This is a genomic window from Psychrobacter nivimaris, from assembly GCF_043419765.1.
Classification (GTDB): domain Bacteria; phylum Pseudomonadota; class Gammaproteobacteria; order Pseudomonadales; family Moraxellaceae; genus Psychrobacter.
The window spans coordinates 406,212-448,520 of the sequence record NZ_JBHOFX010000004.1; the positions used below are offsets into that span (position 1 = coordinate 406,212).

The window sequence follows — 42,309 nt, forward strand, 5'->3', positions numbered from 1 at the left end:
TTAGCAGCAAAAAATGAATAACCGTAAGAATACAAATATTTTGTCCAACTCGCTTTTACTATTAATGGAATAACTTATGAAATCGAATGCTTCTTTGCTAAAAAAATTAACGATAGGTACGTTGTTGGCAGGGGCTGCCTCGGTCTCTATGTTGTCACAGGCAGCGGTTACTCTACAGGTTGATGACCATATAAAAGTAACTGCTATTAATGGGCAGGAAATTCAGCAGAGCGCTTTTCAGCCGCTACAAAAAACTTTTACGTTACAGCCTGGACAACATGCTATTACTGCTAAGTATGACCGTTTATATAACTTGCGTCGTGATGAGCATGATTATTTGCGTTCAGGTAATGTCAGTGTGACGGCACAATTGGCCGACAATCAAACGTATCGTTTGACTATGCCTAATCAACCAGAAGATTATGAAGCTGCTAGAGAATATGCCAAGCAGCCAACACTCGCTGTGCAACAGAACAATACTGTCATTGCTAGCCAGCAAAGTATGGCCGGTAACCAAGGTGGTCTATTTTCAGGCCTTGGTAAAGCGCTAGGCGGCGTATTCGGCGGTGCAGGTGATGCAGAGCTACAGAATCAACGTGCTATTGCCTCTTTAGATCAACCAGCAGTAAATACTACTAGCAACGTCAATACTAGTACGACCACTGTTAAGCAAGCTACTAGCGTAAGCACTTCTACTAGTACACTAGATACGTTTATGCAAGTATGGCTACAGGCCACACCTGCTGAACGTGAAAAAATGCGTCAATGGATCCAAAAATAAAACAGCCTTCTCTAAAAGATAGACAATAAAAAAGCACCTAATTAGGTGCTTTTTTATTTTTTAGAATTTGATGATCATTAGGCTTATTAAAATTTAGCCTAGTAAAATCTAACGACTATTAACCCAAAAACGCGTTGTACATCCATACCAGTTTTTCTTGCTCTTGTACATAAGCATCAACTAGGTCAGCTGAACCTTGGTCTTCGCTCTCTTCTGCTAGGGCTGATACTTGGCGCTGCTCTGCAATTAACGCTTGTAAGCCAGTGACCACACCTTTGACACAGCTTGTACCATCTTTAACGTTTTTATCTTCACTGATACTAGTATGCTGCGTAAAATCGCTGTAAGCGTGAAGTGGTGTACCACCCAAGGTTAAGATACGCTCAGCAATTTCATCAATTTGGAGTTGTAGTGACGTATACAGTTCTTCAAATTGTGGATGCAAAGTAAAGAAATGCTCACCTTTTACATTCCAGTGATAGCCACGTACGTTTAGATAAAACACGTGATACGTCGATAGTAGATTGTTTAATTGGGCGATGACTTCGCTCATGTCTGCTTTTTCTAGACCGATCTGGTTAGTAGCATTATTAGAATTACTCATAGTATTGTCCTTATAGTGTGAGTGTAGTTATATGATAATAAATAAAGAAGAATAAAGGCTCTAATGAATTGAAATACAGCGAAAAATACTTTAGTTTTCATCTGTATCTATCAATATAGACTCTATCTCTTCCTTTGATGCTTATAATAATAGCAAACTATTATTAATAAGTTAAATTTAATAAATACAATTTTACGATTGGTTTTATAAAACTTAAATCAAGTCTCTCTACTATTTTTCTAAACGATAGAGAAACCCCATTACATTTACGCTGGTGGCTGCAAGTTTTCAGGGTTTAAGCCTTTCATAGGAACCACTTCTTGTAAGTGTTGACGTATCGTATCGATAGGAAACTTCTGTGCTTGCAAGCGTTTCGGTACGATTTGGCTACCTTGTTGACCTTTTAGCTCAAACATCATAAAGATATAGTCGTCAGTCTCGTCCCAGCTCTTGATAGAGGTCCAAGGAATAACCGCTTGTTGAGTAGCGCCTGCACGCATCTGCATACCGCGCATTTGCGAGTTTTTCATCATATCAGGCTGGTTGCTTGGCATCGCCATGACTAGACCATGCTTTTGCACACCTAACTTCATCTGGCGCATTTCATCTGGCATCTCTTGGTCAGCCACTTGTTTGTCAAACTCTCTTTTTACGTACCATTTAAAACCTAAAGTACGTGCCAATAGATAAATCACCACACCAACCAGCATTAACCAAAATATAATGGTTGAATAGCCTGTGACAAAGATAAGTCCTGCAATAGCGAGTACCACAACCACGGCCATGATGATCCACTCTTTGGTCTTAAAGCTTGATAAACCAAAAGACGGGCTGGCACTGGCAAACAGTTCATACTGTGCTTGGTGAAATTCAGCCTCAGTTAGGTTTAAGGCGACAGGTTGGAGCGTGTAGGGGTACAGGGCCATAAAGGTTTCTCAAATACTTATATTAAAAGCGTTGGATTAAAACTGCCAAAGCGAAGCAGCGATGCTGTACTTGGCTAGAAGTGAATAAAGGTATGCGCTTATCTTACCGAAAAGTACTCCTAAATGAAACATATAAGCAAGACTGTTCACGGATAGATGTCATATTAATGACGTAGTTCACGCTCTATACTCAGCTTATTCAGACTAGACGAAAGTAAAAGTGAGAAATTAAAAACAGAATAATTTGCTATAAGCGATTAGCATAATGAACAAAAGCTAGTGAACGTCAGTTAAAAACAGGGAAAAGTAGCCAAAGATATCCAAAACATGGTCAAATCTGCCGTGTCTTGGTATTATAGCGTCTACCAGATATGTTGATTTAAACATAACGTCATAGCCAGTTATCACAAAGACCGTGATAGCGATACGCTAGGCAATTACCTTATTAATAATACTTTTAAACCTTTTACTAACCTTTAGTGTTACAGGCAACTACTATGATTGATCCGAAACTCTTACGCGGCGATTTAAGCGACCTACAGCAGCAGCTAGCCACCCGTGGTTATGAGCTTGATATGGAGTTCTGGCAGACGATTGAAAACGAGCGCAAGTCTCTACAAGTCAAAACCGAAGAGTTGCAATCGCGTCGTAATGCTGGTGCTAAGCAAGTAGGTGCCCTAAAAAAATCAGGCGAAGATGCCAGTGAGCTATTGGCTGAGATGCAAAGCGTTAGCGGTGAGATTAAAACTGCTGAAGACGAGCTACGTACGCTACAAGAGCGCATCACTCAAGCGGCTTTGCAAATCCCGAATATTCCGGCGGCAGATGTGCCAGTCGGTACGTCAGAAGACGATAACGTAGAAGTGCATAAATGGGGTACGCCGCGTACGTTTGACTTTGAGATTCAAGATCATACTCATATCGGTGAGACACTTGGTATGCTGGACTTTGAGGCAGCGACTAAGTTAACTGGTAGCCGTTTTAACGTGTTAAAAGGACAATTGGCACAATTGCATCGCGCGTTGATTCAATTTATGTTGAACACGCATACGATGAAGTACGGCTATCTTGAGACCTATGTGCCTTATATCGTTAATAGCGATAGCTTAAAAGGTACGGGTCAGTTGCCTAAGTTTGAAGATGATTTGTTTAAATTAAGCAATCACACGAACAACGATGAGATGGATTTTTATTTGATCCCAACGGCTGAAGTACCAATGACCAACTTGGTACGCGGCGAGCGTTTGGATATCAAAGAGCTACCGCTAAAATTCACCGCGCATACGCCATGTTTCCGCAGTGAAGCGGGCTCACACGGGCGTGATACTCGCGGCTTGATTCGTCAGCATCAGTTTGAAAAAGTTGAAATGGTCAATGTCGGTACTAGCGATCAGTCTGATGACCTATTAGAAGCGATGACAGGGCAGGCCGAATATATTTTGCAGCAGCTTGAGTTGCCATACCGTACTGTACAGCTATGTACGGGCGATATGGGTTTTGCTGCACAAAAGACTTATGACATCGAAGTATGGCTACCGAGCCAAGACACCTATCGTGAAATCTCTAGCTGCTCTAACTGTGGTGATTTCCAAGCGCGCCGTATGGGTACGCGTGTTAAAGATGGCAAACAAACCAGCTTAGCTCATACTTTAAATGGTTCAGGTTTGGCCGTGGGTCGTACGCTACTGGCAGTGATGGAAAATCATCAAAACGCTGATGGCAGCATTACGATTCCAGAAGTATTGCGTCCGTTTATGGGCGGTGCTGAGCGCATTGAAATCTGAGAGTAATGACATCATGAATACTTTGTCTATAATTGATGAGCTAAATTACTCACAATTTCTCATCTATGGCCAAAGTATAGACGACGATTTGTTAGGATTTGAAATAGATGCCAATGTATTTTTCTGTTGTATGGAAAATAATGTTGGTTGTGATTTTCTTTATCAAGAACGCCATGATGAGAAGAACTGCATGCTTACGTTACGCTGCAAATTTGCAAATAACGTAAGCTATCAGCAAATGGCAGATTATTTAGAGGAAAAATGGCTTGAGCATGTTTGCTATCAAGAATTTGAGAAGCATTATATTGAAGTCGTTGATGATCAATTGATTTTTTATTATGTGACCCGATCAAGTTGTGGACTAGGAGTAACAGGGAAAATTGTTGCTACTTAGTTTATAATGAGCCACCTATTTAGATATCTAAGCAAATTCAGTTCAACAACCTTTTTTAATCCAATAAACTTTCCTTCAATCTTAGGACACGCTATGCCCACCCCAATTAACGAACGTAAACTAGCCAATGCCATCCGTGTACTGTCGTTTGACGCGGTTCAAAAAGCCAACTCTGGACATCCGGGTGCGCCAATGGGTATGGCTGATATTGCCGAAGTTTTGTGGCGCAAATTTTTGAAGCACAATCCAGCAGATCCTAATTGGCACAACCGTGATCGCTTTGTACTGTCAAACGGTCATGGCTCGATGCTTATTTATTCATTGCTACATTTATCAGGTTATGATGTGAGCGTTGATGACCTTAAAGGTTTCCGTCAGCTGCATTCAAAAACCCCAGGCCATCCTGAACTTGGTTACACGCCTGGTGTAGAAACGACTACTGGTCCACTAGGACAAGGCATTGCTAATGCGGTTGGTTTTGCGATCGCAGAAAAAACCCTAGCCGCACAGTTCAATCGTGACGGTCATAACGTCGTCGATCATCATACTTATGCGTTCTTGGGCGATGGTTGCTTGATGGAAGGTATCAGTCATGAAGTTTGCTCACTGGCTGGCACGTTGGCGCTTGGTAAGTTGGTATTCTTCTATGATGATAACGGTATCTCAATCGATGGTAATGTCGAAGGCTGGTTCACTGATGATACCGAAGCGCGCTTTGAGTCGTACGGCTGGCAAGTGATCAAAGTCGATGGCCATGATACTGATGCAATCACGCAAGCAACTGAGCAAGCGATTGCAGAGACTACTAAGCCAAGTCTAATTATTTGTAAAACCACGATCGGTGCTGGTAGCCCGAACAAACAAGGTCTAGCCGCCAGTCATGGTGCACCACTTGGTGATGATGAAATCGCCTTGACCCGTGATGCGCTATCTTGGAAACATGCCCCATTTGAATTAGATGACGAAATCTATGAAGCGTGGGATGCCAAAGCCAAAGGCGATGTACAGCAAAAGAACTGGGATGCGGACTTTGAAGCATACAAAAAAGCCTATCCAGAGCTTGCAGCAGAACTATCACGCCGTCTAAATGGCGAGTTGCCTGCTGACTTTGCTAGCCAAGCGCAAGCCTATATTCAGCAAACGCAAGAAGCGGGCGGTGATGTTGCTAGTCGTAAAGCCAGTCAAAATGCTATCAACAGCTTGCAGCCACTATTGCCAGAACTATTGGGCGGTTCAGCCGACCTAGCTGGCTCAAACTTGACGCTATTCAAAGGCGCTAAAGGCATCGAAAAAGACGCTGACGGCAACTATATCTATTACGGCGTACGCGAGTTCGGTATGACCGCGATTGCCAATGGTATCGCATTGCATGGCGGCTTTATTCCTTACGTAGCGACGTTCCTGATGTTTATGGAATATGCACGTAACGCGGTACGCATGGGCGCACTGATGAAGCAGCGCGTCATTCATGTCTATACGCATGACTCTATCGGTCTGGGTGAAGATGGTCCAACGCATCAGCCAGTTGAGCAATTGACTAGCCTACGTACGACGCCAAACCTACGTACATGGCGTCCTTGTGATGCGACTGAATCTGCAAGTGCTTGGGTAGAAGCAATCAAATCAGAAAACAACCCATCAGCATTGATCTTTAGCCGTCAGAGCTTGCCACATCAAGCACGTGATAGCGAGCAAGTAGCGAATATCACCAAAGGTGGTTATGTACTGGCAGAAGAGCAAGGTGAGCTACAAGCGATCATCATCGCTACTGGTTCAGAAGTTGGCCTAGCGATGGAAGCATACGAGACGCTTAGCGCGAATGCTGTTGGCGTACGTGTAGTGTCTATGCCATGTGCAGAGATTTTCGTTGAGCAAGATACTAGCTATCGTGAAGCGGTATTGCCTGCCAATATCCGTGCTCGCGTCGCAGTCGAAGCTGCGCATGTAGATTACTGGTATAAGTTCGTTGGTCTAGATGGCAAAGTCATCGGTATGACCACTTATGGCGAATCTGCTCCAGCTAGCGATCTATATAAAGAGTTTGGTATTACGACTGATGCTGTGGTTGAAGCGGTAAATAGTTTGGTGTAATAAACCTGATTTAATTAGCGTTTAGAAAAAGAGCTGCCGGAGAAATCTGGTGGCTTTTTTTATGTTAGGGACAGTGTTTTGTTGCTTTTTGCTCACGGTCAAAGTAGCTCTTAAGACGAAAGTTTCTGCTAATAGGGTATAAACATAAGGTAACTTAAGATATTAATAGGGTAAATTTTAATTATATGTTTCACACTGTGTTTACCCGTGCTATTAATAAACTCAACCGATACAATGGAACTTAACATGAAAATAAAGTCTGACGTACTAACAGAAAGTGAAAAAAATCTCTTTATAGAAAAAATACTAACCCATTACCATGAGCGAGACGCTAAGCGTTTTATTGAAAAGTTTGAACAAAGTTCAGAAGAAAGATTAAGATTAATAATTGCTAGAATTGATGATGGATTTGCTGTATTAGATCACTATGGAAGTATCATGACTCATGGTAGATTTTATGTGTTAAAAAATAATGATTTTTATAGGATCGGTTCAGATTTAATAAAGGGTTCGAAAACCCTTGAGCGTGCTGGGACGCGTGTAACATCGATTCAAGTCAATGGGTTTGAAAAAGTTACTGATGAAAATATCAGATCGAACTTTGAAGCAATTAATCAGTTTTTTGCACTGCAGGCGTGGAACGATGCTTTAGGTATCAAGTCGTAAATATAGTATCAGGGATACATTTGATACCAAGGAGTTGAACATGAAAATAAATTCTGACGTACTAACAGAAAATGAAAAAAAGTTTTTTATAGACAAGATATTAACCCACTATCATGAGCGAGATGCTAAATATTTTATTGAACAGTTTGAATGTTTCCCAGATGACTATCTAAAGCAAGACTTTACCAGAATAGATAATGGCTTCGCCGTATTAAACGGAAATGCAAATGTCATGGTTATGGGAAGATTCTATGTTATAAAAAACAACGATTTTTATCGAGTAAGCACAGTGTCAAAAGATTCAGATAGTTTTGATAGCGGGACGCGTATATCAACAATCCAAATCAACGGATTTGAAAAGGTAACTGATAAAAGTATTTGGTCTGAATTTGAAAAAATTAATCAATTCTTTTTACAAATAAAAAATTCTATCTAGGGTTAAAACCATGGATTCTAATGAACAGTTAAACAATGCATCAAAATCTACTGGTCTCCGAGATTATGCAATTACAGACGGTACGCTCAATCTAGGTTTCTCAAAAAACCTACTTGTCAATACAGTGAGCGTAGACTAAATTAAGCTTGCTACATCCAGTAAAAATCCTAATGACTTGAAAATATAAGAGCGACAATGTCCCTAAAATCCACCTTCAAAGGCTTTCTCGGCGAAACCGTCATCAACGTTGCCATGTGGATCAAGCTTGAAAAAGATGTTTATCACCGATTAAATGGTATTACCTTGCCTAGAGACAAAGGTGGAAGTACCCAAATCGACCATATCATCGTCTCCGTATACGGTATCTTTGTGATTGAGACCAAAAACTATAAAGGCTGGATATATGGTAGCGAGACACAAAGACAGTGGACACAAGCTTTCCCGAATGGCAGTAAATTCAAATTCCAGAACCCACTACGCCAAAACTACTTGCACATTAAGACGCTCGCAGATTTATTAGGATTGGAGCTGAGCTACTTTCATTCGATGATTGCTTTCATTCGATGATTGCTTTCATCGGTGAGTGCGAGCTAAAAACCCGCGACCAGTTGCCCGAGCATGTATTGACGAGTGGTATGGTCTCGTATGTAAAGAAAAAGCAAGATAAGATACTCACTGAAGATGAGGTTGCATCTATCGTTGAGCAGATTAATAGCAATAGATTTAGTAAGTCTTGGCGTACCAATAGAGAGCATAAAGCCTATCTAAAAGACAAGCATAGCAATCCAAGCCAGAATACAAACAAACAGCCTAGCGGTAACGCTAATGATAAACCAATTGCTAAAGTGGCTACTAAGGCTACACCAGAGCCGATAGTAAAAGAGACCGCTAAACGAGCTATTCTAAAAAGTAGAGAGGTGCATCGATGGTCTGGTCAGACTGAAATTGAAGCTAACGATTTACTAATTGATAGTATGGACACTCATCAGACAGTCACACAGCATACAATTAAATCGCACGATATTGCTAATAAGATTTTTCTTACGCCATTTGAAGTTATGGAGCCTGAGCTAGCAGCGATTTCCTCTGAGACAGATGTGGTGATAGATCATACAGCTGATTTGATTCAAACACCAACCTGCCCGAGATGTGACGGTGAGATGATCAAGAGAGTAGCAAAAAAAGGCCTGAATCAAGGTCAGACCTTTTTTGGTTGTAGCCAATTTCCTAAATGTCGCGGTGTGGTGAATATTGATTAGTCGTTAATCATCTTAACCTTCATCTTAATCATTTTAACCTTAGTCACCTTAACCATATATCTCTTCCAAGCGTAAACAAGCAACCAATCGACCGTCCCATTCGCGCAGTTGTGGCTCTACTTCGCTACATTGCTGCTTGGCATAGGGACAGCGTTTATGGAGGGCGCAGCCACTTGGTGGATTGAGCGGACTTGGTAGCTCACCTTGTAGGGTCAAATCATTTTTGTGCCCATTTACCGTTGGTGCCGCAGCCAATAATGCGATGGTATAAGGGTGTTTTGGCGCATTATAAATCGCTTCTTTGGGGCCGTGTTCGACGGCCTGACCTAAATACATCACCATCACATCATCAGCGACGTGGCGCACGACCGACAAATTGTGAGAGATGAAAACGTAAGCGGTGAGATACTCATCTTGCAAATCCATAAATAGGTTTAAGACTTGCGCCTGAATCGATACATCGAGTGCGGAAGTTGGCTCATCAGCGACGACGATTTTCGGATTAAGCATCATCGCGCGGGCGAGGGCAATACGTTGGCGCTGACCGCCCGAAAACATATGCGGATAACGACCAGCATGTTCAGGACGTAGACCGACATGTCTCATCATCTCGTTGATTTTGTCACGCTTTTCTTCTTTAGACAGTTTGGTATGGATATCCAGTGGTTCTGTCAGTTGATAGCCAATGGTATGGCGTGGGTTCAAGCTCCCATAAGGGTTTTGGAATACCATTTGAATTTCAGTACGCAACTCTTTTAACGCTTTTCTGCTATAGCCTGCAGTGCCTTCATCATTGATAAATAGCTCACCATGTGTAGGCGATTCGATCAGTGTCAACTGGCGGGCAAGGGTAGATTTTCCGCAGCCTGACTCACCAACTACGGCCAATGTCTTGCCAGCTTCAAGCTCGAATGAGACGCCATTGAGCGCTTTTACGTAGGCCTTTGCTTTGCCCAGACCTTGTGATACTGGGTAGTGCTTGTGTAGATTGTCTGCTTTTAGGACCACTTTATTACTCATACTTATGACTCCAAAGTAGCAGCGTGAGAGGGGCGAGAGGTAATATTAGAATCAATACAACGCACCTTGCCATTGGGCGTATCTAAAATAGGTGGCGGTACTTCGCAAGCAGGCTCTTTATAAGGGCAACGGGGAGACAGCAAGCAACCAGCCGGCCTATCATATTGACTGGGTACAACTCCTGGTAAACTGTTTAGCCTATCTTGACCAATAGCCAACTCAGGGATGGCTTGTAGCAATGCTTCAGTATAAGGATGTGCAGGCTTTTGGAAAATTTCTGGCACGGTACTGGTTTCAACCACTTGTCCAGCATACATGACCGCGACATCACGCGAGTTTTGTGCAACCAGACCCAAATCGTGGGTAATTAATACCATGGCCATTTGTTTTTCGCGTTGCAATCGGCTCAGTAAGTCCATAATTTGCGCCTGTACTGTGACATCCAAAGCCGTGGTTGGTTCATCTGCGATAAGTAGTTTTGGCTCGCAAGCAATCGCCATCGCAATCATAACCCGTTGACTCATACCGCCTGATAGTTGATGCGGATAGACCTTAAGTCTGTTTTTGGCATCGGGCATTTCGACCAACTCTAGCAGCTCTAAGATGCGAGTTTGTACTGCTGCGCCTCGTAAACCAAGGTGCTTGCGTAGCACTTCACCTAACTGCATTTCAACGGTAAAGCTTGGATTTAGGCAAGACATCGCATTTTGAAAAATCATAGAGATATCTTTACCAATGATGCCGCGTCTCTCTTTGGCTGACATACTGAGCATGTCTTTATTGTCAAAGACCACTCGTTGTGCGCGTACGGTCGCGGAAGGTGGCAACAGACCCATTAGCGCCATCATAGTGACTGACTTACCTGAGCCAGATTCACCCACGACAGCGATGACCTCACCTTGGGTAATCTTTAACGATACATCATCCACTGCGCGAAAGGCACGCACCCCTTGTCCAAAAGTAACCGACAGGTTTTCGATATCTAGCAATAACGGAGAGTCTTTTGTTGATGCACCATTCATAGACGTATGAGTGATAGGCGTATTAATTAATGGTTCAGTCATCTTAAGTCACCTGCTTTAATTTAGGATCTAGCGCATCGCGTAAGCCATCACCAGTCAGGTTAATCGATAGTGCAGCTAAGAAAATAGCGACACCCGGCCAGATTGCTAGCCAAACATTACTTTGAATATATTGACGCGCCGTACCTAGCATCGCGCCCCATTCGGCATCTGGTGGCTGTACGCCAAAGCCTAGGAAACCAATCGCGCCTGCTTCTAAAATAGCAGACGAGAAAATCATCGTTGCCTGTACGATAAGCGGTGCCATACAGTTGGGCAAAATAGTAATAAACAACAAACGCAGCACACCAGCACCCATCACTTGTGAGGCAATAAAATACTCACGTTGCAGCTCCACCATCGCTGTGGCACGAGTCAGACGAATAAATGGCGGTGTACAGACCAGTGCGATCGTAATAATCGTATTGGTCATAGATGGCCCTAAGATAGCGGCGATAATAATAGCCAATAGCAAGCTCGGATATGACATCAGGATATCATTGACCAGCATGACTGCTTTGCCCCAAACCTTTGGCCAAAACGCTGCACTTAGACCTAATGAGATACCAACCAACATCGCCAGAGTCGTTGCGCTTAGACCGATAAACAACGAATAACGTGCGCCATACATCACTCGAGACAATGTATCTCGGCCCGCATCATCAGTACCTAGCCAAAACATCGCATTGCCACCATCTAAAAAGGCAGGCGGCAATTGCTCTTGACCGGTGAACAGCTCATAAGGATCATGAGGCGCAATAGCAGGTGCAAGTATGGCAACAAGGACCATGAGTGTCAGTACGATAAAACCAATTACGGCGCCTTTGTTTCGGCAAAACGTCGATAAAAATAGCTGCCAAGATGACGGCGGTGTGGCTGCCGTCAGATTGACATCAGAGGGGAGAACAGAAGGCTTCATGAGCATTTCCTATAGTGGCTAGCGCATTGGATTCGTTTGGGCTTCTTTTTCTAACAATCATTAGAAATTTGCCAAAAACCTTTGTAACCATGTAAGCGCTAATCATCACTATTTATAATGTGAGTATTTATCAATGTTAAATTAAGAAGTATGGCGAATACGTGGATTGATCAGACCATACAAAATATCAATAAATAAACTAACCAAAATCAGAGCGGTGGCGACCAATAAAATACCATTTTGTACAATAGGGTAGTCACGAGTGAAAAACCCATCGAGTAGCCAATTACCAACGCCTGGCCAACTAAAGATAGTCTCGGTAATAATGGCGCCTGCGAGCAATGTCGCCATCTGTAGGCCAACGACTGTAACCACCGTAATCAAGGCATTACGCATTACGTGGACTAGTATCACTCGGCGTGGAGATAAGCCTTTGGCCCGTGCTGTACGCACATAATCCTCATCTAACACCTCTAGCATCGCAGAGCGTGTCATCCGCGCAATCATCGCTAACGGAATGGTGGACAAGGCAATAGAGGGCAATATAAAGTGTTTGACCACATTCCAAAACGCGCCAGGTTCTCCTGAGCTTAGTGATCCGAGTAACCATGACCCATACAGTGGTTGCACATCTAAAAACTGTGCGACAGATATCACCCCAGCGACGGGTAAAAGACCTAAATAATGAGCGAAGATACCAGTCAGGATGGGGCCCAATAAGTAGATAGGCATAGAGTAGCCTGCCAACGCACCTGACATGAGGGTGTAATCAATCCATGTACCACGGCGCAAGGCAGCAAAGATGCCTAAGCTGACACCAATGACACTAGCGATAACAATAGCGCATAATGCCAATTCTAGAGTAGGAACAAAGTGGGCAAAAAAGTCTTGTAATATGGGTGTACGAGTACGAAAGGACTGACCGAAATCACCCGTTAGGATGCCAGTCAAATAATCCCAATACTGGGCGACGAGCGGTTTGTCTAATCCTAGCCTTTCTAAGGCACGAGCATGTAGCTCGGGATCGACCATACGCTCGCCCATCATAATCTCGACGGCATCTCCAGGTACGAGACGAATCAGAGTGAAGGTTGATAGCGTTAAGCCAAGATAGACGGGAATAAGAATAGCAATTCGACGCAGAATATAAAGTAGCATGGCCTGCTCAATAGTTGTGGTTCAATGATTAGAGTATTAGCGATGATGAAGAGATCCGTGACAAAGCGCTTAGTTCATATTGTTCATATCATTCATATAAATTCGGCTGGAGCAGAGTATCTGACCCAGCCGCACTTATATGAATGAATTGCGAATGTCGTAACGGAATTAATCAGTCAAGGTTATTCAACTTTTACACCATCGAAGCGTATTGAGCCAAGTGGGCTGATTTTATAATCGACAACGTTTGGTGCGGTGAATACGGTCACTACCGAATGCGCCATTGTCGTCCAAGGAAGCTGCTCTTTGAATATCTGCTGAGCTTGCTCATATTCACTGACACGCTCATCTTGATTATTAATCTGACGGGCATTGGTCACCAAATTATCGAAGTCTTTGTTACACCAGCGCGAGTAGTTGTTACCACCGACTGCGTCACAAGACAATAACGATCCAAGCCAGTTGTCTGGATCACCATTGTCGCCAGTCCAACCGGCTAGAATGACATCAGGCTCGCCTTTAGCAGCGCGTTTTAGGTACTCGCCCCACTCATAAGTCACAAGTTTGGTATCGACGCCAATCTTCGCCCAATCTGCTTGTAGCATTTCAGCCATTAGCTTGGCATTTGGGTTGTACGGACGCTGAACTGGCATATACCATAGATTGATAGAAAGATTATCCGCGCCAGCTTCTTTGATCAGTGCTTTTGCCTTTTCGACGTCGTAAGGCGCGTCTTTAAGTGACTCATCATAGCCCCACTGCGTTGGCGGCATTGGGTTGGTCGCTTTGAGGCCTTCGCTCTGATAAACCGCATTGATAATAGCGTCTTTGTTGATCGCCATATCTAATGCTTGACGCACTTTAAGATCGCTTAATTGAGGTTTTTCTACGTTGTAACCGACATAGCCAACGTTGAAGCCAGGCTGATCGAGAACGGTGGCTTTACCTGATTTTTTGACAGATTCGATTTCGGCAGGTTTTGGATAAGCGGACACGTGACATTCGCCAGCTTGCACTTTCTGTGCGCGGACTGCTGAGTCTTTAGTGATGACAAACACGAGGTTGTCGATATAGATGTCGTCTTTATTCCAATAGTCTGGGTTTTTGGTATAACGAATTTGCGCGTCTTTTTGATAAGAAGTAAAGACGAAAGGTCCAGTACCGACGGGCTTAGTATTGATATCAGCAGCATTACCAGAGGCTAGCAATTGATCTGCGTACTCAGCAGAACCAATATAAGCAAAAGGCATTGCTAGGTTCTGTAGGAACGGCGCATTGGTTTCGCTAAGGATGATTTTTACCGTATAGTCGTCAACCTTTTCGATATTAGAGATAATATCAGGTAGCCCCATACCGACTGAATATGGGAATTCAGCAGGATAAGCTTTGTTAAATTCAAAGTCTGGGTCAGTGATACGTTCTAGCGTAAAGACAATGTCATCCGCGTTGAAATCGCGAGTCGGAGTAAAGTAATCAGTTGTACCGAATTTAACCCCTTTGCGTAGATTAAAGGTATAAGTCTTGCCGTCTTCGCTAATATCCCAGCTTTCAGCAAGTCCTGGCTGAATCTCAGTCTCTGCTCTTTTGAATTCTACCAAGCCATTGTAAATAGGGAAGGCACTCGCATCAAAATCCGTACCTGAAGTATATTGCGCTGGATCGAATCCGGCAGGGCTACCTTCTGAGCAATAGAGCAATGTTTTGGCGGCTTTGGCATCTGAGCTAGCGGCAGAGTCATCCGTAGTTTTGTTGTCTCCACTACAGGCGCTGATACCTAAGACAAACGTCGCCAACATCGTAAGTTTGAAGAGTGATTTTTGCATTATTACATCCTATGTAATGGTAGGTAGGTACTCATGTATCCATATGTTCGTACTCGAGCATGAATACGATGAGAAAGCGTTTAATGACCTCTAAAGTATCTATCTATGTAGTATTTTATATATACAAAATAAAACATATTAAAGGTTGTTATAACTTTAAATTATATAGATGGAAACTAAAAATATAAACAAGTCGTTCGAATATACTCTCTTAATCCGTGATAATGCAAGCAATAAATCGACTAATTTTGATAAAAAATGCATGGTTTTGCCGTATTTAGCACCAATAAGATATTAAATACTAAAATTTATGGCTTTATGTTTATTTATTTTAAATAGCAAAGAGACACACTTTTAAATTGCTAACCAGTTACAATTTTACTAGGTGTAAACAATTAGAAATAATAAAGTTATGTCTCTTTGAAGTAGCCAACTATAAGCCGTTTGTCCAATGCAGAATTAAACAGGGCTATGATTCGCCTTAATGAGATCGGCTATTTTTTCGGCAATCATAATTGTTGGCGCATTGGTATTGGCGCTAATAAGTGTTGGCATCACTGAAGCGTCGATGACTCGCAATCCGCTCACACCTCGTACCTTTAATTCTAAATCGACCACGGAGCTGTCATCTGAGCCCATGCGGCAAGTGCCTACTGGATGGTAGATGGTATCTGACTTATTTCTGATATAGCCGAGCATGCCGTCTTTTTCGAGGTAAGGGGCAGGGTAATCTTCAGTGATGTACTTAGCGAGTGCGGACTCTTGCATGATGGCTCGAGTACGCTCGGCACCGGCTACCATATACTCTATGTCTTTTGGATGGGACAGATAGTTTGGATCGATCAAGACGGCATCGGAAGGGTCAGCTGAGTCCAATCTGACAGTACCTCGACTTTCAGGTCGTAAGTAGCAACTGTGACAAGAGACAGCGAAACCGCGTCTTAGGTCCCGACCATGCTCGATCACGCGTGAGATGACAAAGTGCAGCTGTGTGTTTGGCCACTCTTTTGGGTCATCACCGACGCTAAAGAATGCACCCGCTTCTGCATAGTTGGTAGATAGCAGCCCTGTACCGTCTTTTCTCCACTGCCGAACACTTTTGGTCAATGTCGAAATCGATGCCATGCCAATACCGATGACATCAGTCGTATTGACCTCATAATCAAAGACGACGTCTAAATGATCTTGTAAATTACCACCGACCTCAGGTGCATCTACCACCACATCAATACCATGAGACTGTAAATGCTCTGCAGGGCCAATACCTGAGAGCATCAAAACTTTAGGTGAACCAAACGCACCACCTGACAGTAGGACTTCATGACGCGCCGTGACAGTATGTTCGACGCCATCTTTTTCGTAGACGACGCCTGTCGCTTGATTGTTTTCGATAATGACGCGGTTAGCCTGCGCATGAGTGATGACAGTTAGATTAGAGCGGTGTTGTACGGGATGTAGATAGGCAGCCGCGGCAGAGCAGCGTTGGCCTTGTTTTTCACCATGGAAGTGAGTGACTTGATACAATCCTGTACCGTCTTGCTTTTCGCTATTAAAGTCAGGGTTGTGATCTAGGCCATTGGCAATCGCAGCTTCTACGAATGCCTTAGAGATGTCTCGTGGACTGAGTAGGTCGCTAACATGCAGCGGCCCGCTATCACCATGTAGCTTATCGCTACCACGAATATTATTTTCAGCTTTGATAAAGTAGGGAAGTAAATCGTCAAACCCCCAGCCAGTACAGCCTTGCTCTACCCAGCGCTCATAATCTAGCTTGCTACCACGTGTATAGATCATGGCATTGATCGCTGATGAACCGCCCAGACATTGTCCACGCGGCTGAAAACCTTTACGGTTATTAAGGTGCTCTTGCGGGGTAGTATGAAAGCACCAATTGTTCAATTTAAGCGGTTTGCCAGGAACCATCAGAATCAGTCCAGCAGGCACGCGTACTGCTAGATCTTTGCCATCACCGCCGTACTCTAATAAACAGACACTGATATCTGGGTTTTCAGTGAGACGGCTGGCGAGCACGCAACCTGCTGATCCACCACCGACGATGACATAGTCAAATGTTGTGTCAAATTCCATTTTATATTCCTTATAGCATCCATGCTAATTAAAATAGGGTACGCTTTACAGTAACTATTATTCTGCTGAAATAATAAAATAAAAATGACTCTGCGGTATCTGTTTGCGTCAATATCGTAGGACAAGCTAAGACTGTTATATTTGGTATGTTATTTAAAATTAATGCTACTTAATTTTGCACCAAACGTCCTTATATCGCACAGATTTCTGAGCGTACGATAAAGCGTTTGCCTTCAGGGATTTCTAACGAAAAGCTCGCACCGCGACCATTGACGACATCAATGGTGAGATCGGTATGCTGCCATAGATTGTACTGTGCCTTACCCATATAAAATGGACAGCCAGCAAGCTCACCAACCAACACATCCTGACCACCTACTTTGAACTCTCCTAATGGATAGCACATGGGCGAGCTACCATCGCAGCAGCCACCTGATTGATGAAACATCAGCTCACCGTGCTTGGATTTCAATAGTTCAATTAGCTCTTTACAGGACTCTGTTGCTGTAATTTTCATAATCAACTCCTATGCTATCAGTGTCAAAAAACCATACTATTCTGAAAATCTATTATTCAAAACATGGCTTTTTACGACTTCTTAAAGTGAAAATGCAACCTATCTTGCGACAGATTGCATTTGTTTTCTAAGTACTGTCATGCGTTCACAGATTAGATTAGAAGAAACCCATTTTTTTAGGGCTATACGAAACCAGCATGTTTTTGGTTTGCTGATAATGATCGAGCATCATCAGATGGTTTTCGCGGCCGATACCTGATTGCTTATAGCCACCGAATGCAGCATGTGATGGATATAGATGATAGCAGTTGGTCCATACGCGGCCCGCTTGGATACCACGTCCGAAACGATAGGCTTTATGTACACTACGAGTCCAAACGCCAGCGCCTAGACCATATAGAGTGTCGTTGGCAATTTGCATGGCTTCTTCATCGTCTTTAAAGGTAGTAACAGCAAGCACAGGCCCAAAGATTTCTTCTTGGAACACACGCATGTCATTAGTACCTTCAAAGATAGTTGGCTTAACATAATAGCCGTCTGCTAGGTCGCCATCGTGTTTGGCTTGATCGCCACCGACTAGGACTTTTGCGCCTTCTTTTTTACCGATATCAAGATAAGATAAAATCTTTTCTAACTGATCTGAGCTGGCTTGCGCACCAATCATAGTCTCAGTATCTAGTGGGTTGCCCATTTTGATGGCTTCAACACGAGCGATACAGCGTTTGATAAATTCGTCATAGATGCTTTCATGTACGAGCGCACGTGATGGACAAGTACAGACCTCACCTTGGTTTAGGGCAAACATGACTAGGCCTTCGACCGCTTTGTCCAAGAAATCATCGTCTTCGTCCATGACATCAGCAAAGAAGATATTTGGGCTTTTGCCGCCAAGCTCTAGTGTGACTGGAATGATGTTTTCGCTGGCGTACTGCATGATGAGGCGACCCGTTGTAGTCTCACCAGTGAAGGCAACTTTATTGATACGTGGGTTAGAAGCAAGAGGTTTACCCGCTTCGACACCAAAGCCATTGACGATGTTTAACACGCCCTTAGGCAAGATGTCAGCGATACTGATCGCTTCTAACATATATAATATCGAAGCAGGCGTTTGCTCAGCAGGCTTCATGACGATACAGTTACCAGCGGCTAAAGCCGGGGCGATTTTCCATACTGCCATTAGAATAGGGAAGTTCCATGGGATAATCTGCCCGACAACGCCTAGCGGCTCATGGAAATGATAAGCAACAGTGTCTTCATCAATCTGGCTGATACCGCCTTCTTGTGCGCGGATGGCACTGGCAAAATAACGGAATTGATCGATGGCTAGCGGAATATCTGCCATCAAGGTTTCGCGTACAGGCTTGCCGTTTTCGTAGCATTCAGCAATAGCGATCGCTTCTAGATTGGCTTCCATGCTATCTGCAATTTTTAATAACAAGTTTGCTCGTTCAGCAACGCTGGTTTTGCCCCAAGCGTCTTTGGCAGCATGCGCGGCATCTAGGGCTTTTTCGATGTCTGCTTCTTTTGAACGGGCAACTTGGCAAATGGTTTTACCATCGATAGGACTTGGGTTGTCAAAGTACTCGCCATCGACAGGAGGGGTCCACTCACCATTAATAAAGTTATCGTATTTTTCGCGGAATTGGACGGGACTGTTTTCAGTATTGGGATAAGCGTATAACATTAACCACTCCTTGTTGTGTATTATGGTTATTTAAAATATGGTTACTTACGTATGACCATTTAAAAATACATTCTTGGTCTTCCTAACCAAGTTATCATCCTATCGTACTGAGCTTTTTAGCAGAACGATAATGACTTTTTATAATGATATATTTTGTATCGTATAACTTTAAGTTATGTGATATGAGTCGGTTAAAATGGTTCGCAAACGGTATGCAGCTGTTATAATTGTGAGCATCTACTTTAGCTGGCTATGGTTATTGAGTTAATCATGGCGGCTTTCTTTTTGTACTATTTCTTCTTCATAATATTGGTTGGTTTGGATCTATGCGTCAATCTTCTGCTCTTGATATCCTAAAAACAGGTCAAAACGTCTTTTTGACCGGCTCAGCAGGTTCAGGTAAGACTTATACTCTCAATCAATACATCGATTATCTACGTGCCCGCCGTGTACCTGTCGCGGTAACCGCCAGTACGGGTATTGCCGCCACGCACATGAATGGCACGACGATTCATAGCTGGTCAGGCATCGGTATCAAAGATGAGCTGACTGATCGAGATTTGTCCACCTTGTCACGCAAGCAGTTTTTAGCAGATAGATTGAAAGATACAGCGGTCTTGGTCATTGACGAGATATCAATGCTACATGCTAAGCAGCTCAATTTGGTCAGCCAAGTGCTCAAGCATATTCGCAAAAATGACAAAGCGTTTGGTGGTATTCAGGTCGTAGTCGCAGGAGACTTTTTTCAGTTACCGCCGATTGGCAGTAAAGGTGAGACGAATCGTGAAAAGTTCGCCTTTATGTCTGAGGCGTGGCTCGATGCCAAGTTCCATATTTGCTACTTGTCTGAGCAGCATCGTCAAGTCAGCGATGCAGCCAATGGGGGTCTCGATTTAGACGATATTCTTAACCAAATTCGCCGTCAGGAAGTAACCTTTGAGGCGATTGCTGCTTTAGAAGCGACTTATGACCAAAGTGTCGATATCAAGCGTACGCGTCTGTATACCCACAATCTCAATGTCAATAAAATCAATGACAAAGAACTGGCGTCTCTAGATGGCGAGATGATGCGTTTTGAAGCGACGGCGACAGGCGATAGTAAGCTGGTTGAAACGCTAAAAAAGACCGTGCGTACCCAAGACGAGCTGATTCTCAAAGTTGGCGCCAAGGTAATGTTTATTAAAAACAATGCCGAGCTTGGTGTCTCTAACGGAACGATGGGCGAGTTAATTGGATTTGCTGCTGTCAAAATAGAGGATAAAGACAGTAGTGACGCGTTAATCGAAGACGATAGCAGCGATGACGTTAATGAGGATGCTGCTAGCGAAAAAACGACAAAAGGTAAAAAGTCCGCTGCTAAAAAAGACAAAGAAAAACCAAAGTCGAAGAAACCAACGACTCAGAAAATGCCTATCGTGCGGCTTAATTCAGGACGAGAAGTTATTGCTGAGCCTGAAGAGTGGATTATCGAAGATGAAACGGGTGACGTGCTGGCAAGTTACTTACAAGTGCCGCTCTGTCTGGCATGGGCGATTACCATTCATAAATCGCAGGGCATGACCCTCGATGCGGCTGAAATCGATTTGTCGCGTACCTTTGAGTTGGGACAAGGCTATGTGGCATTATCACGCCTCAAGTCGCTATCTGGCCTACAGCTGCTAGGTATGAACGACATGAGCTTGCAACTCGATCCATTGGCTCGCGGTGCGGATAAGCGGTTTTTGGTACTGTCTGAAGAAGCCGATGCCAACTATGCGATGCTAGATGAAGAAAGCATGCAGCAGGCACATGAAAAATTCGTCTTGAAGTCAGGTGGGACATTGAGCAAGTCAGTAATCGATGCTTACGCCACCCTACAAAAGAAGCGCCGCGAACAACAGCAAGCGAAAATCGATAAAAAACAGAAATTAGGTAATCAGGTCTCTGATAAATCAGACAGTACTCTACTTGCGACCAGAGTGTTATTGGAAGAGAGTTTGACCATTGCGGAGATATCACAAGCCCGTCAGTTGTCACAGTCGACCATCATGCGTCATATTGCTGACCTAAAATCGCAAGACCCAAGTCTTGCCTGTGATCATCTACGTCCAGATGATGAGGTAATGACAGCCGTTGGTAATGCCTATGTCGCTATTAAAGTCGCTAACAATCCGAATGATTTTAATGATGACGGTAGCATCAAACTGCGTCCGATATATGATCATCTAAAGCAGAGCATTGACTACAACACCATTCGCCTCGCATTGATTTTTATTACCCCATAGTTTTGCTGCCTATAATTTTATTGCCTATAACTTTGTTACCTTTATTTTTATAGGCTTTATTTTTACTATTTCTTAGTATTCAGCAATCATTAGCGCACTCAACGTGATAACGCTCAGTTTTTACCCCCATTTATAGCGATACCCTTTATGTCCGATGTTATGCCTGATTTTTCGAGCGCTACTTATCAATTGACCTCTGACCCGATAGCGGCGACATTCCGTGCCACTGGTGAGCACACACAGCCGCTGAGAGTTGCTATCAATGGCTTTGGTCGTATAGGGCGCAATGTACTTCGTGCTTTGCTAGAGCGCTTCGAAGTGTTAGGTCGTGCGATTCATGTAGTGGCAATTAATGATTTAGCGCCAGCGGATATCTTGTTACATTTACTCAAGTTTGATAGCACACATGGCCGTCTCAGTCGATTAGGCGTAAATGCTGAGATTGTAGAAAGTGAGTCAGGTGATACGAGCAAGACTGAGCTCTGTCTGACCAAAAACAATCTAACTTATTGCATCAATATGCTATCAGAGCCTGATCCCAAAAACTTACCTTGGCAGGCGCTGGGTGTCGATGTGGTTTTAGAATGTACTGGGCACTTTCGCTCGTATGAGCAAGCGACGCTACATATCAATGCTGGCGCGCAACAAGTGATCATCGGTGCCGCGCCATTTGACGATGTGGATGCCTGTATCGTCATGGGCGTAAATACCGATGCGCTCACGCTTGAGCTACCGATTATCTCTAGTGTTTCTTGTACCACGCAGGCATTGGTGCCGTTGATTGATACGCTAGATAAAGCGTTTGGTGTGCAGTCCGCCATGATGACAGAGATTCATGCAGTTACCGCTGATCAGACAGTGCTCGATCAAGCACATCGAGATCCAAGACGGGCGCGCGCTTCTGGCTATAATATTATCCCAACGACATCTAGTAGTATCGCTGCCACAGAGCGAGTGCTACCAGCCATGGTCGGCAAAATAAACGGACATTCGATACGGGTGCCCACTATCGACGTGGCGGCGATTGATGTCACCTTTGTATTTGGTACGCCAGATGTCGATGTAGAGACAGTGAGAGAGGTGCTTAAATCTGCCAGTCAGGCGCATTTGCATGACATCATGGCTTATACCGATGAGCCATTGGTATCTAGTGATTTTATCCATCAGACTGAGTCCTTAATCATTGATGGTCAGCAGCTTATGCAAGTAGGCGGTCAATATAAGGTTTTTGCATGGTACGATAATGAATGGGGCTATGCCAACAGGCTGCTCGATATGTGCTTACATCTGGCCTCAAGCAAGCGATAAGGCACCAATTTACAAGTATTCGAAAATTAATTGAATTTTTTTAGTTTAGGGGCTTGCATTATAAAATGATATCTATATAATGATGCACCAATGGAGACGTGGCAGAGCGGTTGAATGCACCGGTCTTGAAAACCGACAAGGGTTAATAGCCCTTCGAGAGTTCGAATCTCTCCGTCTCCGCCAAATTCGAAAAAGCCCCAATCAGCAATGATTGGGGCTTTTTTTTATGGTATTGATAAAAATATTAATTAGTACCTTTTATAAGATCCTCAATAGTAGGTTATACAGCTATTTCACTAACGAATTTTCAAATTCGATTGTCTGATCGTCTACTAAGATAAGCGTACCTTTATTAATCTCGATAGTGATGCCACTCGCATTTTTGATAGCACGCATGACATTGATATCCTCAATACTGCTTTCAATAATGATCTTGCCAGACTGCTCTGGTGCGATAGGTGGATCAAACGTTGTCAAAGGCACATTAAAGTTTTTGCCTTTTGTCAGATTGGCATCTTTCATGGTTAGCGTCCCTTTAAAACTTTTTATCGCGCCTTTGCCATGATTGGATAGCATAAACTGCATTTTGACTTGATTTAAGCTATCGCTATCACTGGTTTTCACAGGGAGCAGAGCGACAGGATACATCTGTGCAGTAGCATTAGCTGCCTGACCTTTGACGATAGGGCTTTTCTTACCCGTTGGGTTGTTTGGATGCAGACGTTCATATTCACGCTGTTGTATCAGCGCTTGCTTGATAGTGGTGCGCGGCATGGCTCCTGATTCATAAGCATCGCTCAATTTCATACGCAGCATATATCGGCTGAGTACTTGTTGATCGGCCTCAGACAATTGCTCAAAAGTTTGCCCTAGCTTTTTTTGCCATTGGTCTGAATCTGTCGGTATGGTTGTTTTACTTGGATCAGTCTGCGGCGATGAGCAGCCAGTCGCAATCACTAGCATTGCTACCGTCATGGTTGAAAACAAAGTTTTGTTGAAACGCTGATGTAAGCCCGTCATCGTACCCCTCCTTGCAGATCTTTATTATGTTGAAACCTTATAAATAGTCACGACTATATTCTTAATATACCTTGTTTAAACATCTGTTGTGTTTAATTATGGCTAACTAAAACCGCAAATATCGCAAAGTACTTAAAAACATGTTTACTATAAATCAGATGCAAGAAGGGCGTAACAAGAAGAGGGTTAGAGAAGAATCAGTAATGCTTTAACTTTTATAACAGCCACAAAAAAAGACCAAGCTCGCGTTAGCAAACTTGGTCTTTTTTATTTTAATATTATCTAGCAGCGATATTATTAATTGTTTAATCGTTGTCTTGCAACTCAGATAGCGGATGAGTGATGTTGTTATTATGCGTCACTACAATTGCTTCATCAATAATATGCTGACTAACGCCGCGCTTACGTAGCGTTTCGATGAATACTTCATCATGGGCGAGCGTATAATCCTGATGGTCACGATCCAAGCCCTGACGAATATAAAGACGAATAAGCCCTTGAATGCGCTTAAAGCCCAAGTCTGATGACGTCGTTTCTAATAGGCCAATCATTTCTTCAGACAAACGAATACTAATCGGGCGCATGATTTTTTGCGGATGATCAGAAAACTTATTTTTTATACGTACAGGTATCATAATAAACCATTACTTTTAGTGAGTAAGAGCGAAGCACTCAAACAAAAACGAACCCAATCAAAACTAATCTTACCATACAACAAAAATGTCTAAAAGAACACCACAGCCGTGCTAATATTATTAGAAGTAAGTATAAAGGACACAGCAATAAAAAAACCTCCATCAAATTATGATGAAGGTTTTTAGTATATGGCTCTCCAACCTGGGCTCGAACCAGGGACACACGGATTAACAGTCCGTTGCTCTACCAACTGAGCTATTGGAGAATAGCTGGTCATAACAGCAAGTTATTGACGCTTTGTATTAAAGCAATTAATTAGCTTGTTTGCGTTATGTGGGGCACATTTTAGCCAAGTCACTACAGGCTGTCAACCTTATTATGCGTTTAATTATAAATATTATCGCAATTATTGAAAATTAACGCCAATCCCTTATCAGATAGGCTATTTCAAGGTAGAACTCAATAGAAAATGACGACAAATGTGTTTTAAAAATAAAATGTGCTTTAGAAATAAAAAATATTTTCAGAAAATTTTTATATGGCACATAGGATAAACGATAAGAATATAGAACCAGATATCAATTCGGCAAAGTAAAACTAGATTTGATGCTCTATATTTTCGAATATTAAGGTCGTGCGATACCGTTTGACACAATAAAGTTGCAAGATAGCCCTTCACATTGGCAGCAGCATTCTATAAAATACCGACCATGTGGTTTCTTTGCTATGTTTTGTCATAGCATGCGTTGAAAAAAAAGCGGGTGTTCTAAAGATGAGTCCTACTACGATTGCTTACGGTTATCTGACTATTGCCATTATATGCGAAGTGGTGGGTACGACTTTTTTGGTAAAGTCAGAACAGTTCACCCGTTTGGTACCAACTTTGATGATGGGCGCGCTTTATGCGGTTTCATTTTATCTATTGGCTCAGACGCTCAAAACCATACCGCTAGGCATTGCGTACGCACTGTGGGGCGGGCTTGGAATTGTGCTGACATCACTCGCTGGTGTGGTGCTATTCAAGCAAAATCTTGATACAGCAGCAGTGGTCGGTATCGCGATGATCGTCGGCGGTGTTGTTGTGATGAACTTATTGTCTAATTCTGTGGTGCATTGATATGGAAAATGCTTATAAGCGTAAAAAACAGCCAGAAGTCATTCGTCGTGCGTTGTTGGATCAGGCTGCACGTATCACATTGGAGCAAGGCTTATCTAAAGTGACGTTTCAGGCAGTCGCTGATGCGGTTGGGGTGACAAAGGGTGGTGTGATGCATCATTTTTCTACCAAAAATGCGCTCGTGCTAGAAGTCTTCAATGATGCAATGGCTAAGTTTGAGGCAGAAGTAAATGCAGCAATGGCTGACGACCCTGTTAAGTACGGTTCATTTACCCGCGCTTATATAGATGCCACTATCAGCCTTGGCGAGCAAGGTCAGGAAGAGTATGACAATCAAGCAACCTTATATGTGCTAATGCTAGGTGATAGTGAGCTGCGTGAATTGTGGGCTAAATGGGCGAATGAGCAACTCAAAAAACATGCGGCAACGGATAATACCGAGACGTTATGTATGGTTCGCCTTGTCGCGGACGGTATTTGGCTCTCAGACTTTTCAGGTATCGATATCGCAGACAAACAGTCATTACGCGATCGCTTGATAAAAATGACACAACAAGACTTTGATTTGTAAAACAATTTTTATTTTACTATTTAAAGACTAGATTTCTTAAAGACTAAATTTCGAAACTTAACTAACGACGACATTATTCGGCCTGAGTAGCTTTATATAGTTACTTTTGCTAATCGTCCTAAGGAGAATTTATGATTGATTTTAATAATTTGACAGATATTATCGATTTAGACCAAGTACAAACAGCTTATATCAACGGTCGCTATCTAGCGGTGGATGAGTCGCTAGCGACTTTTGAAGATATCAATCCAGCCACTGGTGAAGTATTGGCGACGATTCAGCAAACGAGCAATGAGCAGATTGACGAGGCCGTGAAGGCCGCACATAAAGGTCAAAAAGTTTGGGCGGCGATGACAGCAGTTGAGCGTGGCCGTATTTTATCAAAGGCTGTTGAAATATTGCGCGATCGCAATGATGTGTTGGCACTACTAGAGACCAAAGACACAGGTAAAGCTTACTCTGAAACTAAGTATGTCGATATCGTCACTGGTGCTGATGTCGTTGAATACTATGCAGGGCTGGCGCCTATGATTGAGGGTCGTCAGATTCCATTGCGTGATACTAGTTTTGTATACACTCGCCGCGAGCCAATAGGCGTGGTCGCAGGTATTGGCGCGTGGAACTATCCTATTCAAATCGCGATGTGGAAAGCAGCACCTGCATTGGCTGCTGGTAATGCGATGATTTTTAAGCCATCAGAAGTGACACCGTTGACGGCATTAAAACTGGCAGAAATATTGACAGAAGCTGGATTGCCAGATGGTGTGTTCAACGTGGTACAAGGTAACTATGAAGTGGGTCAGGCGCTAACCGATCACCCAGATATCGCAAAAGTATCGTTCACGGGTGGCGTACCGACTGGCAAAAAAGTCATGTCGAGCGCAGCAAGCTCATCTCTAAAAGACGTAACTTTAGAGCTTGGCGGCAAATCACCATTGATCATATTTGATGACGCAGATATCGATACCGCTGCTGACATCGCTATGATGGCCAACTTCTACAGTACTGGTCAGGTATGTACCAACGGTACGCGCGTATTCGTCCCTAAAGCGCTACAAGCTAAGTTTGAGCAAGCCATCTTAACCCGTGTTGAGCGTATTAGACTGGGCGACCCTATGGATGAGAACATTAATATGGGTCCACTGGTTAGCTTCCCGCATATGGAACGCGTGCTTGGCTATATCGAGCAAGGTAAAAAAGGCGGCGCACGTCTGCTAACAGGTGGCGAGCGCGTTACAACGAACGAGCTTGCAAACGGTGCATTTGTTGCACCGACAGTATTCACTGATTGCACGGACGATATGACTATCGTACGCGAAGAAATCTTTGGCCCAGTAATGTCGATATTGACGTACGAGACCGAAGAAGAGGTCATTCGCCGTGCCAATGATACCGATTATGGCTTGGCCGCTGGGGTTGTGACTGCAGATCTAAAACGCGCACATCGAGTCATCGCTCAGATCGAAGCTGGCATCTGCTGGTTGAATACATGGGGCGAGTCGGCAGCACAAATGCCAGTAGGCGGGTACAAGCATTCTGGCATCGGCCGTGAAAATGGTATCGAAGCGCTCGAACACTATACTCAGACCAAATCTATCCAAGTAGAGTTAGGTGCGTTTGAATCTGTCTTTTAATCAATCTTATTGAGAAAAACGAAGCCAGTAAGGTTGCTTATCAGCTTTAATTTAGCTTTTTTAGGACACCTTACTGACCCTAAACGATTTATGTTTTTTCAATATTATGGAGTATGTTATGACATCAACCACACCTGAGTATGACTATATTATTGTCGGAGCAGGCTCAGCAGGAAATGTGCTGGCCACGCGTTTGACCGAAGATGCTAATATTAAGGTACTGCTGTTAGAAGCAGGTCGTCCAGATTATCGTTTTGACTTCCGTACCCAAATGCCAGCTGCACTTGCCATGCCGCTACAAGGAACGACTTATAACTGGGGTTACAAGACAGATCCTGAACCCTATATGAATAACCGTGTCATGGACTGTGGTCGCGGCAAAGGGCTAGGTGGCTCATCACTGATTAACGGTATGTGCTATATCCGTGGTAATGCGCTAGATTTTGACGATTGGTCTAAGATAAAAGGCCTATCAGACTGGACGTATTCTGATTGCCTGCCTTATTTTAAAAAGCTAGAAAACTGTGATGCTGGCGAGAATGACTATCATGGCGTGGGCGGTCCTGTTGAAATGACTACCTCAAAGCCAGGAGTCAATCCACTGTTCCAAGCTATGATTGAAGCGGGCGTACAAGCGGGCTATCCACGTACCGAAGATCTAAACGGTTATCAGCAAGAAGGTTTTGGTCCGATGGATCGATTCGTGACGCCTAATGGTCGCCGTGCTTCAACGGCTCGCGGCTATCTTGACCGTGCCAAACCACGTAGCAATATTACGATTTTGACAGGTGCATTGACTGACGTAATTTTATTTGACGGCAAGCGTGCTGTTGGTGTTAAAGTCGAGCACGAAGGCCAGACCAAGAACTTCCATGCCGCTCGTGAAGTGATTGTTTCTTCTGGTGCGATTGCCTCACCGCAACTACTGCAGCGTTCAGGTATTGGCCCAGGTCAGTGGTTAAAAGACGCTGGCGTGACTGAAATATTGGATCTGCCAGGTGTCGGTAATAATTTACAGGACCATCTAGAGCTGTATATGCAGTATGAATGCAAACTGCCAGTGTCGATCGCGCCTGCTAATAAATGGTGGAATAAGCCTGCGATTGGTGCAGAATGGTTATTCAATGGCACAGGCCTTGGTGCGTCGAATCAATTCGAAGGTGGCGGTTTCATCCGTACCGATGAGAAGTTTACTCATCCAAATATTCAGTATCACTTCTTGCCACTAGCTGTACGCTACGATGGCCGCAGTGCGGTAAAATCGCATAGCTTCCAAGCACACGTCGGCTCACTGCGCTCACCAAGCCGTGGCCGCGTCAAGCTAAAATCACGTGACCCGAAAGCGCATCCAAGCATTTTGTTTAATTACATGTCGCATGATCAAGACTGGCAAGAGTTCCGTGCTGCAATGCGTATCACGCGTGAGATCATGCATCAGCCAGCACTGGACCCTTATCGTGGTCGCGCGATCGCACCGACCGATGATCTGGTCACCGACGCCCAGCTAGATGAATACGTACGTAATCATAGTGAGACGGCTTATCATCCATCTTGTACCTGTGCGATGGGTGAAGATAACGATTCAGTAGTAAACGGTGAAGGTCTGGTACATGGTATTGATGGCTTGCGAGTCGTCGATGCGTCTATCATGCCAAACATTATTAGTGGTAATCTCAATGCTACAACTATCATGTTGGCAGAAAAAATCGTCGATAAGATGAGAGGCGTACAGTTGCCACGTTCAACGGCAGATTATTACGTGGCCAATGGTGCACCGCTGCGCTCAGAGCCGATGCGTGATTATCTCTCGACGGTGTAGGCTGCGATATAAACCTGCATGCAGGATACTGAATAAATAACGATATGAGAAAATTTTAACCAAAAGGCCTTTCCAAGTAGAGGCCTTTTTTATCAACGCTAACGTATTAGAATAATGAATACCGTTCAGGTTGAATTTGTTTATAATTTTATTAGCTTTTTATTTATTGGTACTGCTTTGTCCGTCATGCGGTTGGTTCCACGTTATACGGTTATAGATCATCAGTCTACTATTAGACGATGCCGGACAAAGCAATATCGGACCCTGTTTAATTTACCTATTGAGGTCTTTTATGTACAGTTCGCCATCACAAGATGTGACGAAACCTCTGACCCTAAACAAAACGGTGTTTTTGGGCTCAGCTATTATTTCTATTTTATTGATAATCTGGACCATCGCTTTTCCAGATTATAGTGAGGCCTTATTGAGCGCGAGCATGACTTGGGTATCAGACAAGTTTGGCTGGTATTATATGTTGGTGGTTGCCGCTTATAGTATCTTTGCGTTGTTTGTTGGTTTTTCTAAGTACGGTGATATAAAGCTTGGTCAAGACCACGAAAAAGCACAATTTCCGTTTTTAGCGTGGGCGGCCATGCTGTTTTCAGCGGGTATCGGTATTGACCTGTTGTTCTTTGGTGCCTCTGAGCCTTTGATGCATTATTTGACCCCACATACAGGCCTAGAGCCTGCGAGTGCTGAGGCCATGCGCGAAGCACTTGCTCAGACTTTCTTGCATTGGGGTCTACACGGTTGGGGTATTTATGCGCTGATCGGTATGGCGCTGGCTTACTTTGCTTATCGCAAAAACATGCCACTCGCGCTACGCTCGCCGCTAACACCGATATTTGGTGAACGTTTAATCAAAGGCTGGCTAGGCGATGGTATTGATACCTTTGGCGTCGTCTGTACGTTGATGGGTATTGCGACCAGTTTGGGTATTGGGGTATTACAGGCAAATGCTGGCTTGACCCATGTGTTCGGTATCGAATCTAGCAAAACGGTTCAGGCGCTCATCATTGTAGGTGTTGTCGCGGCGGCTGCTATCTCTGCGATGACAGGTGTCGAAAAAGGCGTTCGTCGTCTATCTGAATTCAACATGTTGTCGTCAATACTGTTGTTGCTTGCCATATTGGTAATGGGCAATACGGTGTATCTATTAAATACCTTTACCCAAAATATCGGTCAATATTTCCAAACCATCGTTTATAAAACCTTTGATGTTTATGCTTATGACGGTGCTGCTGGTGCCGAGTGGAAATCTTGGTGGACGATATTTTTCTGGGCATGGTGGGTTGCTTGGGCACCATTTGTAGGTCTATTTATTGCACGTATTAGCCGTGGCCGTACGTTACGCGAGTTTGTATTTGGCGTGATGTTTATCCCCCTTGGGTTTATTTTTGCATGGTTCTCTATCTTTGGTAATTCAGCGATAGATTTGGTTGCCAATGGCGCAACAGAGCTGGGCGAAATCGCGGTCAATGATGCGGCAATGGGCATGTTTGCGTTGTTTGAGTACTTCCCTTACAGTGAAGTATTGTCATTTGCTGGTGTGGTTATTGGTCTTATTTTCTTTGTGACTTCTGCTGACTCAGGCGCATTAGTACTAGCAAACTTGAGCTCAAGAGGTATGACCAATGATACCGATGCTCCTGTTTGGTTACGTCTGTTTTGGGCAGCAGCGACTGGTCTTATTACGTTAGGATTATTGTTTGCAGGTGGTTTTGCCTCACTACAGTCTGTCTCTGTCATTGCAGGTTTACCATTCTCTATTATTCTTGTGCTTTACATGATGTCTATGTGGAAGTCGCTAAAAGAAGAAGGTAATAAGCGTAAAGCCAGTACAATCGGTACGGCAAATGTGTTGGACAGCGGGAAGAGCTGGAAAGCGCGCTTGCAACGTATTGTGAGTTTCCCAGGACATGCACAGGTTGAAAAATTCTTGCATACGGTTGTGATGCCAGCGATGTCTGAGGTCGAAAAAGAGTTTAAGGCAGGTGGTCTCAAAACCTCGTTAGATACCAAAAACCTTGCTAGTATCGGTGAAGGTATCGATGCAGGTATGGATCAAGACAGTGGTCAGGTAGACGGTCTAAAACTGCGTGTCGGTCACGGCGATGAAGATGACTTTATTTATGAAGTCAATCTGATTAAAGCTCATCGTCCTAACTTTACATTGAGCACATCTACCAAGCATGCAGAGTACTACTACCGTGCGGAAGTGTTCTTAAGTGAAGGCTCGCAAGAGTATGACTTGGTTGGCTACTCAAAAGAGCAGGTATTGGTTGATATCTTAAATCAGTACGAGCGTCACTTGCAGTATCTGCATTTAGAGCGTTAATCAGACACACTTTTTAAGTGAAACTATCAGTAAAAATGTCCCCATAAGTTGAACGCAGCTTATGGGGTTTCTTTTTATGAATAACTATTTATAAATAACTATCGTTTGAATTGAGGGTACACCCCAAATAAGTGGCAAACAAATACCGCAAATATAAGGTAAAATTCATTAAGATTAAATTGATCGACTGATACGCTGCAACGTATTAGCAAAGGATACATTTGTGACCAAATTAAAGTACATAGCACATTACTCAGAACAGATTCAAACTCAAGCTGCTCAGCTTATAACTGAGGATAGGTTAGGCGAGTATCTGGAAAAAAAGTACTCGACTCAGCATCAAATCCAAAGCGACAAAGCGCTCTATCAGTATATAAATGAGATAAAAACCCAATACATGCGTAAGATTGGTCAGCTATCAAATGTCAGCTATAGCAGTAAGCTCAAGGTTTTAAAACATGCACTGGGTATCCATACGACGCAATCGCGCGTACAGGGCAGTAAGCTCAAATCGCACAATAGCATCACGGTAGCTAGCCTATTTAAAGACGCGCCGCCAGAGTTTTTGCGCATGATAGTGGTGCACGAGCTTGCCCATTTCAAAGAGCATGAGCACAACAAAGCTTTTTATCAATTATGCTGCCATATGGAGCCTGAGTATCATCAATTTGAGCTGGATACGCGACTGTGGCTGCACTGTCGCGAGTTGTAACCCTAATATGGTCAAGTCTATATAAATCCGCTACATCGTCATCCTCGCTAAGCATACTAATGTATAACTTGCACTCGGTTGCCTTGTACTACTTTTAAATTGAATCGACTATAGTATGAATAACAACCTTAATAAGGTTCATAGTAATATTAATAACAGCCACATAAATATCGTGTTCTTCTCTGTAGCAATCATCTGAGCCGCTAGGGCGTGTCCTCAATTCAATTGATTATATCTAAACGGGCTAAAAATGGCTAAATTTTGCCAAACATCGTTAAATAGCTGGTTAATATCCCGATATTATCTACGCTATTTTCCTTGTTTGACTGCAATTTATCTCATTTTTATCACCATTTTTAAAATGAGGACACGCCCTAGAATTACGTTATAATCCTAACCACACACGATATATTCCATAAAAGGTTGTAAACAATGATCAATACCAAAATATACAAAGCCATTTACACCTTAGCCGAAGAATTATTAGAAGCGGATCGCAGAGGCAATCAAGCAAAATTTGATTCGCTGTATGCTGAACTAAACGCCATTTGTGCCGATAATGAAGGCACTGACAAAGACCACCCAGAACAATGGGAAACGCTTGCTGACTTTACTGAAGATTTGGACGCAGCACTGGTGATTTATGACAAAGCACTGGCCAAAGCTACTGCCATTAACTCAAAAGATCATATGTCATCAATTGCTTTTTCTATGGCGGTTCTACAGCTTGAGACAGGTGAAAAAGAAGCTGCTATCCAAAGTCTGCAAAATGCCAAAATCACAGCCAATAAAATCGAAGACAAAGAGTTCAAGGTTGAGATTGATGAGATGCTTACGAAGCTATTGGCAGAGTAGTCTCAACTATAGTCAATCCTCTACAAATTGGGTACGGTGTCCGTCTCGCCTAGCTTACTACTTGTACTACTTTCATTCGGCTTCCTTGTATCCAAGTTACATTGAAGCGATTATAAATAGGGTAATCAGTTATGCAAGACATACCTGTGGTAATCGTTGGTGGTGGGCTGAGTGGATTATATGCTGCCTTCTTATTAGAGCAAAAGGGCATAGCGTATAGACTGTTAGAGGCGCGTGATACCTTGGGTGGTCGCATTGCAGTTGCTAAATATCTAGATGCGCATGCTACTAATAACAGTACTGATATCGATCAAGTAGAATCAAGCGCGGCGTTTGATTTAGGACCGTCATGGTTTTGGCCGGATTATCAAACGCAGTTAAGTACGCTTATTGAATCGTTAAATTTATCACGTTTTGCGCAGTTCGAAGAAGGCGATATGATGGTTGAGCGCGCTGCCAACCAGCCACCTGTGCGTATGCAAGGTTACAAAAGCGCACCGCCTTCTATGCGGCTAGTCGGTGGTATGGCCGCTTTAATTGAGGCGCTATATGCTCGCCTAGATGCTAGTTGTATCATGACCAGTCAAACGGTAAAGCAATTGAACAGGACGCCTCAACATATCGAAGTACAGAGCGAAGATACTTCTGGACATGTGACCGGACATGTGACGACGTTCCGTGCGCAGCATGTGCTACTGGCGTTACCGCCTCGATTGGTAGAAGGTCGGATAGCATTTCAGCCAGCGCTACCGCAAGACTTAAGTGAACAGTGGCGCGAGACAGCCACTTGGATGGCTCCCCATGCCAAATACGTTGCTGTTTATGAATCACCATTTTGGCGAGATACTGGTCTCTCGGGTGCCGCGCGCAGTGCGATAGGGCCGCTCACTGAGATACATGATGCCTCTACACTAGAGGGCGATGGGGCATTGTTTGGTTTCTTTGGTGTTCCTGCTCAAGTACGTCAGAGCGTCTCTGATACGGTGCTAAAAGAACATTGCCGTGCCCAGTTAGTGCGACTATTTGGTGATCAGGCAAGTACTCCAAAAGCTGAATATCTCAAAGACTGGGCACAGGATCCATTAACAGCGATGCCTGCTGATGCCAGCGGCAACGGTCAGCATGCAGTAGCTCCGCCGTCCAAACCAAAAACAGGCGTGTGGCAAGACTGTCTAACAGGTTGTGGTAGTGAGTGGTCAGCGCAATTCCCTGGCTATGTCGCTGGAGCAATTGATGCAGCAACCGTCGCTGTACAAAGCCTACCTGCTACCATTTTGCGCCAGTAGCTATTATAAAAGCCATCTAACATGACTCAAAAATTCATCATCCAATAGGATAGTCGATGAATGACTCGCTCAAACAAACCAGTATTCACAAAACTACTACTTGGCTGGTGCCCTTCATTTGTCTGCTGGCAGGTGGGGCACTCACTGGTATCTCGACCAATGTGGCAAAGTACGCTATCGATGTCGGTCTGACCCCATTAGGGTTTTTGTTTTGGTCGATTACTGGCGCTGCTGTTATCTTACTGATGGTAGCGCTCATCAGAAAAGAACTCCCTCCTCTTAATGCGCGCAGCTTAGAGTATTACTTTGTCGCGGCGCTTGTCAGTGTCGCGGCCGCCAACTTACTGTTATTTTCTGCCATTCCTCATGTGGGCGCAGGTTTCGTCGCCTTAATCCTCTCATTGCCGCCACTGCTAACTTATCTTGGTGCGCTGTTACTACGTATAGAGCAATTTTATATTGTCCGTGCGCTTGGGGTCATCGCGGCACTCATCGGGGCAGGAGCATTAGCCGTGCATAAATTCTCTGCGCCAGATTCTAGTGTTTTTTGGATTTTAATTGCGCTTTGTGGTCCAGTGCTACTCGCTATTGGTAATATATATCGGACATTACGCTGGCCTGATAATGCGTCTTCTGGTGCACTCGCTCCAGGTATGTTGATTGCGGCAGCGCTGCTGCTAGGGTTATTTAGTATGATGTCAGACTTCTCTATTGCTGTATCTTTAGAGAACTGGTTGCCGCTAAGCATGATAGCTATACAAGCAGGCGTATTTGCTGGACAGTTTTTACTATTATTTCTATTGCAAAAGACAGGTGGACCCGTGTTACTGAGTTTATTAGGTGCGGTAGGGGCCATCGTCGGCGTACCCGTCGCTATTTTTTTGCAAGGGGAAAGTCCACCAGAAGGTTTATTTTCAGGTGCGACTTTAATTGCTATTGGCGTGGCATTAGTCACATGGGGCGGCGTAAAAATATCAAAAGTAAAAGAAGAAGTCTCATAAATGTGTATAGGCGATAGCACTAAACTATAGAGTTGTTAAAGCCGTTACTTCCTAGTGAACATTTATTACCTCGCTAGGATTATCAATAGCTGCTATGACTCAATAATTGGTTACGATTAACTTAAATCACTTTTTGTGGATACGACAAAAAAGGAGTATAAGTATCGTGGTTATTGTTGTCATGGACTCAGGCTATGAATGCAGCCACGCGTTATCGATTATTAAACAATTTTACGATTCTCATTAGTGTCATCGGGGTAGCGATTGCCTTGTTAGATAGTGGTTTTACACTACCGACGTGGCTCCAGCAAGTATTCCATATTTTCTATTTGGTCATTATCTTCCTTAGTTTTATGGTGACCGCTGGTCGTTACATCTATACCAAAAAGCCATTAACGCTTAATAAGGTCGCCGTCTTTGACGCACTGACTAGCATTGCCATCATCATTTTATTGACCGCGCATTTTACTGATTTAGTGCGCTCAGGACTGTCAGCCGCCGTTGATGGTTTTGTTGCGATAAAGATAGCCGTGTTTGTCACCTTCGTCCGCGAACTCTCCGATCACAATTTCAATCTCAATCGTACCTTTCTACATCCTGCGCAGTTTTTTATTCTAAGCTTTTTAATCGTAGTGCTGGTTGGTGCATTGCTATTGATGATGCCCAATGCGACGACGCAGCCACTGTCTTTTGTGGATGCGCTTTTTACTGCGACTAGCGCGGTTTGTGTGACAGGGCTTATCGTAGTGGATACTGCGACCTATTTTACGACTTTTGGCCAAGTTATTATTATGGGGCTAATACAAATTGGCGGTTTGGGTATTTTGACCTTTGTGACCTATTTTAGTTATTTCTTTAAGGGCGGTGTCAGCTATGAGACGCAAGCAAGCATCAGCGAGATGTCTTATATGCGCGGTATGGGTGATGTGGTGTCGACACTTAAGTCTATCTTATACGTCACATTTGCGGTCGAGGCGGTAGCGGCTGCGATGATTTATATAAGTATTTATGACATACCCAATATGGATTGGTCTGAGCAGCTATTTTTTTCGGTCTTTCATGCGATTTCTGCTTTTTGTAATGCTGGGTTTTCTACCTTTAGTGCTGGCTTGTACGATGATTCTCTACGTTTTAATTATTCGCTACAGCTGATTCTGGCGATGACATTTATCTTTGGTGGTATGGGTTTTACCATCGTGGTCAATGTGCTTAGGTATTTACGTTATCGTGGTCAGCGGCTGATAAATCGTCATGACCAACGCTACATCTATCAGCCTTGGTTACTTAATATCAATAGCCGTATTACTTTGATTACCACAGGCGCATTACTGCTGGTCGGTCTGATTGGGGTGATGATATTCGAATACAATAATGTGCTCGCTGACCATACCAGTTTCCTTGGCAAGCTAGTAACAGGGTTTTTTACTGCGGCTACCCCGCGTACAGCAGGTTTCAACGTCATTGATATGGGTGAGCTGACGTTTCCAACGGTGATGCTGACGATATTTCTAATGTGGATTGGTGCCTCTCCAAACTCGACAGGTGGTGGTATCAAGACTAGCACCTTTGCGATTGCGCTATTGAATACATTGAGTCTGGCGCGTGGTCAGACCAAAATAGAAGTATTTAAACGAGAGATTGCGGAGATTTCCGTTCGCCGCGCATTTTCTATTATGTGGCTGTCGCTACTAGTCATCGGTACGGGCGTGACACTCATCAGTTATGATCAGCCAGAGCTTGATTTGATTAAAGTGGTATTTGAGTGCTTTTCAGCGTATAGCACGGTGGGGCTAAGTTTAAACCTGACAGCAGACTTATCAGATTTTAGTAAAATAGTGGTTTCGGTCATTATGTTCGTTGGCCGCGTCAGTATGCTGACGATATTTATCGCACTGCTAAAAAATATGCGTCAACGCAATTATCGCTATCCTACTGAAGAGATTACGATTAACTAATTCATCGCAAACAGTTAACTAATCCGTCGCAAACAGACTGTGTCGTTCTCAATAAATAGCAAAAAATATTAAAAAAGGTTGTTTAAGTTATGAAGTACATCATCGTAGGACTAGGAAATTTTGGTGCATCACTGGGCTCGGCATTGACCAGTCAAGGGCATGAAGTGATTGCTATTGATAGTAGTATGCAACGGGTTGAAGCTTACAAAGAAGTGATTTCTCATACGCTGTGTATGGATGCCACGGACGAGTATACGGTTAGCGGTCTACCAATCGTTGATACCGATATTGTCATCGTGGCGATTGGCGAAGATCAAGGTGCCAATGTCATGGCAACAGCGCTATTTAAAACGTTAAAAGCCAAACGTTTAATCAGCCGTAGTATCAATCCGCTACACGAAAAAGTCCTGCAAGCTATCGGCGTGGATGATTTGATTCACCCTGAAAAAGAAGCGGCCAATCGCTGGGCCAAACGACTGTCGTTACGCTACTTTGTCGATTCGTTCGAATTGAGCGATAACTTCAGCATGGTAGAGATTAAGATTCCAAATGTGTTGATTGGTAAGACTGTTGACGACTTACAGTTAGAGCAAAAGTTCAATATCCGATTGCTTAGTACGTTGCGCTATGAGTATTATGAAGACAGTTTTGGTCGTACGCAGAGCAAGCCTAGCATTCAAGGTTTGGCAACGCCTGAGCAAGTACTGCAAGAGCGCGATGTACTGGTGATTTATGGTGCCAACAAACACATCAATCAGTTCTTACGTAGTGTGGGTGTGAAAATAAAATAGCAGCTTGTCATCGCAGTGATACCAGAAGGTATAGGGAAATGATTATGAATAAGCGAAGTATATCTGTCCTACTGATCGCTATAATGGCACTACTGTCAGGTTGTGATCAATCAGCGCAAGACCCGAACGTTCTTTTGTCTGAGCATCAAAAAGACCCAATTGAGGAGCTAGAGGTTACCTCAGACGTGGATCACAGTCAGTTTAGTTACAAGCAAACCTTTTATGTGCCGATTTATTCTGATATCTATACCGATAGAGACGCTCGCAAAGTGCTGCTATCGGCCACGCTGAGTATACGTAACACCACGCTCAAAAAATCACTGTATATCAATAAAATTGATTATTATGATACAGATGGAGCATTGGTAAAATCATATCTAGATAAGCCTATCGAGCTACCAGCGATGGCCACGCTCAACTATATCGTCGAAAAAGAAGAGGATAAAGGCGGTTCTGGCGCTAACTTTATCATCGAAGTCGAAGGTGTGGATGAAACCGTCAAACCAGTGATAGAAGCAGTCATGATCGGTAACTTTAGCAATAAAGGATTTGCCTTTAGTACAGAAGGCACGCCCGTGATACATTGAGAGATAGATAGTCGGTACGTAGTTCAGAGCATTAAAAGAGCACCGTAGCATAGGTAAAAATAGTTTCGATTTTGCTAACTAGCGATGATCGTATACATGTATTAAACGAATCAACATGGACAGTTCAATTCAAGGAAGAGTTATGTCTGCAACCAAAGAAGAAATCAGCGCCTTTATGGCATTGGAGTTTCCCCAAACCAAATGCGTCGTCGAGGCGGTCAACGAAAATGGCGCGACCTTATCGCACGAAATTGGCATAAACGAGCTGCGTCCCGGTGGCACAGTTTCGGGACCTGTCATGATGGCCGTTGCTGATGTCGCTATCTATGTGGCGATACTCGGAAGAATCGGTATTGTCCCATTAACGGTGACGACGAGTTTGACCATCAACTTCTTGCGTAAGCCCTCAGCAAATGCGCGTATTATCGCCGAATGTACCTTGATGAAAGTAGGACGCACGTTGATAGTAGGCGAGGTCTCTCTGTATTCAGAAGGATGTGATGATATGGTGGCTCATGTGGTCGGCACGTATTCAGTGCCGCCTAAAAACCCCTAGATATTGTATAACGTCGTTGAGTAAAAACGTTGCTAATACTATCTATATGTCATAGATACTTTTTTATATAGCTGAAAATTCAAAGGGCAGTCAATAATGAGCATGTTGTTTGTGATAGGGGGCTGCCGTATTGTCGCTATTAGATTTAATTGTTTTATGGCTTTATGAAACAAGATACTAGTCCAATACGAAAAATATAGCATATAAGTATTTCTTGAATATGGATATTAACTAATAAGATCAATAATTTGAGAATACTTTAGGAAAAAATAGATGAACGGTTGATAATATGGTTCCGTCTTACTAGTGTCCATGCTCAAAAACAGGTAGCATGAAGTATATGTAACATCATAGTTAATTTAGATGAGTGTTATTTAGCAAGCTAGTATGGCAATGCCAGAAACGAAAGCCATCAATATGTAAATAGCCTTTTATAGAATGGCTAAATCATCGAAGAATTTTGCTGATACTGACAGTAAATTATAAAAAAATACATTTCAGCTTTTTGAAAAAACACCATTAAATGTTATTACGGCATTAAATCAATGAAGTAAAAAAGTAGGCCAGCAATTTGAACGACAAGTTGTAGTAGCAAATCAAATACGACCATAATATTAATAAATGAGCACTATGCGGTTTTAATCTCTCTTCTCTTAAAAGATACTCCATACATACATCGCTTTTTGGCATGTAAACCTGCCTAATACAAACATATCTAAATCTATACTATTCAAATTGAAAAATAGACGATAAGAAATAAAAGGTAAGAATATGAACACTATCATGGTTAAGACCAATAATGCGACTCAAACCGTAGCCGAAGTGGCAGTTGTCACTAAAGATGGAAAACCAACCATCATCCAAGCTATGGAGAAAGTCAATTACGAGTTCCATGATATGGTGATCGGTCGAGCGCCCAATCATATTATTACCAAACGCATCAAAAATGATCTGCACGTCTCATTTGAAGAAAACGGTAAAGACAGTGACTTAATTATAGAAGGTTTTTATGACAGCGCAGACAGTGCCTTAGTCGGTATTGCAGAAGATGGCGACTATTACTACTACATTCCAGATACGGGTGAAACCTACGATTATGTGACCCAACTGGAAGTCGGTGATGTAGAAGGACAGGCGTTAGGCGGTGAAGAATATGTGGCGGCGGCAATACCTTGGTGGGTACCTGTTGCTGCAGGACTTGGATTGGCAGGTTTGATTGCGGGTATCAGTGGCAGTGGTAGTGATGATCGTCCTGAACCTGCGCCCATCGTCAGTCTCAGTGGTGTTAAAAGTTTAAGTGAAGCTACGGCAACGAATGACGCAAACACTGCGATATATAGCGTTACCCTAGATAAAGCCAACGATGTTGATACCAGTGTGACAGTCACCATTACGCCTGGTTCTGCCAATGGCGGTGACTATACGGCACCAACGACGCAAACCATCACGATTCCAGCAGGGCAAACCTCTGTTAATTTTAGCATACCAATTGTAAATGATAACGTCTACGAAGGCGCTCAAAGCTTTATGGTTGCTATAACCAGCGTCAGTGCGGGTAAGGCCACTATCGACCCTGTTAAAAACGTTGTTACTACAACTGTTTATGATGATGGCACCATTGACGGAACAACACCAGTTGACCCTAATGACCCAACAGTGGGTGATGACACGCCAATTGTAAGCATCAAAGGTACAGTAAACCTAAGCGAAACAGCTGCTGATGGTAGTGTTAATAGCGCAACGTATACTGTGAGCTTAAGCAATCCAAGCGCAGTTGATACGACTATCAGCTATATTATTAGCGATGGCAGTACAGAAGGTAGCGATGACTACGTTGCACCAACTATAAAGACTGTCACGATTCCTGCTGGGCAGACTTCTGTTGATTTCAGCTTACCAATGGTAGATGACAGTATTTACGAAGGTGCCGAGGACTTTACGGTCACTATCACTGGTACCACTGCTGGTACAGCTAACATTAGTGCGGATAATGACAGTGTCACCACGACTATTTATGACAATGGAACCACTGATGGCACCACACCGGTTAATCCTGCTGACCCAACAGTAGGGAATGATATCCCCGTGGTCAGCATTACCGCAACCGACGCTCAAGCGATTGAAGGAGTGGACAACAGCCTCATCTTTAGCGTGACTCAGACCAACCTAAGCAACCTTGATACTACTGTTAACGTGAGCTTAGGTGGTAACAACACCGTCGAAGCCGCTGACATTGCTAGCATCAGCTATACCAATGCCACAGGGGTGGTGGTCAGCTTAACCACCACCGCTCAGATTGACACCTTTTTAACCAACGGCGCCAGTGTCACCATTCCAGCTGGAGAAACGGCTGCGCCAGTCATTACCGTGACCATCGCCGACGATGTGGACTACGAGCAATCAGAAGATCTTGTGCTTGAGATTGGCAGCCCCGTGAATGCCACCATTGGCACGAATAGTGCGACTGGTGTCATCCTTGATGAATCAAACGACCCTGCCAATCCAGGTAGCAACACGGAGGGTGACAAACCCGTCGTCAGCGTCTCTGATGCCACTACTGACGAAGGTGGTGATTTGGTTCACACCGTGACCTTATCAAACCCAACTGAGGTCGCGGTCAGCTATCCATTTGTCATCACCGATGGTAG

37 protein-coding genes and 2 tRNA genes are annotated in these 42,309 nt (G+C 43.5%); 26 read left to right on the forward strand and 13 right to left on the reverse strand.

What is annotated here, in order from left to right; translation table 11 throughout:
- Nucleotides 1–76 precede the first annotated feature (76 nt).
- Nucleotides 77–781, forward strand: a complete 705-nt coding sequence (locus ACHEVO_RS11195) for a DUF2057 family protein (protein WP_394124967.1) — start codon at nucleotides 77–79, stop codon at nucleotides 779–781.
- 118 nt (nucleotides 782–899) lie between these two features.
- Here the strand turns inward: ACHEVO_RS11195 and ACHEVO_RS11200 are convergent, their stop codons facing one another.
- Both ACHEVO_RS11200 and ACHEVO_RS11205 read right to left on the reverse strand, forming a co-directional pair.
- Nucleotides 900–1,385: a Dps family protein gene (locus ACHEVO_RS11200; protein ID WP_296208355.1), complete on the reverse strand. Its 486-nt coding sequence runs from the start codon at nucleotides 1,383–1,385 to the stop codon at nucleotides 900–902.
- A 266-nt stretch (nucleotides 1,386–1,651) separates the two neighbouring features.
- Nucleotides 1,652–2,311, reverse strand: a complete 660-nt coding sequence (locus tag ACHEVO_RS11205) for a YcxB family protein (protein ID WP_296208352.1) — start codon at nucleotides 2,309–2,311, stop codon at nucleotides 1,652–1,654.
- A 497-nt stretch (nucleotides 2,312–2,808) separates the two neighbouring features.
- Between ACHEVO_RS11205 and serS the strand changes: the two genes are divergently transcribed.
- From serS to ACHEVO_RS11245, 8 genes are all read left to right on the forward strand, one after another.
- Nucleotides 2,809–4,095, forward strand: coding sequence for a serine--tRNA ligase (gene serS, locus ACHEVO_RS11210; protein ID WP_394124968.1), 1,287 nt, complete (start codon nucleotides 2,809–2,811; stop codon nucleotides 4,093–4,095).
- A gap of 13 nt (nucleotides 4,096–4,108) precedes the next feature.
- The gene (locus tag ACHEVO_RS11215; RefSeq protein WP_394124969.1) at nucleotides 4,109–4,489 is read left to right on the forward strand and encodes a hypothetical protein; all 381 of its coding nucleotides are present in this window, start codon (nucleotides 4,109–4,111) and stop codon (nucleotides 4,487–4,489) included.
- A gap of 93 nt (nucleotides 4,490–4,582) precedes the next feature.
- Nucleotides 4,583–6,580: a transketolase gene (tkt, locus tag ACHEVO_RS11220; RefSeq protein ID WP_394124970.1), complete on the forward strand. Its 1,998-nt coding sequence runs from the start codon at nucleotides 4,583–4,585 to the stop codon at nucleotides 6,578–6,580.
- A 246-nt stretch (nucleotides 6,581–6,826) separates the two neighbouring features.
- Nucleotides 6,827–7,246 (forward strand): hypothetical protein, encoded by a 420-nt coding sequence (locus ACHEVO_RS11225; RefSeq protein ID WP_394124971.1) that lies wholly within the window; start codon nucleotides 6,827–6,829, stop codon nucleotides 7,244–7,246.
- Between the two features lie 40 nt (nucleotides 7,247–7,286).
- The gene (locus tag ACHEVO_RS11230; protein ID WP_394124972.1) at nucleotides 7,287–7,682 is read left to right on the forward strand and encodes a hypothetical protein; all 396 of its coding nucleotides are present in this window, start codon (nucleotides 7,287–7,289) and stop codon (nucleotides 7,680–7,682) included.
- Nucleotides 7,683–7,692: 10 nt separating this feature from the next.
- Complete coding sequence (locus ACHEVO_RS11235; RefSeq protein ID WP_394124973.1) at nucleotides 7,693–7,821, forward strand: hypothetical protein; 129 nt, start codon at nucleotides 7,693–7,695, stop codon at nucleotides 7,819–7,821.
- 56 nt (nucleotides 7,822–7,877) lie between these two features.
- Nucleotides 7,878–8,249 carry a nuclease-related domain-containing protein gene (locus ACHEVO_RS11240; protein ID WP_394124974.1) on the forward strand — a complete coding sequence of 124 codons (372 nt, stop codon included), beginning with the start codon at nucleotides 7,878–7,880 and terminating at the stop codon, nucleotides 8,247–8,249.
- Nucleotides 8,246–8,941, forward strand: coding sequence for a topoisomerase DNA-binding C4 zinc finger domain-containing protein (locus tag ACHEVO_RS11245; protein WP_394124975.1), 696 nt, complete (start codon nucleotides 8,246–8,248; stop codon nucleotides 8,939–8,941). The genes ACHEVO_RS11240 and ACHEVO_RS11245 overlap by 4 nt, the downstream gene beginning before the upstream one ends.
- 48 nt (nucleotides 8,942–8,989) lie before the next feature.
- Here the strand turns inward: ACHEVO_RS11245 and ACHEVO_RS11250 are convergent, their stop codons facing one another.
- The 8 genes from ACHEVO_RS11250 to exaC all read right to left on the reverse strand — a co-directional run bounded on the left by ACHEVO_RS11250 (nucleotide 8,990) and on the right by exaC (nucleotide 19,211).
- On the reverse strand, nucleotides 8,990–9,961 hold the full coding sequence (locus ACHEVO_RS11250) for a peptide ABC transporter ATP-binding protein (RefSeq protein ID WP_394124976.1): 972 nt from the start codon (nucleotides 9,959–9,961) through the stop codon (nucleotides 8,990–8,992).
- 2 nt (nucleotides 9,962–9,963) lie between these two features.
- On the reverse strand, nucleotides 9,964–11,025 hold the full coding sequence (locus ACHEVO_RS11255) for an ABC transporter ATP-binding protein (protein WP_394124977.1): 1,062 nt from the start codon (nucleotides 11,023–11,025) through the stop codon (nucleotides 9,964–9,966).
- A 1-nt stretch (nucleotide 11,026) separates the two neighbouring features.
- Nucleotides 11,027–11,941 carry an ABC transporter permease gene (locus tag ACHEVO_RS11260; RefSeq protein ID WP_394124978.1) on the reverse strand — a complete coding sequence of 305 codons (915 nt, stop codon included), beginning with the start codon at nucleotides 11,939–11,941 and terminating at the stop codon, nucleotides 11,027–11,029.
- Between the two features lie 141 nt (nucleotides 11,942–12,082).
- On the reverse strand, nucleotides 12,083–13,099 hold the full coding sequence (locus tag ACHEVO_RS11265) for an ABC transporter permease (protein ID WP_394124979.1): 1,017 nt from the start codon (nucleotides 13,097–13,099) through the stop codon (nucleotides 12,083–12,085).
- 182 nt (nucleotides 13,100–13,281) lie between these two features.
- Complete coding sequence (locus tag ACHEVO_RS11270; protein WP_394124980.1) at nucleotides 13,282–14,922, reverse strand: ABC transporter substrate-binding protein; 1,641 nt, start codon at nucleotides 14,920–14,922, stop codon at nucleotides 13,282–13,284.
- Nucleotides 14,923–15,381: 459 nt separating this feature from the next.
- Nucleotides 15,382–17,010, reverse strand: a complete 1,629-nt coding sequence (locus tag ACHEVO_RS11275) for a GMC family oxidoreductase (RefSeq protein WP_394124981.1) — start codon at nucleotides 17,008–17,010, stop codon at nucleotides 15,382–15,384.
- A gap of 190 nt (nucleotides 17,011–17,200) precedes the next feature.
- Nucleotides 17,201–17,527 (reverse strand): DUF779 domain-containing protein, encoded by a 327-nt coding sequence (locus ACHEVO_RS11280; RefSeq protein WP_201568881.1) that lies wholly within the window; start codon nucleotides 17,525–17,527, stop codon nucleotides 17,201–17,203.
- Nucleotides 17,528–17,684: 157 nt separating this feature from the next.
- Nucleotides 17,685–19,211 carry an acetaldehyde dehydrogenase ExaC gene (gene exaC, locus ACHEVO_RS11285; protein WP_394124982.1) on the reverse strand — a complete coding sequence of 509 codons (1,527 nt, stop codon included), beginning with the start codon at nucleotides 19,209–19,211 and terminating at the stop codon, nucleotides 17,685–17,687.
- Nucleotides 19,212–19,537: 326 nt separating this feature from the next.
- On the opposite strand from exaC, the gene ACHEVO_RS11290 reads away from it, so the two are divergent.
- The 3 genes from ACHEVO_RS11290 (at nucleotide 19,538) to ACHEVO_RS11300 (ending at nucleotide 22,966) form a co-directional block, all read left to right on the forward strand.
- Nucleotides 19,538–21,475, forward strand: a complete 1,938-nt coding sequence (locus ACHEVO_RS11290; protein WP_394124983.1) for an AAA family ATPase — start codon at nucleotides 19,538–19,540, stop codon at nucleotides 21,473–21,475.
- 159 nt (nucleotides 21,476–21,634) lie between these two features.
- Nucleotides 21,635–22,783, forward strand: a complete 1,149-nt coding sequence (locus tag ACHEVO_RS11295; protein ID WP_394125001.1) for a type I glyceraldehyde-3-phosphate dehydrogenase — start codon at nucleotides 21,635–21,637, stop codon at nucleotides 22,781–22,783.
- 92 nt (nucleotides 22,784–22,875) lie between these two features.
- Nucleotides 22,876–22,966 (forward strand) — tRNA-Ser (locus tag ACHEVO_RS11300).
- Nucleotides 22,967–23,071: 105 nt separating this feature from the next.
- Here the strand turns inward: ACHEVO_RS11300 and ACHEVO_RS11305 are convergent.
- The 3 genes from ACHEVO_RS11305 to ACHEVO_RS11315 all read right to left on the reverse strand — a co-directional run bounded on the left by ACHEVO_RS11305 (nucleotide 23,072) and on the right by ACHEVO_RS11315 (nucleotide 24,704).
- Nucleotides 23,072–23,803 carry a hypothetical protein gene (locus ACHEVO_RS11305; RefSeq protein ID WP_394124984.1) on the reverse strand — a complete coding sequence of 244 codons (732 nt, stop codon included), beginning with the start codon at nucleotides 23,801–23,803 and terminating at the stop codon, nucleotides 23,072–23,074.
- A 305-nt stretch (nucleotides 23,804–24,108) separates the two neighbouring features.
- Entirely contained in the window at nucleotides 24,109–24,438 is a 330-nt protein-coding gene (locus ACHEVO_RS11310; RefSeq protein ID WP_057761113.1) for a hypothetical protein, read from the reverse strand.
- A 190-nt stretch (nucleotides 24,439–24,628) separates the two neighbouring features.
- Nucleotides 24,629–24,704: transfer RNA gene (locus tag ACHEVO_RS11315), tRNA-Asn, on the reverse strand.
- A gap of 507 nt (nucleotides 24,705–25,211) precedes the next feature.
- Between ACHEVO_RS11315 and ACHEVO_RS11320 the strand changes: the two genes are divergently transcribed.
- The 14 genes from ACHEVO_RS11320 to ACHEVO_RS11385 form a co-directional block, all read left to right on the forward strand.
- Nucleotides 25,212–25,556 carry a DMT family transporter gene (locus ACHEVO_RS11320; protein WP_057761111.1) on the forward strand — a complete coding sequence of 115 codons (345 nt, stop codon included), beginning with the start codon at nucleotides 25,212–25,214 and terminating at the stop codon, nucleotides 25,554–25,556.
- A 1-nt stretch (nucleotide 25,557) separates the two neighbouring features.
- Nucleotides 25,558–26,127: a TetR/AcrR family transcriptional regulator gene (locus ACHEVO_RS11325; RefSeq protein ID WP_218870191.1), complete on the forward strand. Its 570-nt coding sequence runs from the start codon at nucleotides 25,558–25,560 to the stop codon at nucleotides 26,125–26,127.
- Nucleotides 26,128–26,258: 131 nt separating this feature from the next.
- Nucleotides 26,259–27,761 (forward strand): betaine-aldehyde dehydrogenase, encoded by a 1,503-nt coding sequence (betB, locus tag ACHEVO_RS11330; RefSeq protein ID WP_394124985.1) that lies wholly within the window; start codon nucleotides 26,259–26,261, stop codon nucleotides 27,759–27,761.
- A 118-nt stretch (nucleotides 27,762–27,879) separates the two neighbouring features.
- A complete protein-coding gene (betA, locus tag ACHEVO_RS11335; RefSeq protein ID WP_347163036.1) occupies nucleotides 27,880–29,580 on the forward strand; it encodes a choline dehydrogenase in 1,701 nt (566 codons plus the stop codon).
- 292 nt (nucleotides 29,581–29,872) lie between these two features.
- Nucleotides 29,873–31,918, forward strand: a complete 2,046-nt coding sequence (gene betT, locus ACHEVO_RS11340) for a choline BCCT transporter BetT (protein ID WP_394124986.1) — start codon at nucleotides 29,873–29,875, stop codon at nucleotides 31,916–31,918.
- A gap of 223 nt (nucleotides 31,919–32,141) precedes the next feature.
- The gene (locus tag ACHEVO_RS11345) at nucleotides 32,142–32,630 is read left to right on the forward strand and encodes a M48 metallopeptidase family protein (RefSeq protein ID WP_394124987.1); all 489 of its coding nucleotides are present in this window, start codon (nucleotides 32,142–32,144) and stop codon (nucleotides 32,628–32,630) included.
- Between the two features lie 432 nt (nucleotides 32,631–33,062).
- Nucleotides 33,063–33,485, forward strand: a complete 423-nt coding sequence (locus ACHEVO_RS11350) for a tetratricopeptide repeat protein (protein WP_394124988.1) — start codon at nucleotides 33,063–33,065, stop codon at nucleotides 33,483–33,485.
- Nucleotides 33,486–33,616: 131 nt separating this feature from the next.
- On the forward strand, nucleotides 33,617–34,771 hold the full coding sequence (locus ACHEVO_RS11355) for a flavin monoamine oxidase family protein (protein ID WP_394124989.1): 1,155 nt from the start codon (nucleotides 33,617–33,619) through the stop codon (nucleotides 34,769–34,771).
- 56 nt (nucleotides 34,772–34,827) lie between these two features.
- Nucleotides 34,828–35,772: an EamA family transporter gene (locus tag ACHEVO_RS11360; RefSeq protein WP_394124990.1), complete on the forward strand. Its 945-nt coding sequence runs from the start codon at nucleotides 34,828–34,830 to the stop codon at nucleotides 35,770–35,772.
- Nucleotides 35,773–35,966: 194 nt separating this feature from the next.
- Nucleotides 35,967–37,727 carry a TrkH family potassium uptake protein gene (locus ACHEVO_RS11365; protein WP_394124991.1) on the forward strand — a complete coding sequence of 587 codons (1,761 nt, stop codon included), beginning with the start codon at nucleotides 35,967–35,969 and terminating at the stop codon, nucleotides 37,725–37,727.
- A gap of 89 nt (nucleotides 37,728–37,816) precedes the next feature.
- The gene (locus tag ACHEVO_RS11370; RefSeq protein WP_057761091.1) at nucleotides 37,817–38,518 is read left to right on the forward strand and encodes a potassium channel family protein; all 702 of its coding nucleotides are present in this window, start codon (nucleotides 37,817–37,819) and stop codon (nucleotides 38,516–38,518) included.
- 44 nt (nucleotides 38,519–38,562) lie between these two features.
- Nucleotides 38,563–39,105 (forward strand): DUF3124 domain-containing protein, encoded by a 543-nt coding sequence (locus ACHEVO_RS11375; RefSeq protein ID WP_394124992.1) that lies wholly within the window; start codon nucleotides 38,563–38,565, stop codon nucleotides 39,103–39,105.
- 142 nt (nucleotides 39,106–39,247) lie between these two features.
- Nucleotides 39,248–39,661 carry a PaaI family thioesterase gene (locus ACHEVO_RS11380; protein WP_341610099.1) on the forward strand — a complete coding sequence of 138 codons (414 nt, stop codon included), beginning with the start codon at nucleotides 39,248–39,250 and terminating at the stop codon, nucleotides 39,659–39,661.
- A 771-nt stretch (nucleotides 39,662–40,432) separates the two neighbouring features.
- Nucleotides 40,433–42,309, forward strand: a 1,877-nt coding sequence (locus ACHEVO_RS11385) for a Calx-beta domain-containing protein (protein WP_394124993.1), incomplete at its 3' end; no start/stop codon positions are given.

What these genes read in the sequence shown, in the direction of transcription:
- ACHEVO_RS11295 (WP_394125001.1), top strand. Translation starts at nt 21,635, where the DNA reads ATGCCTGATTTTTCGAGCGCTACTTATCAATTGACCTCTGACCCGATA.
- ACHEVO_RS11240 (WP_394124974.1), top strand. Translation starts at nt 7,878, where the DNA reads ATGTCCCTAAAATCCACCTTCAAAGGCTTTCTCGGCGAAACCGTCATC.
- ACHEVO_RS11235 (WP_394124973.1), top strand. Translation starts at nt 7,693, where the DNA reads ATGGATTCTAATGAACAGTTAAACAATGCATCAAAATCTACTGGTCTC.
- ACHEVO_RS11360 (WP_394124990.1), top strand. Translation starts at nt 34,828, where the DNA reads ATGAATGACTCGCTCAAACAAACCAGTATTCACAAAACTACTACTTGG.
- ACHEVO_RS11200 (WP_296208355.1), bottom strand. Translation starts at nt 1,385, where the DNA reads ATGAGTAATTCTAATAATGCTACTAACCAGATCGGTCTAGAAAAAGCA.
- ACHEVO_RS11195 (WP_394124967.1), top strand. Translation starts at nt 77, where the DNA reads ATGAAATCGAATGCTTCTTTGCTAAAAAAATTAACGATAGGTACGTTG.
- ACHEVO_RS11245 (WP_394124975.1), top strand. Translation starts at nt 8,246, where the DNA reads ATGATTGCTTTCATCGGTGAGTGCGAGCTAAAAACCCGCGACCAGTTG.
- ACHEVO_RS11380 (WP_341610099.1), top strand. Translation starts at nt 39,248, where the DNA reads ATGTCTGCAACCAAAGAAGAAATCAGCGCCTTTATGGCATTGGAGTTT.
- ACHEVO_RS11325 (WP_218870191.1), top strand. Translation starts at nt 25,558, where the DNA reads ATGGAAAATGCTTATAAGCGTAAAAAACAGCCAGAAGTCATTCGTCGT.
- ACHEVO_RS11255 (WP_394124977.1), bottom strand. Translation starts at nt 11,025, where the DNA reads ATGACTGAACCATTAATTAATACGCCTATCACTCATACGTCTATGAAT.
- tkt (WP_394124970.1), top strand. Translation starts at nt 4,583, where the DNA reads ATGCCCACCCCAATTAACGAACGTAAACTAGCCAATGCCATCCGTGTA.
- ACHEVO_RS11355 (WP_394124989.1), top strand. Translation starts at nt 33,617, where the DNA reads ATGCAAGACATACCTGTGGTAATCGTTGGTGGTGGGCTGAGTGGATTA.
- ACHEVO_RS11230 (WP_394124972.1), top strand. Translation starts at nt 7,287, where the DNA reads ATGAAAATAAATTCTGACGTACTAACAGAAAATGAAAAAAAGTTTTTT.
- ACHEVO_RS11260 (WP_394124978.1), bottom strand. Translation starts at nt 11,941, where the DNA reads ATGAAGCCTTCTGTTCTCCCCTCTGATGTCAATCTGACGGCAGCCACA.
- ACHEVO_RS11275 (WP_394124981.1), bottom strand. Translation starts at nt 17,010, where the DNA reads ATGGAATTTGACACAACATTTGACTATGTCATCGTCGGTGGTGGATCA.
- ACHEVO_RS11290 (WP_394124983.1), top strand. Translation starts at nt 19,538, where the DNA reads ATGCGTCAATCTTCTGCTCTTGATATCCTAAAAACAGGTCAAAACGTC.
- exaC (WP_394124982.1), bottom strand. Translation starts at nt 19,211, where the DNA reads ATGTTATACGCTTATCCCAATACTGAAAACAGTCCCGTCCAATTCCGC.
- ACHEVO_RS11375 (WP_394124992.1), top strand. Translation starts at nt 38,563, where the DNA reads ATGAATAAGCGAAGTATATCTGTCCTACTGATCGCTATAATGGCACTA.
- ACHEVO_RS11310 (WP_057761113.1), bottom strand. Translation starts at nt 24,438, where the DNA reads ATGATACCTGTACGTATAAAAAATAAGTTTTCTGATCATCCGCAAAAA.
- betB (WP_394124985.1), top strand. Translation starts at nt 26,259, where the DNA reads ATGATTGATTTTAATAATTTGACAGATATTATCGATTTAGACCAAGTA.
- betT (WP_394124986.1), top strand. Translation starts at nt 29,873, where the DNA reads ATGTACAGTTCGCCATCACAAGATGTGACGAAACCTCTGACCCTAAAC.
- betA (WP_347163036.1), top strand. Translation starts at nt 27,880, where the DNA reads ATGACATCAACCACACCTGAGTATGACTATATTATTGTCGGAGCAGGC.
- ACHEVO_RS11350 (WP_394124988.1), top strand. Translation starts at nt 33,063, where the DNA reads ATGATCAATACCAAAATATACAAAGCCATTTACACCTTAGCCGAAGAA.
- ACHEVO_RS11225 (WP_394124971.1), top strand. Translation starts at nt 6,827, where the DNA reads ATGAAAATAAAGTCTGACGTACTAACAGAAAGTGAAAAAAATCTCTTT.
- ACHEVO_RS11370 (WP_057761091.1), top strand. Translation starts at nt 37,817, where the DNA reads ATGAAGTACATCATCGTAGGACTAGGAAATTTTGGTGCATCACTGGGC.
- ACHEVO_RS11280 (WP_201568881.1), bottom strand. Translation starts at nt 17,527, where the DNA reads ATGAAAATTACAGCAACAGAGTCCTGTAAAGAGCTAATTGAACTATTG.
- ACHEVO_RS11270 (WP_394124980.1), bottom strand. Translation starts at nt 14,922, where the DNA reads ATGCAAAAATCACTCTTCAAACTTACGATGTTGGCGACGTTTGTCTTA.
- ACHEVO_RS11305 (WP_394124984.1), bottom strand. Translation starts at nt 23,803, where the DNA reads ATGACGGGCTTACATCAGCGTTTCAACAAAACTTTGTTTTCAACCATG.
- ACHEVO_RS11250 (WP_394124976.1), bottom strand. Translation starts at nt 9,961, where the DNA reads ATGAGTAATAAAGTGGTCCTAAAAGCAGACAATCTACACAAGCACTAC.
- ACHEVO_RS11265 (WP_394124979.1), bottom strand. Translation starts at nt 13,099, where the DNA reads ATGCTACTTTATATTCTGCGTCGAATTGCTATTCTTATTCCCGTCTAT.
- ACHEVO_RS11320 (WP_057761111.1), top strand. Translation starts at nt 25,212, where the DNA reads ATGAGTCCTACTACGATTGCTTACGGTTATCTGACTATTGCCATTATA.
- ACHEVO_RS11205 (WP_296208352.1), bottom strand. Translation starts at nt 2,311, where the DNA reads ATGGCCCTGTACCCCTACACGCTCCAACCTGTCGCCTTAAACCTAACT.
- ACHEVO_RS11365 (WP_394124991.1), top strand. Translation starts at nt 35,967, where the DNA reads ATGAATGCAGCCACGCGTTATCGATTATTAAACAATTTTACGATTCTC.
- ACHEVO_RS11215 (WP_394124969.1), top strand. Translation starts at nt 4,109, where the DNA reads ATGAATACTTTGTCTATAATTGATGAGCTAAATTACTCACAATTTCTC.
- serS (WP_394124968.1), top strand. Translation starts at nt 2,809, where the DNA reads ATGATTGATCCGAAACTCTTACGCGGCGATTTAAGCGACCTACAGCAG.